This is a genomic window from Cupriavidus phytohabitans (genome assembly GCF_000426345.1).
Lineage (GTDB): Bacteria > Pseudomonadota > Gammaproteobacteria > Burkholderiales > Burkholderiaceae > Cupriavidus.
The window spans coordinates 115,344-172,210 of record NZ_AUFE01000002.1 but is presented as its reverse complement, the minus strand read 5'-3'; the positions used below and the strand labels follow the sequence as shown (position 1 = coordinate 172,210).

The window sequence follows — 56,867 nt, the reverse complement described above, 5'->3', positions numbered from 1 at the left end:
CACCGATCTCACGGTAGTCAGCAATAACGCCGGCAACGGCGACACCGGGCTGGCTGCGCTGCTCAAGGCGCGTCGCGTGCGCAAGCTGGTGTGCTCGTTCCCGCGCCAGCGCGATGCCCATGTCTTTGAAGCCCTGTACCGCGCCGGCCAGATCGAGCTGGAAGTCGTGCCGCAGGGCACGCTGGCGGAGCGCCTGCGCGCCGCCGGCAGCGGCATCGGCGCGTTCTACACGCCGACCGGCTTTGGCACGCTGCTGGCCCAGGGCAAGGAGACGCGCCAGATCGACGGGCGCGGCTACGTGCTTGAGCATCCGATCCATGCGGACGTTGCGTTGATCAATGCGGAGGCGGCCGACCGCTGGGGCAACCTCGTCTACAACAAGACCGCGCGCAATTTCGCTCCCGTCATGGCGATGGCGGCAAGCCAGACGATCGCCGCGGTGGCGCGGGTCTGCGAGCTGGGCGAGCTGGACCCGGAAGCCATCGTGACGCCCGGCATCTTCGTCAGCCGCGTGGTGCTGCGCGACAGCGCGCACGCACAAGCTGCGCCCATGCAAGCGGATTGAGAACCATGGACCAAGTAGCCAAGAACCTTCTGGCCGCGCGCGTGGCGCGCGACATCCCCAACGGATCGTATGTGAACCTGGGCATCGGCCTGCCGACCCTGGTGGCCAACCACCTGCCCCGTCACCGCGAAGTCATCCTGCACAGCGAGAACGGCGTGCTCGGGCAATGGTCGGCTGCGGAGCCCGGGCAGGAAGACTGGGACCTGATCAATGCGGGCAAGGAAGCCATCCGGCTGGAGCGAGGCGCGGCCTTTTTCCATCATGCCGACGCCTTCGGCATGATGCGCGGCGGCCATCTGGATATCTGCGTGCTTGGAGCATTCCAGGTATCGCAACGCGGCGACCTGGCCAACTGGCACACGGGGGCAGCCGACGCCATTCCCGCGGTCGGCGGCGCCATGGACCTGGCCATCGGCGCCAGGCGCGTGTTCGTGATGATGGACCACATGACCAGGGACGGTGCCAGCAAGCTGCGCCGCCAATGCAGCTATCCGCTGACGGGGCTTGCCTGCGTGAGCCGCGTCTACACCGAACTCGGCACCTTCGCCATCGGTGCGCAAGGGGTGTCGGTCATCAAGATCATCGGCGACATGTCACCGCAGGCGCTCCAGTCAGTCACAGACGTGGATCTCGATTTCTCCACGCTGGCCATGGCCGAGCCTGCCTGAATCCCGCCGGGAAGGCCAGCGCCCCCGGGCATCGATGCATGCCGGGGCGCCGGACAAACAAAGAACGAAACGCAATACAGGAGACAACCATGTTGACTTGGTACAAGACCGGGACTGCCCAGCAGAAGAAGACGTTCTGGGCATGCTATTCGGGCTGGGCGCTGGATTCCTTCGACATGCAGATGTTCAGCTTCCTGCTGCCCGCCCTGACGCTTGCATGGGGGCTGACCAAGGCTGAAGTCGGCGTGCTTGGGACGGTGGCGCTGATCGTTACCGCCATCGGCGGCTGGGGTGCCGGCATACTCAGCGACCGCTATGGCCGCGCGTGCATCCTGGTGGTGGCGATCGTCTGGTTCACACTGTTCGGCGTACTCGCCGGCTTCGCCCAGACATACCAGCAACTCGTGGTCGCCCGCATGCTTCAGGGCCTGGGCTTCGGCGGCGAATGGGCGGTCGGCGCGGCGCTGATGGCAGAAGTGATCGACCCCAGGCATCGGGGCAAGGCCATGGGCTATGCGCAATCGGGCTTCGCGCTGGGCTGGGCGTTGGCGGTCGTCGTGGCGACGGTGCTGCTGGCCTGGCTTCCGCAGGAGCTGGCATGGCGCGTGGCGTTCTGGAGCGGCATTATCCCCGCGTCGATCGTGCTGTTCATCCGGCGCCATATCAAGGACGCGCCGATGTTCGAGCGCGCCCGGCAAAGCCGCGCGCCGCGCGCTTCGCTGGCCTCGGTGTTCAGCCGCAAATACGCGCGTTCACTGATCCTGTCGAGCGTGCTGGTGATCGGCCTGCAGGCCGGCTGCTATGCCATCCTGGTCTGGTTGCCGTCCCTGCTCAGCCAGCGGGGCGTCGCACCGACATCGATGATCGTCACGGTCTTCATCATGGCCTTCGGCTCGTTCTGCGGCTTCGCGTTCGCAGCCGACCTGTGCGATCGCATCGGGCGGCGGCCGACGCTGATCCTGCTGTCGGTCTGCGCGTGGATCGTCACCGTCAGCTACATGCTGCTGCCGCTGAACACCACGCTCGCCGCCGTCCTGGGGTTCCTGGTCGGGTTCTCGGCAATCGGCATGTTCGCCGCCCTTGGGCCTTTCCTCAGCGAACTGTTTCCGACCAATGTGCGCACGACCTGCATGGGCTTCGCCTATAACGTGGGCAAGTCGGTGGGCGCGGGTTCCGTCGTCGGCGTCGGCGTACTCTCCACTCACATTGGCCTGGCCAATGCCATGGGGACATTCTGCCTGGTGGCCTATGCCTTCGCGGTATTCGGCATGCTGCTGTTGCCCGAGACCCGCGGCATCGCCATCGAGTCCATCGGCGAAGACGGCGATCGCTTCGCGCCGGAGCCCCTGGCCGAACCCGCGCGGGCGCATCCCTGACAACGCGGCGCGAGCGCCAGCAAGGCGCGCAACGGCCACGCGTGAACCAATACCGAACCAAGAGGAGTCAATATGATTCGACTGCTGTACCTGCTGGTCAAGCCGGAAGGCATGTCCGACGAAACCTTCCGCGCGGAATGCCTGCGCCACGACGAGATGTCGCACGATGTGCCCGGCCTGCACAAGTATGAGGTCCGCCTCGTCGCCGGCCAGCCCACCGATACCCACGTGCCCTACTTCGACATCGGGCACGTCGATGCCATCGGCGAATGCTGGTTCGAGAGCGAAGCCGCCTACGCCACTTACCTGGCGTCTGATGTCCGCAAGGCCTGGTTCGAGCACGGCAAGACCTTTATCGGCCGCCTCAAGCCATTGCGCACGGCGCCCGTCACCGGCGACGCCAGCGCGAGCTGACCGTCCAGGCACACTGCATCCCGACAAGCGAGGAGACCCCCATGCTTTATTGCGTACAGATGGAAGTGAAGATCCCGGATTCGCTTCCGGCAGACCGCGCCGAAGCGATCAGGGCCGCCGAGAAGGCGCGCGCCATCGACATCCAGAAGTCCGGCAAATGGCCCCACCTGTGGCGCGTGGCCGGCCGCTATGCCAACATCAGCATCTTCGACGTGGAAAGCAACGATGCGCTGCACGACTTGCTGTCTTCGCTTCCGTTGTTTCCCTATATGACCATCGCGGTCACGCCGCTGGCGCGCCATCCATCGGCGATCTAGCGACGGCATGGCAGCGGTTTCAACGACGGGCGGCTACCGCCGCCTCGTCGCCACCAACCCCGCCACCTCATCCAGCATCGCCATATCCACCGGCTGCGACAGGTCCAGCGCCAGCGTGTGCCGGTAATACGGGCTGAGGTCCAGCCCGACCCCCAGCCCCAGCACCTCCACGTCACGCAACGTCTCGTGCCGCGCCACGACGGCCTTGAGATGGTTGTCGAGATAGCAGGCATCGTTGGCCAGCCCGGTGGCGGTATCCATCGGGCTGCCATCGGACACCACCACCAGGATGCGGCGAGTCTTGCCGGTGGCGTGCAGCCGCGCGCAGGCCCACTCGACCGCCTCGCCGTCCACGCCTTCGCGGAACAGGTCGGCCTTGAGCAAGGCGGTCATGTCGGTGCGGGCGCGGCGCCAGCTGCGCGCGGCATCCTTGAACACCATGTGACAGGTTTCGTTGAGCCGGCCAGGGTGCGCCGGCCGGCCGCGCGCGAGCCAGTCGGAGCGGGCGCGGCCGCCGTTCCAGGCGTTCGTGGTGAAGCCCAGCACCTCGGTGGCCACGCCGGCCTGGTCGAGGGCGCGCGCGAGCAGGTCGAGCAGCAATGTCAGCGGCTCCGCCCGCGCCTTCATCGATCCCGAGCAGTCCACCAGGAAACCCACCACGCAATCGGCATGCGCCTTGTACGCTTCGCGGCGGAACAGGCGCCGCTCGGCGGGCGAGCTGACCAGTTGCGCCAGCCGGCGGCCGTCGATGCGGCCGCTTTCCTCGCCGAAGGACCAGCCGTCGACACGCGGCTGCGCCAGCGCGGCGCGCAGCTTGCGGGCCAGCCGCGCCACGTTGACGCCGGCGCGGGCAATATGTGCATCGAGGCGCGTGCGGTATTCATCGAGCAAGGCGCGGCGCACCAGCGTGGCCCCGCGCACTTCGCGGTCGTAGCGGGTGGTGAAGATGCGGTAGCCATCGGCGGCGTCGGCCAGCACGCGGCTGTGGCCGCTGTCGGCGAGGGCGAAGGCTTCGGCGGGTGGCTCGTCGAAATCGAGCCATAGCGCAAAGCCGGCGCGTGCGGAGGAAACGGCATTGTCGTCATCCTCGCCGGCACGCGGCGCTTCGCTGCGTACCATGTCCGCGACGGCCCGTGCCAGCGCCAGCGCATGCGCGGCAAACGCGGACTGGTCGTGGCGATGCGCGCGCAGCCCGGCCAGCGCCGTGCCCAGCACGGGGACGATGGCGGCGCGCGTGGCCTCGATCAGGTCTTCGGTGTCTTCGAGCACCGGCTCGCCGCTCAGCCGTGACCACGCCACCTGCGCCACCGTGTAGAGCAGGATGCCGAGATGGCCCTCGGTCAGCCCCGAGCGATGGAACGCGCGCGACCACGCCATGAAGCGATGCCGCAGGTTCGCTGCCACGCCGGCCATGCCGCGCGGCAGGCGGGTTTCGCAGCGCAGTTGCTCGAGCAGCTCGAAGACCAGGCGCTCGACCGGATCGGCGGGACAGAGGCTGCGGTGCAGCGGGGCGTCGGAATGCGCCTGCCGCAGCGCGGCGCCATCGGCGGCGCCGCGCAGGCAGGCCGCCGTGTCGGTATCCGGATCGGTACGCAGGTGCGGCGCGTGCTGCGGCACCGGCCGCATCGCGCGCCAGAGCTGGCCGTCGCGGAAATGCAGTGCCGCGTCGCCGGTCAGCGCGCGCACGGCGGCGCCGGAGAGCTCGTCCTGCCGCTGGCGCCGGCGCAGCTGCTGCGCGGCCGACGCCGTGGCCGACGCCGCGGTCATCGCGCGGACTCCGACGCGGCCGCAACCGCGGCGGCCTCGCCGGGCAGCTGTCCGAAGCAGCGCTGGTAATACTCCGCCACCACCGGCCGCTCGGCCTCGTCGCATTTGTTCAGGAAGGTCAGCCGGAACGCCAGGCCCGGATCGCGGAAGATCTGGCAGTTCTCGGCCCAGCTGATCACGGTGCGCGGCGACATCAGCGCCGATAGGTCGCCCGCCGCAAACCCGCGCCGCGTCAGCCCCGCCATGGCCACCATGGCGTCGACCAGCGCGCGGCCGGCGTCGTTGTCCAGCTCGGGCACGCGCGCCAGCACGATGCCCGCCTCTTCCTCGTGCGGCAGGTAGTCCAGCGTGGCGACCACGTTCCAGCGGTCGATCTGCGCATGATTGAGCAACTGGGTGCCGTGATAGAGCCCGTTGACGTTGCCGAGCCCCACGGTATTCGACGTGGCAAACAGGCGGAACGACGGATGCGGCCGGATCACCCGGTTCTGGTCGAGCAGCGTGAACTTGCCGTCGCGCTCCAGGATGCGCTGGATCACGAACATCACGTCGGGCCGGCCCGCGTCGTATTCATCGAAGATCAGCGCCACCGGCCGCTGCAGCGCCCACGGCACGATGCCTTCCTGGAACTCGGTCACCTGCCGCCCGTCGCGCACGACGATGGCGTCCTTGCCGACCAGGTCGAGCCGGCTGATATGCCCGTCCAGGTTGACGCGCACGCACGGCCAGTTGAGCCGCGCCGCCACCTGCTCGATATGGGTGGACTTGCCGCTGCCATGCAGCCCCTGCACCATCACGCGCCGGTCGCGCATGAAGCCGGACAGGATCGCCAGCGTCACCTCCGGCTGGAAGCGGTAGGCCGGGTCGACCTCCGGTACGTGGTCGTCGCGCTCGCTGAAGGCTGGCACCATCAGTCCGGAATCGATGCCGAACACCTCGCGGACCGGAATCATCCGGTCCGGCTTGCCATACTGCTCTTGCGTCACCTCATGCTCCTCGTTGGTCGCCATGCCTTTTTTCACATTGGCACCGCGACCAGCGGAGCTACCCGCGTGACGCCGTGCGCGCTATTCGTCCTCTTCGGCGCTTTCGGCGCTTTCCGCGCCGCCCTGCCAGCTGCTGGCGCTTTCGGCCTCGATCGCCGCCAGCGCGCTCGCCGCGCGCTGCAGCGCGGGCAGCAGCTGCACCACCTTGTCGCGCGCCACGCGCATGACCGGGGCCTGCAGCGCCAGTCCCAGGTTAGACTTGCCGCCGTCCACGGCAGGCACCAGCACGCCGATGCAGACCAGCCCGGGCAGGAATTCCTCGTCGTCCAGCGCATAGCCGTCGCGCTTCACGCGCTCCAGTTCCGCTTCCAGCTGCGCGTGGTCGGTCAGCGTGTTCTGCGTGTACCGCTCCAGCTCCGCATGCGCCAGCAGCCGCTGCCGCTGCGCCGGCGCCAGCTGCGCCAGGAACAGCTTGCCGGTGGCCGAGCAGTGCGCCGGCACGCGCGAGCCCGGATGCAGGTAGAAGCGCAGCGGCGCCGCGGTTTCCACGCGGTCCAGGTACAGCACCTCGCCGCCCGAGAACGCGGTCAGGTTGCAGCTCTCGCCCACCTCTTCCACCAGCCGCCGCAGCACCATGTGGCGCGCGCCGTGCGAGGTGCTGTTGAGCAACAGGTTCTCCGCCAGCCGGCGCAGCCGCAGGCCGGTGCCGTATTGCCGCCCGTCGCCGTTGCGCTGGATCAGTCCGGCCGCCTCGAGCTGCTGCAGCATGCGGTGCAGCGTGGGCTTGGGCAGGCCGGTTTCTTCCACCAGCGCCTGCAGGTTGAAGGACTGGTCCTTCTCCGCGATGACTTCGAGCAGGCCGAACAAACGCAGTGCCGGCGTGTCTCCGTCGAGCTTGGCGTCACTTTTGGCGAGGCGCATATCGTTCATGCCTGGCTCCATCATAGGTAAGTTTCATTTTCAGAGTCAAATCATATCAATTATCGAAACTTCCGGTTGACCTTCCGCCGAGGAGGGCCTACATTTCGGTGAAACAATAATTTTTCGGAACAACTGGTTCCGGATTTTTAAGCAGACACCGGAGACTAGTCGACATGGACGGATAAGCATCCCGCACCCGGGATTGCACACACTGAACCGACCACGGCCCTGGCTGGCGTTTCCCGCGCCGCCATCTATACAGAAGAGAAGCCGTGGCGCCTGCCAAAAACGCTGGTCTGGCTGCAAGTAGCACCGGCAGCACGCGCAGCACAGGAGACACACCATGATCCAACAACCCCAGTCCGGCAACGGACTATCCCACGGCCTCAAGCAACGCCACATGACCATGATCGCGCTTGGCGGCGTGATCGGCGCCGGCCTGTTCGTCGGCAGCGGCGTCGTCATCAAGTCGGCCGGCCCCGGCGCGGTCCTTTCCTTCCTGATCACCGGCCTGCTGGTCGTGCTGGTCATGCGCATGCTGGGCGAGATGGCGTGCGCCCTGCCCGGCACCGGCGGCTTCTACGAGTATGCGCGCGAAGCCTGGCGCGACCGCCCCGCGGTGGGCAACCTCGCCGGCTTCCTGACCGGCTGGATGTACTGGTACTTCTGGGTCATCGTGGTGGCGCTCGAAGCCGTCGCCGGCGCCGATCTGGTGCGCTACTGGCTGCCGGACGTGCCCAACTGGACCATCAGCCTGGTGCTGCTGGTGATGCTGACGCTGACCAACCTGGTGTCGGTCAAGTCGTTCGGCGAGTTCGAGTTCTGGTTCGCCTCGATCAAGGTCGCGGCAATCATCGTGTTCCTGTTCGTCGCCGGCGTGTATGTGCTGGGCCTGGCTCCCGGCGCCCAGGGCATGCAGGTGGCCAACCTGACCGCCAACGGCGGTTTCCTGCCGAACGGCATCGTGCCGGTGCTGACCGGCGCGGTCGCGGCCACCGGCTTCTACTTCGGCGCCGAGATCGTCACCATCGCCGCGGCCGAGACCGCCGAGCCGCAGAAGGCCGTGGCCAAGGCCACCAGCTCGGTGATCACGCGCGTGCTGGTGTTCTATGTCGGCTCGATCCTGCTGGTGGTATGCCTGGTGCCGTGGAACTCCAACAGCATCGCCACGCCGTACGTCAGCGCGCTGAACGTGATGGGCGTGCCCGCCGCCGCACAGATCATGAACGCGATCGTGCTGACCGCGGTGCTGTCGGCGCTCAACTCCGGCCTGTACGCTTCGTCGCGCATGCTGTTCGCGCTGACCCGCCGCGGCGATGCGCCGCAGTCGCTGGCCCGCGTCAGCCGCAACGGCGTGCCGGTGCGCGCGATCCTGGTGGCCACGCTGTTCGGCTACGGCGCGGTGGTGATGTCCTATGTCTCGCCCGATACGGTGTTCGCTTTCCTGGTCAACTCGTACGGCACCGTCGCCATCTTCGTCTACATCCTGATCGCGATCTCGCAGCTGCGCCTGCGCTCGCGGCTGGAGCGCGAAGCGCCGGGCCTGCTGCGGGTGCGCATGTGGTGCTTCCCGTACCTCACCTATGTCGCGATCCTGGGCATGCTGGGCATCGTGATTGCCATGGCCTTTATCCCCGACCAGCGCACGCCGCTTGCGCTGGGGGTGGTCAGCCTGCTGATCCTGCTGATTGCCTACGGTGCGCGGCAACTGTTTCGCCGAGGCGCTGAGCCGGTAGTACCGCTGGCGGAGATGCCAAGGCCCGACCTCCACAAGTATTGATGTGCCACGCGGCGCGCCAGTGCAGTAAGCTGGCGCGCTGTGTCGTTTAGCTGCCCCCGCACCATGAGCCTCAAGTCCCCCGCCACCATGTGGTTCCAGCTGTTCCAGCAGCACGCCCTGTCCGGCCTGAGCCTGCAGGGCAAGATCCGCCAGATGCTGGTGTCGGCGATCCTCGACCAGCAGCTGCCGCAAGGCGAGCCACTGCCGAGCAGCCGCGAGCTGTCCGCGCAGCTGCGCGTGGCGCGCAACACCGTGGTGCTGGCGTACCAGCAGCTGGTCGATGAAGGCTATCTGGTGGCACGTGAGCGCAGTGGCTATTTCATCAATCCCGAGATCCTCGGCACGCGCGTCAGCGGCGTGGCCTCGCTGCGCGGCGAGCCGGTGCCCGCGCGCGGCGGCGAGCCCGACTGGGAGCGCCGCTTCGTGTTCCGGCCCACGCAGCAGCGCAATATCGTCAAGCGCGCCAACTGGCGCGACTACCCGTACCCCTTCATCTACGGCCAGTACGACCCCACGCTGTTCCCCACCGCCGACTGGCGCGAATGCTGCCTGAAGGCGCTCAGCGTGCTCGACATCCACGACTGGGCCCAGGACATGATCCTGCGCGACGACGAGTCGCTGGTGCAGCAGATCCGCACCCGTGTGCTGCCGCGCCGCGGCGTCTGGGCCGGCGCCGACGAGATCGTGGTCACCGTGGGCGCGCAACAGGCGCTGTACCTGCTGGCCGACCTGCTGGTCAGCCCCGATACGCCGGTCGGCATCGAAGACCCCGGCTACCCGGATGCGCGCAATATCTTCGGCTCGCATACCTCGCATCTCGTGCCGCTGCCGGTCGATGGCGAGGGCCTGGTGCTGTCCGACGCGCAGCGCGCTTGCGACTACGTCTACGTCACGCCCAGCCACCAGTGCCCCACCACGGTCACCATGCCGCTCGCACGCAGGCAGGCGCTGCTGCGCCAGGCCGAAGAAGCGGACTTCGTGCTGATCGAGGACGACTACGAAAGCGAGAGCCGCTTCGAAGGCGACCCCACCCCCACGCTCAAGAGCCTGGACCGCGGCAACCGCGTGATCTACGTCGGCAGCCTGTCCAAGAGCCTGGCGCCGGGGCTGCGCATCGGCTATGTCGTCGGGCCGGCGCCGCTGATCGCCGAGTTGCGCGCGGCGCGGCGGCTGATGCTGCGGCATCCGTCCGCGTATATCCAGCGCGCGTTTTCGCTGTTCCTGTCACTGGGCCACTACGACGCGCACCTGCGGCGCCTGTCAGCCGCGCACCGCGAGCGCGCCGAGGCGGTGCTGACCGCAATGGCCACCCATATGCCCGACTTCCGCCCGGTGCCGATCGCCGGCGGCGCGTCCTGCTGGATCGAAGGGCCGCCCTGGCTCGACGCCAACGCGCTGGCGCGGCTGGCCGAACTGCAGGGCGTGCTGATCGAGCCTGGCAGCGTCTTCTTCATGGCCGAGCCGGCGCCGCGCAACGTGTTCCGGCTGGGCTACTCGTCGATCTCGCTGGACCGCATCGAGCCCGGCATCCGCGTGCTGGCGGCTGTGGCGCGTGAACTGCAGGCCACCGCCGGCGCGGCAGGCGCGGACGCCGCCGTCACTTCCCGCGCCCGTCCGGCGGCCTGAGCCCGCCGGCGGGGCCTGGCCCAAGCGATTGTCCCGAACTGGCGCTACAGCGCCGCGGCCGCCTTCCCTATCCTCGAGTCATGGCCGGTTCCGCAGCGCCTTTTGCGCGGGCCGGTGGACAAACACTCAGGAGATCAAGTCATGTCCGATCGCAACACCGCCGCCGGCATCGAACTGCTGCAAGCCTTCAACGACGCCTGGAACCGTCACGACCTCGAAGCCCTGATGAGCTTCATGGCGGATGACTGCGCCTTCCACGGCGTGGCCGGCAGCGAACTGCTCGGCCGCAGCTTCATCGGCCGCGACGCCGTGCGCGAAGGCTTCCAGCTCGCGTGGCAGACCTTCCCCGACGCGCAATGGGTCGATGGCGACCACTTCGTCGTGGGCGACCGCGGCGTCAGCGAATCCACCTTCCGCGGCACCCGTGCCGACGGTGCCCGAATCGAGGCACGCATGGTCGACGTCTTCACCTTCCGCGACGGCAAGATCGCGGTGAAGAACGCGTACCGCAAGGACCGCCCGCCGGTGGTAGCCCCCCAGGCCGCCCCCGCGGCCTGAGCGAGGAGACGCGCGATGCAAGCCGTAGCCCCCCGCAGCAGCCTACTTGCCGGCGAACAGTCCACCGCGCCGACCCGGCCATACGACCCCGCCTACGACCCGCTGCACACCCCCACCCCCGGCCACGGCCGGGAATACGCGCCCACCTACTGGATCGGCACCGCTGGCGAGCCGCCCGCCGACGACGGCCCGATCACGCACGACATCGACGTCGACGTGGCCATCATCGGCTCGGGTTTCACCGGCCTGACCTGCGCCATCTTCCTGGCGCAGGAATACGGCATCAAGGCCACCGTGCTGGAAGCCAACCGCGTCAGCTGGGGCTGCAGCACGCGCAACGGCGGCCAGGCGCAATGCGCGTCGGGGCGGCTCAAGCGCTCGCAGTGGATCCAGCGCTACGGCCTGGATACCGCGCTGCGCCTGCACGAAGAAGTCTGCGACGGCATGGAGACCTTCAAGGGCCTGATCCGGGATATCGACTGCGATCCGCAGCCCGGCGGCCACCTGTACATCGCGCACCGCGCCAAGGTGATGCCGGCGCTGGAGAAGGAAGCCAAGGTCCTGCGCGAAGTCTTCAAGTACGATGCGCGGGTCATGGACGCGGACACCGTGCGGCGCGACTATGTCGACGACAAGGAAGCCGCGGGCGCCATGCATGAGCCCGAAGGCATCGGCATCCACGCCGGCAAGCTCGCCTTCGGCTACCTGCGCCGCGCGCGCGAACTGGGCGCCAAGGTGCATCCGTCCAGCCCCGTGACCGGGTGGGAAACCCGCAACGGCATGCACTACCTGCGCACCCCCGGCGGCATCGTGCGCGCCCGCGCCGTGGGCGTCGCCACCGGTGGCTATACCTCGCAGTCACTGCACCACGAGCTGAAGAACCGGCTGTTCCCGATCCTGTCGAACTCCATCGTCACACGCCCGCTCACCGCCGGCGAACTGGCCGCGTGCAACTTCCGCACCACGCAGGTCATCACCGACACGCGCATCCTGCGCCACTACTACCGGCTGATGCCGGACGGCCGCCTGCAGATCGGCAGCCGCAGCGCCATCACCGGCAACGACGCGCCGCAGGACCAGTACAAGCAGAAGCTCATCAGCGACATGTACCGCAAGTTCCCCGCGCTGCAGGGCATCCAGGTCGACTATTCCTGGTGGGGCTGGGTCGATGTCAGCCACGACATGATGCCGCGCATCACGCAGCCGGATCCCGCGCAGTCGATCTATTACGCCATGGGCTATGGCGGCAATGGCGTGATGTATTCCGCCCAGGCCGGCAAGCGCCTGGCGGCGCTGATCGCCGGCAAGTCGTCGGTGCTGCCGGAGCTGCCGATCTTCCGCTCGCCACTGCCGTTCCCGAACGTGCGCGAGATGGTGGAATCGCAGATGTTCGCGCCGTTCCGCCGGCTGGGACAGCGGGTGCTGTATCACTGGTATCACATGAAGGACGACGTGCTTTGAGTAGCAACCTCCCCCAAGCTTGGTGGCGCGCCCTCCCGCGCTGCCGGTCCGTTACGGATCCGTGCCGGGGGCAAACCAACCCAATGTAGCGACCCCGGGCCGCTACAGCATGAGCGGTCACAGCTAGCCGGCACCGGGCAGTCGCCTTGCCATAGCGGCCGATCACGCGGTACTCACACAGCCGAGCCTGACGGACGGTATAAGCGCTGTGCCGTCCCGATAAGCGCTGTGCCGTCCCGTCCGGGAGGCACAGCGACTCATATCCGGGCGTACTCCCTTGCGGCCGGCCGCCCTCTCTCAGCATCCCTCGGCTCCCGCGCCATCTCCACGCTTTCAGAATACCGGGTCGAGGTTTCATCCATCGAAGCCAGGCTCCGTTGTGTCTGAAGGCACGTCACCCGGCCCCAGCCTGCATTCCTTTGATCGCGTACTCCTGGGGTGGCGCAATTCGTCGCGCCAAACGGGAAAATTCCCTCCATCCAACCAGAATATTCGCATCGCGACGCAGCCTTCGGTTGCCTACCTTTCAATTACCGCACACTTTCGTGCGGCAATTCAGTGTCAAATCCAGGAGGCATCATGACCAAAATCATTCTCGAATCCGCGAAAATGGCAAACTGGACGCAAATCGGTGCGCCGATCAAGAAGTAATTGACGCAAGATGCCCCAATTCGGGGCATCTTATTGGAGGCGACAACAATGAGTGCGCATATTAATCCGAACGTCTTCCTGATCTTCACTCCGGACGGAATCGTCCTGTGGGACTTTGAGAAGCACAACCAATACTCGCTTGCACCTGAGTACACATTCCGCTTAGTGGACATCGCTTACAAGCGTTACGCTATCGCCCGCGATGACAAAATCGACATCGACTTGCAAGGACAAAACATCATCGCGGAGCATCCGTTTTCTCGTCCCGAATGGGGCTGGGATATTCTCGCCCGTATATTTCACGTTGGCACCAAGGACATTCCTCAGGAAATGATCCCTATAAATGGGCGAGAATGGGCCTCTTGCCACACTGCACTCTGCATTGAAACCGCAAAGAACAGGATCCCGCCATTTAAGCAGCCACGTTCTACAGCAATCCTTTCCCTGCCTAGACCTGACCCCGCAGTCCTGAACAGTAAAACGCTGTGGCAAAGCCTGCTTGAACGACGCACATGCCGAAAATTTCGGCAAGAAAAAATCAGTCTGCAAACGCTCAGCACCATACTTTACGCATCATTCGGATTCTTGGACGAGCGTGAGCCTGGAATTAACGAATTCGTCCCCAAATATCTGCGACAAAGAAGAAGCAGTCCGTCCGGGGGAGGCCTGAATTCCACGGAGGTTTACCTCTTCTGCAATCGTGTTAGTGATCTCGGCCCAGGCACATACCACTACGATCCCGTAACACATGGCCTGACATCAATTCGCGAAACTGCACGCGAGAATGTCCTGCCTTCATTGCTAATGGGCCAGTATTTTTCCGCCGAACTGGCATTCGGTGTTTTCATCGCAGGCAGGTTCGACCGAATGTGGTGGAAATACGGCCACTCCAGAGCCTATCGCGTTTCGCTACTGGACGTCGGCCATCTATCGCAGACGTTTCAACTTGTCAGCACCGCCTGCGGGCTAAAGACGTGGCTATCCGCGGCGTTCAGGGACAGCGAGGTTGAAGAGTTGCTCGAGATCAAGTCGCCCGCGGAACAAGTCCTTCTCTTTGTGGGGGCCGGCTATAGCGACGGCGAGGACATCGACACCGCGAGCCGCGAGATCCTTACCGAATACTCGATGACAAACGCTCATGAAACCTGAAATCGTCTCAGCGACCATCGACGGCTTCGTTACAACCGATATCCAGGAGAGGGGATATTTCTCCAATTGGAATGACGATTCGGTGGTGCGCACAAGACCCTATCGATACACCTGCAAATCAACCGACAAGGACGACCCCGCATCCGGCGACTGGTTCTTTCCTTCCGCCTTGACTTTCCTGTCGCACCCGCTATTAGCAGGGCTTCCGCAAGGACAAGTACAGGAAATTCTGGCCAGAAATCTGATCACATTTCTTGAATACACCACCCTGCTTGAGCATAGGATAGTCAATAAATCGGTCCAGTTTATTGCTCAGAACTGCCTGCCGGTCTCTATCCCGCACGGCATGCGCATGGATGCCTTACGGGTTTATACCGATGAAGGATATCATGCGATCATGTCAGCCGATGTGGCGAATCAGGTTTCCAGGATTTACGGAATAGCCCAAGAGAACCGGCAATTCAGCCGCATCGCGCGTCTTGAAGCCATGGCTGAGACCTTCCAGCTTCCAACACTTGGATGGTTCCTTATCGGCTTCGTTTCGGAGACTGCGATCACAACGGAGTTTACGAAGATGGGGCGCACGTCGCTCGTGCCAGGTGTCCACAACATGCTGATGGATCATCTGTCCGACGAGTGGAAACATAGCCGATATTTCACTGGCATGTTTTCGTATTTGTGGCCTCGTCTAACTGAATCAGAGCGGGACTTTTGCGCCACGCAACTGCCAAGCATTATTCATGAATGTTTTCGCCTGGACGGAAGTTTGCTTGAACGCGATTTTTGCGAGATGGGGATCGACAGCAACATAGCGCGAATAATCTCTGAAGAGCGAGGTAAGGAATCAGAACATCGGCTAAGAGCCCGAACTGGTGCCGTTGCGACTTTGCATGCATTGAAAAGTTGCTCGTTCTTCAACGATCCTCGCTATGTCGCAACTTTCACCAGATACGGCCTTATCGATTGAGATGGATAACAGGAGTCAGCGATGTCCGGTACAGCCAAACCAAAAATGCATCTGCTCTTGCTACTCGGCATGCTCATCCTTCTTAGCGCGATACCACTGGATGTCATGCTACCGTCGTTCCCAGCTTTGGCGGATCATTTCGACACTGAAACAAGCGATATAGCATTGTCCATCAGCATTTTCGCGATAGGCTTTTCGGTTTTTCAACTTTTTGTCGGCCCACTATCCGACCGATTCGGCCGAAAAAGATTGCTTCTGACTGGCATATTCTTCGCCCTGCTGGGTGCAATCGGCTGCATTTTCGCCCCCAGCTACAGCGCCTTCCTCGCCTGTCGGATCATTCAATCACTCGGCTGCGCCTCCTTCGTCCTCGCCCAAGCCATCGTTCAAGACGCGTTCAAAGGAACCGACGGCGTGAGAGCCAGGATCCTCACAACGACATTGTCCGGATTGTTCATCGCCTGCTCCCCTCTACTAGGATCTGTATTGCAGTCTGCCTTCGGCTGGCAGGGGAGCTTTATCTTGTTCGCCGCCATCTCTCTGATCATACTTTTTCAGACCCATTTCAAGTTCGACGAAAGCTCCACAAGCACGCCAGGCGGCGTGGGGTTCTACGCCGGCGCCTACCTGAGAATTTTTCGAAACCGCGACTTTATTGGCCACTCTGCAATTGGCGCATTAGCATTTTCATGCCACCTCGCATTTATTATAATTTCGCCGGCAGTATTCCTGGTAGAGCTAAAAATGGACCACTATCGTTATTCGATGATATTGCTCCTTTACGGACTGGCCTATCTTCTTGGTGGATCACTAGCATCATACGCCGCGAAGAAAATCGGCACCCACCAACAGATCAGACTCGGACTGCTGCTGATGACAACGGCGGGACTCCTCATGATGGCGATGTTCCACTATCAATGCAGAACCTCAATGACGGTGCTGCTGCCAATGCTCGTCTGTACGGCAGGAACCGTGCTTATCCGTCCGGCCGCCGCCACGGAAGCCATGAATCTGTTCGACGAAATCGCGGGTACCGCCGCAGCCGCAGGCAGCACTATCAGGTTCGCGGCGGCGGGTGTCATCAGCGCCGCGATCAATGCGATCGGCAAGAATACAACGCTTAATCTGTGCTGGGCACTGATTTTTTGCAGCTTCGCCAGCATCCTTCTTTTTTCTTTTCTCCGCGCGCCTGGCCCAAGCAGAAGCTTCGATGCGAAACCATCTTGACGAGATGATCACACTTCGCGCACTTACCGAAGCGGAATTTGATAATTTCTCCAGACGCTCAATTTCCGAGTATGCCGAGAACATGATAGAAAGCCATGAGTGGGACCGCAGCACCGCACTGGCCAATGCCACCATGATGTTTAATAAAACATTGCCACAAGGGTTGCGCACACCAACCCATCAGTTCTTTTCAATCCGTCCGGTGGACATGGAGTATGCCGTCGGCAATATATGGATCCGCATCGACATTCACGATAGATCGGCGTTCATCCTTGACATATTTGTTGAACCTGAATATCGGGGGCGAGGCTACGCAAGCCGTGCAATCCCAAAAATCGAGCACTATGCCAGGAAGCTTGGGGCGGCGACAATTCGACTCCACGTATTTGGGCCTAACCATGCAGCTCAAAGGCTTTATAACAAGCTTGGATTTACAGTCAGCCACGCAACCATGGTAAAAGGGCTCTAGTTCTGCTCCTTGCTTCCCTTACCTGTAAGACCGCCACCGACACCCATACCAGCCCCCACCTTCTCCACCCCGCCCCGCCTCCGCAGTATGATGCCCACGTCTCCCTCTGCGGGAGCATCGCGGCCACGCCCCGGCCGCAGTGCATCAGGAGGCACGCTTGGACCCGATCCGGCAGCTACCATCCGAGTCCGCCCGCCCTGGCGACCTGGTCGTCGCCCGGCCTGAAGGCTTGTATTGCCCGCCCGGCGACTTCTACATCGATCCGTGGCGCCCGGTCGACCGCGCCGTCATCACCCACGCCCATTCCGATCACGCTCGCTTCGGGCACGCGCACTACCTGTGCGCGGCACCGGGATGCGGCGTGCTGCTGGCGCGGCTGCCCGGGATCCACCTGAACACGCTGCGCTACGGCGAACGCATCACGCACCACGGCGTCACGCTGAGCCTGCATCCGGCCGGACACGTGCTCGGTTCCGCGCAGGTGCGGCTGGAGCACAGCGGGCAGGTCTGGGTGGCCTCGGGCGACTACAAGCTGGAGGCCGATGGCACCTGCGACCCGTTCGAGCCGGTGCGCTGCGACACCTTTATCACCGAAAGCACGTTCGGGCTGCCGATCTACCGGTGGCCGCCGCAGGCCACGCTGATGGCCGAGATCTTCGACTGGTGGCAGGCCAATGCCCGTGCCGGGCGCGCCAGCGTCGTCTACGCCTATACCTTCGGCAAGGCCCAGCGCATCCTGCACGGGGTGCTGCGGCATGCCGGCGCCGATAGCATGCCGGGGCCGGTGATCGTGCACGGCGCGCTGACGCAGCTCAACGCCGCCTATGCCGAGGCCGGCGTGGCCCTGCCGCCGATGGCGCTGGTCTCCGAGCTGCCCGCGCGCAGCCCGCTGCTGCGCCAGGCGCTGGTGGTGGCGCCACCGTCGGCGCAGCGTTCGCCGTGGCTGCGGCGTTTCGGCGATGCCTCGGACGCCTTCGCCAGCGGCTGGATGCAGCTGCGCGGCACGCGCCGCCGGCGCGGCGTCGACCGTGGCTTTGCGTTGTCCGACCATGCCGACTGGCCGGGGCTGCTGCAGGCCATCGGCGCCACCGGCGCGGGCCGCATTATCGTGACCCATGGCAACGTGCCGGTGATGGTGCGATATCTGAGCGAACGCGGCTGGCAGGCACAGGCCTTCGACACCGAGTATGGCGACGACGATGAAGCCGCGCGCCCGGACCCCGCAGCATCCGCCGAAGCGGGCCGGGAAGAGGCCGCGCCATGAAGGCCTTTGCCGACCTCTATGCCGCGCTGGACGGCACCACGTCGACCAAGGCCCGGCTGGCCGCGCTGGTCGATTACCTGCGCACCGCGCCGCCTGAGGACGCCGCCTGGGCCGTCTATTTCCTGGCGGGCGGCAAGCCGCGCCAGATCGTGCCGGTGTCGCTGCTGCGCGGCCTGGCGCGGCAGGCCGCCGACCTGCCCGACTGGCTCTTCGAGGAGAGCTACCAGGCCGTCGGCGATCTCGCCGAAACCATCGCGCTGCTGCTGCCAGACCCGCAGGACGCCGACCACGCCGGCCTGGCCGAATGGGTCGAGCAGCGCCTGCTGCCGCTGCGCGGGCTGGCGCCGGAAGCGCTGATGCCGCGCCTCGACGCGCTGTGGCGCCCGCTCGACGCGCACGGCCGGCTGGTGCTGTTCAAGCTGATCACCGGCGCCTTCCGCGTGGGCGTGTCGCGCCTGCTGGTAACGCGCGCGCTGGGCGAGGTGGCCGGTATCGACCCCAAGCGCTTGGCCGAGCGCATGGTTGGCTACACCGATCTGTCGGCGCGGCCCGACGCGGCCCGCTTCCTGGCCCTGCTGGCGCCCGAGGACGAAGATGACCGTGCCCTGCGCGCCGGCGGCCAGCCGTATCCGTTCTTCCTGGCCCACCCGTTGCAGGCCCCGCTGGAACAGTTCGACACCGTGCTGGGCGCGCCCGGCGCGTGGCTGGTCGAGTGGAAGTGGGACGGCATCCGCGCGCAGCTGGTGCGGCGCGGCGGCCAGACCTGGCTGTGGTCGCGCGGCGAGGAACTGATCACCGAGCGCTTCCCGGAACTGCAGCAGGCCGCCGCGCCGCTGCCGGACGGCACCGTGCTCGACGGCGAGATCGTGATCTGGCAGGACAGCCGCGTGCAGCCGTTCGCACTGCTGCAGCAGCGCATCGGCCGCAAGACACTGAGCGCGAAGCTGCTGCGCGACGCGCCGGCGATCCTGATGGCGTACGACCTGCTCGAATGGCAGGGCGAGGACTGGCGCACCCGGCCGCAGGCGGAGCGCCGTGCGCGGCTGGAGCAGGTGGTCGCCAGCTATATCCATCCCGCGCTGGAGCTGAGCCCGCTGGTCGACGGCGACAGCTGGGAGCACTACGCGCGCCTGCGCGACGCCTCGCGCGACCTTGGCGTGGAAGGCTTCATGCTCAAGGCCGCGGATGCGGCCTATGGCGCCGGCCGCACCAAGGACGTGGGCGTCTGGTGGAAATGGAAGATCGACCCCTATTCAGTCGATGCGGTGCTGATCTACGCGCAGCGCGGACATGGCCGCCGCGCCAGCCTCTATACCGACTTCACCTTCGCGGTATGGAACGCGCCGCAGGGTACGCCGGGGCGGACGCTCGTGCCGTTCGCCAAGGCCTATTCCGGGCTGACCGACCAGGAGATGCGCGCGGTCGATGCCATCATCCGCCGCACCACCGTCGAGAAATTCGGCCCGGTGCGCAGCGTCGAGCCCACGCAGGTGTTCGAACTCGGCTTCGAGGGCATTGCCCGCAGCGGCCGCCACAAGAGCGGCATCGCGGTGCGCTTCCCGCGCATGCTGCGCTGGCGCACTGACAAGCCCATCGAGGAAGCCGATACCCTGGCCACGCTGGAAGCCATGCTGCCTGGCGCTCAGGGAGCGACGCCGGCACAGGAGGATGCGGCATGACCCCGCCGCGTGCAGCGCGCAAGCCGGCGGAGGACACCGCCGCCGAGCCGCTCACCGTCGCACAGGGCCTGCAGGCGCTGTTCGATGCGCGCGGCTGGCAACCGTTCGCGTTCCAGCGCGAAGTCTGGACCGCCATCGCGCGCGGCCAGAGCGGCCTGCTGCATGCCACCACCGGCACCGGCAAGACCTATGCGGCATGGCTGGGCGCGCTGATGGCATTCGGCACGCCGCGCGCCGCGCCGTCGCACGACAAGCCCGCGCCGCCGCTGACGGTGCTGTGGCTGACGCCGATGCGCGCGCTTGCCGCCGACACCACGCGCGCGCTGCAGGCGCCGCTGGCGGAACTCGATCTCGACTGGACCGTGGCGCTGCGCACCGGCGACACCGGCAGCGCCGAGCGCGCCGCGCAACAGCGCCGCCTGCCGACCGCGCTGGTGACCACGCCGGAAAGCCTGACACTGATGCTGACCCGCGCCGACGCGCAGGAAACCCTGCGGCGCGTGCGCATGGCGGTGGTCGACGAATGGCACGAGCTGATCGGCAACAAGCGCGGCGTGCAGGCGCAGCTGGCGCTGGCGCGGCTGCGGCAATGGCAGCCGGCGCTGATGGTGTGGGGCCTGTCGGCCACGCTCGGCAACCTGCCGCATGCCGCCGACGTGCTGCTGTCCGGCGTGCCGCAAGACCAGCGCGTGCTGGTGCACGGCCACACGCCCAAGACGCTCATCATCGACACGCTGCTGCCGGGCGCTGCCAGCCGCTTTCCGTTCGCCGGCCACCTGGGCCTGTCGATGCTGCCGCACGTGGTCGAGGAACTCGAGCACAGCGGCACCACGCTGGTCTTTCTCAATACCCGCTCGCAGGCCGAGCTGTGGTACCAGGCGCTGCTCGATGCGCGCCCCGACTGGGCCGGCCAGATCGCGCTGCACCACGGCTCGCTCGACCGCGCGGTGCGCGAGTGGGTGGAACTGAGCCTGAAGAACGGCGAGCTGCGCGCGGTGGTCTGCACTTCCAGCCTCGATCTCGGCGTCGACTTCCTGCCGGTCGAGCGCGTGCTGCAGGTCGGCTCGCCCAAGGGCGTGGCGCGTCTGCTGCAGCGTGCCGGGCGCTCCGGCCACGCGCCGGGCCGTGCGTCGCGCGTGACGGTGGTGCCCACGCACAGCCTGGAGCTGGTGGAAGCGGTGGCCGCGCGGCACGCGGTGCAGGCGGGCCGGATCGAAGCGCGCGAGTCGCCCGACAAGCCGCTCGACGTGCTGGTGCAGCACCTGGTGACGGTGGCGCTGGGCGGCGGCTTCCGGCCCGAGGCGCTGCTGGCCGAGGTGCGCGGCGCCTGGGCCTACCGTGAGCTGACTGACGCCGAATGGCAATGGTGCCTGGACTTCGTGCGCCAGGGCGGCGCCACGCTGTCGGCCTATCCCGACTTCCGTCGCGCCATACCCGACGAGGAAGGCGTCTGGCGCGTGCCCGACGTGGGGCTGGCGCGGCGCCACCGCATGAGCGTGGGCACCATCGTCAGCGACGCCACCATGCAGGTGCGCTACTGGAGCCGCGCCGGCAGCGGCGGCGCCTCGCTGGGATCGGTCGAGGAAGGCTTTATCGCGCGGCTGGCGCCGGGCGACTGCTTCCTGTTCGGCGGCCGCCTGCTGGAACTGGTGCGCGTGCAGGAGATGACCGCCTACGTGCGCCGCGCCACCGGCAGGCGCCCGGTGGTGCCGCGCTGGAACGGCGGCAAGATGCCGATGTCGACCGAGCTGGCCGAAGCGGTGATCGACACGCTCGAAGCCGCTGCCGCGGGCCGGCTCGATGCGCGCACCACGCCCGAACTGCCGCTGATCCAGCCGCTGGTGGACCTGCAGGCGCAGTGGTCGGCACTGCCCACGCGCCAGACCCTGCTGGCCGAGTCGCTGCACTCGCGCGAGGGCTGGCACCTGTTCCTCTACCCCTTCGCGGGCCGCTCGGTCCACCTTGGCCTGGGCAGCCTGCTGGCGTGGCGGCTGGGGCAGAAGGTGCCGGCGACGTTCTCCGTCGCCGTCAACGACTACGGGCTGGAACTGCTGGCCTCGGCGCCGCTGGACTGGGGCCACTGGCTGCCGCAGGTGCTGGCCGAGGAGCGCCGGCGCGACCTGGCCGCCGACGTGCTCGGCAGCCTCAACGCGGGCGAGCTGTCGCTGCGGCGCTTCCGCGAGATCGCGCGCGTGGCGGGCCTGATTTTCCAGGGCTATCCGGGCGCGCCCAAGAGCGCGCGGCAGCTGCAGGCGTCGTCGAGCCTGTTCTACGAGGTGTTCCGCAAGCATGATCCCGGCAACCTGCTGCTCGGCCAGGCGGAGCGCGAAGTGCTGATGCAGGAGCTGGACGCGCACCGGCTGGCCGCAACCCTCGAGCGGCTGGCCGCGCTCAGGCTCGACCTGCACGAACTGAAGCGGCCCACGCCGCTGTCGTTCCCGCTGGTGGTGGAATTCCTGCGCGAGAAGCTCAGCACCGAGAAGCTGGCCGACCGCATCGCGCGCATGCTGGCCGAGCTGGAACTGGCGGCGGGTCCCGAGCCCGGTGCAGCCGCCGGCATGCAGGCCGAAGCAGTGGCCGAGGCAGCGCGCTTCGGCATGGCCGACCATGCCGGCCCGTCCGCCCGCACGCCGCGCAAGCCCCGCCGCGCGCGCAAGCCCTCCAGACCCCTGCCGCTGCTATGACACCGGAAGCCGGCACCCTGCAGGCCAATGGCGCCTGCGCCATTCAGGTGGCGGGAGAAACGCTGTGGCTCCTGCCTGAGCAGGCGGCCTGGTGGCCCGCTGCCGGCATGCTGATGGTGGCAGACGTGCATTTCGGCAAGGCCGCTGCATTCCGCGCGCTCGGGCAGCCGGTGCCGCACGGCACCACCGGCGACAACCTCGGCCTGCTGACGCAGCTGACGCGGCAGTTGCCGGTCGCGGAACTGGTCTTCCTGGGCGACTTCCTGCACGCGCGCGCGGCGCGCACGCCGGCGGTGCTGGCGGCGCTGGACGGCTGGCGCCGCAGCCTGCCGCCGCAGGTGCGCTGCACGCTGGTGCGCGGCAACCACGATGCGCGCGCCGGCGACCCGCCCGATTCGCTGCAAATACGTGTGGTGACTGAGCCCGCCGTGGCGAGCCCGTTCGCGCTATGCCATTTGCCCGGCGCGTCCCCACTGGGCTACGTGATCGCGGGCCACCTGCATCCGGCCTGCCGCTTGCGCGGCGCCGGCGCCGACAGCCTGCGCCTGCCCTGCTTCCTGTTCGGCCCGCGCGGCGCCATCCTGCCCGCCTTCGGCGCCTTCACCGGCCACGCCACGGTGCGGCCGCAGCCGGATGAACGCGTCTACGTGGTCGGCGGCGGCCGCGTCTGGCCGGTTGGCCGAGCGCCTCGGAACAGCGCTCAGAACAAGGTATAGCCGCCGTCGATGACGAAGGTGTCGCCGGTGTGGTAGGCCGACGCCGGGCTCATCAGGTAGACCGCAATACCCGCGAAATCGCTGCCCTCGCCCCAGCGGCGCATCGGCACGCGCTTGTGCACCATCTCCTGGAAGGCATCGTTGGCCTGCGCCGCGCCGGTCATCTCGGTCTTGATCCAGCCCGGCAGGATCGAATGCGCGCGGATGCCCTTGCGCGCATATTCGACGGCCAGGCCGCGCATCATCGAGATCACGCCGCCCTTGGTGGCGGCATAGTGCTCGGTGCGCGGCGCGCCTTCGATGGCCGCGACCGACGCGGTGCTGCACAGCACGCCGCCCTCGCCCTGCACCAGCATCTGCCGCACCGCGGCGCGCAGCGTGAAAAAGGCGCCATCCAGGTTGACGCGCATCGTCTTGCGCCAGACCTCCGCCGTCATCGCATCGAACGGCCCCTTGTTGCCACCAATGCCGGCGTTGGCGAAGCAGCCGTCGATCCGGCCCAGCGCCGCCACCGTGCGTTGCATCGCGGCATCGACCGCCTGCTCGTCGCCCACGTCGCACACCTCGGTGTGCACCCGGCGGCCATGCTGCGCCAGCCGGTCGGCGGCGGCAGCGTTCTTGTCCGCATTGGTGCCCCAGATGGCGATATCCGCGCCGGCCGCGGCCAGGCCCTCGGCAATGCCCAGCCCGATGCCGCCGTTGCCGCCGGTCACCAGGGCCACTTTTCCTGCCAGGTCGAAGGGGTGCTTGCTCATGTCTGTCTCCTCGGATGGGTGGGTCGCTGCCTCGACCGGACATTGTTGACCCGTCACGGCGCAAAGCTCGTCGTCGGATCCGATGAGTTTGGATGCGTGCGGGCGCACTTTCAGCCCGCTAAGGATTTCCATGATTGACGCTTGCCCTTGACACCGCTCCGCCCGGCCTGTCGCCATTTCCAGCCCCGCGACGGGGCTGGTCCCAGCGAATCCGGCCAACTGGTCCTATAGCGCCGGATCGGCGCTCACCTATAAAGCCGAGACCTTCAACCCCTTCCTTTCGAGGAGCAGAACCATGCGGTGGATCAAGCGACTTGCGACGTATTTCGCCCTGGCAGCAGCACTGGTGCCAGCCGCCCACGCGCAGAGCAAGGATGTAGTGATTGCTTACCAGGACATGGTGGTGCCCTGGCGTTATGCGCAAGACATGAAGGAGCTGGAGAAGCAGACCGGCTACAAGGTCTCGTTCCGCCAGTTCGGCGGCGGCGGCGACGTGATCCGCGCGATGGCGTCGGGCCAGATCGCCATCGGCGAGGCGGGCACATCGCCGATCGCCTCGGCGCTGTCGCAAGGGCTCGACGTGGAGCTGTTCTGGATCCTGGACGACATCAACGCGGCCGAGGCCATGGTCGCGCGCAACGGCAGCAAGATCGCCAGCATCGCCGACCTGAAAGGCAAGCGCGTGGGCGTGCCGTTCGTGTCGACCACGCACTACCACACGCTGGTCGCGCTGGAGCGCGCCAAGGTCAACCCCAAGGACGTGCGCATCGTCAACATGCGCCCGCCCGAGGTCGCGGCCGCGTGGGAGCGCGGCGACATCGACGCAACCTTAATCTGGGACCCGGTGCTGGCCAAGCTCAAGCAGTCGGGCACGGTACTGACGACCTCCGGCCAGATCGCCGCCGATACCGGCAAGGCGACCTTCGACGGGATGATCGCCAACAAGAAATTCGCGCGGGAAAACCCGGAGTTCATGGTCAAGCTGGTGCGCGTGCTGGCCGCCGCGGACGAGAACTACCGCAAGAACAAGGGGTCATGGACCGCCGATTCGCCGATGGTCAAGGCGGTGGCCAAGGTCTCCGGCGCCAAGGCCGAGACGGTGCCGGCGAGCATGGCACTGTATGCCTTCCCGACGCTGGAGGAGCAGCTCTCGGAGCGCTGGCTCGGTGGCGGCGCGGCGCGCGCGCTGCAATCGGCGGCGCAATTCCTGAAGGAGCAAGGGACCATCCAGACGGTGCTGCCGGACTACGGCAAGGGCGTCAATGCGGAATGGGCCAGGCGTGCGCTGCGGTAACGCGCGCTGTGTATGGAACGGCAAGAGCAGCGGAAATCGTCATGAACAAACTTGAAATCGATAACCTCAGCGTGAACTACGGCGCCGCCGGCGGCGCCCGCACGCTGGCCCTGTCGCAGGTCAACCTCACCATGGAGCGCGGCGATTTCGTCGTCGCGCTGGGCGCGTCGGGCTGCGGCAAGACTACGCTGCTGTCATGCATCGCCGGCTTCATGGAGCCCTCGGAAGGCGAAATCCGGCTGAACGGCAAGGCCGTGCGCGGGCCCGGTGCCGAGCGCGGCGTGGTGTTCCAGAAGCATGCGCTGATGCCGTGGCTGAGCGTGGCCGACAACGTGGCGCTGGGCCTGCGCCTGCGCGGCGTGCCGCGTGCCGAACGCCTGCGCATCGCGCGCGAAAAGCTGGCCGCGGTGGGGCTGGAGGCGGCGGCCGCCAAGCCCGTCTACCAGCTCTCCGGCGGCATGCAGCAGCGCGTGGGGATCGCGCGCGCGCTGGCCTGCGATCCGGCGGTGATGCTGATGGACGAGCCGCTGGGCGCGCTCGACGCACTGACGCGCGAGTCGATCCAGGCGCTGATCCTCAGGCTGTGGGCGAAGGAGCAGAAGATCGTCTTCTTCATCACCCACAGCGTGGAAGAGGCGCTGTTCCTGGCGACGCGGCTGATCGTGATGACACCGTCGCCGGGCCGCATCGCGCATACCTATGAACTGCCCTTCGCGCGCCGCTTCATCGAGTGCGGCGATGCCCGCCAGGTCAAGTCCGACCCGGAGTTCATCCGCTACCGCGAAGAGATCGTCGACCTGATCCATGCCACCGCCTGAGGAATTCAAGATGCCCGCTTCCGTTCAACGCATCGAACCCGCGCCGCGCGCAGCGCCTGCCGCCGCGCCGGGGCCAAGCAAGCCGATGAAAGCCGTCTCGGGCTACCGCCTGCCCGGCGAGGGCTCGAGCTCGCGCATCTCCACCGTGACCGTGGTGGGCCTGCTCGTGCTGTGGTGGGTTGCCAGCCACCTGCGCTGGCTGCCGCCGCTGTTCCTGCCCACGCCGGAGTCGATCGTCACCGCCTTCATCGATGCCTGGCAGGGCAACCTGCAAGGCGGCCAGCCGCTGACCGAGCATTTCACCGCGAGCATGGTGCGCGTGTTCGGCGCGTTCGGGCTGGCGGTGGTCACGGCGGTGCCGATCGGCGTGCTGATGGGCGTGTCGCGCATCGCGCGTGGCATCTTCGATCCGCCCATCGAGTTCTACCGTCCGCTGCCGCCGCTGGCCTACCTGCCGCTGATCGTGATCTGGTTCGGCATCGACGAGACCTCGAAGGTGCTGCTGATCTTCCTGGCGTGCTTCGCGCCGCTGGCGATGTCGGCGCAGGCCGGCGTGCGCTCGGTGACCATCGAGCAGATCAACGCGGCCTATTCGATGGGCGCCACCCCGTGGCAGGTGGTGCGGCACGTGGTACTGCCCGCGGCGCTGCCCGACATCCTGACCGGGATGCGCATCGCGATCGGCTTCGGCTGGACCACGCTGGTTGCCGCGGAGATGGTGGCCGCGACCGCCGGGCTGGGGCAGATGGTGCTGAATGCTTCCAACTTCCTGCGGACCGACGTGGTGATCATGGGGATCGTGCTGATCGGGCTGATTGCCTACGTGTTTGATTTGCTGATGCGGAAGATGGCGAAGTGGATGGTGCCTTGGAAGGGGAGGATGTAAGGTGTTTTTGGCGGGCTACCATTTCGGTGCCCGCGGGTTCTTAGCCTGCGGCTGGCATCTGGTGGTTGTTTGATCTGCCCTGGTTTCGCCCCTAAAGGGGCGAGTCACTTTTGCCCGAGATCCACCTCAAGGGTTTTGCCATGGTCTCCTCGCCTGTCGCAGTTGGTCCCTGGTAAACCTCCAATGCTACGCAACGCAGCCCGGTCCCGTCACTTGTACGAAATCCCGCCTTTTCGAACCAGCGAGGCCGGTTCCGCACTATCATCGGCACATTCCCAACCGCCAGTTGCCAGTCATGGACAAGGCCCGTGTGCTGACCCTCTTCATTGGCGTGGTGCGCGCCGGCAGTTTCCAGCGCGCCGCGGTGGAAGCCGGCGTGACGCCGCAAGCCGTCAGCAAGGCGGTGCGCACGCTGGAAGACGACCTCGGCGTGCGCCTGCTGCACCGGACCACGCGCAAGCTCAGCCTCACCACTGAAGGCGCGCGCCTGTTCGAACTGGCCGCGCCGGGCATGCGCCAGCTCGATGAAGCGCTGGACCAGGTGCGCAGCAGCAAGAGCGACGACGACGGCCTGATCCGCCTGACCGCGCCGCCGTCGGTCGGCAGCCGCGTGCTGGTGCCGCTGGTGCGCGCATTCCGCGAGTTGCATCCGGGCATCACCTTCGACGTGGTGCTGAGCGACCTCTTCACCGACCTGGTCGAGTCCCGCATCGATATCGGCTTCCGCGCCGGCACCAGCCCCGGCCAGAACCTGGTGGCGCGCCGGCTGTGCGACCTGCCGCTGGTCATCTGCGCCGCGCCCGATTACCTCGCGCGGCACGGTGAGCCGGCCACGCTGGACGAGCTGCTGCGGCACCAGTGCACTGGCTTCCGCCGCCCCGCGACCGGGCGCATGGTGCCGTGGGAGCTGCAGGTCGACGGCGCGCTGGTCTACCAGGAGGTGCCCGCCGTTGCCAGCTTCAACGACGTGGAGACCGAGGTCGAGGCCGTGCGCGCCGGCATGGGCATCGGCCAGCTGTCCGCCTACATGATCCACGCCGACCTCGTCAGCGGCCGGCTCAAGGCAATCCTGACGGAATTCAGCAGCAGCAATGTCGGCCTGTACATGTACTACCCGCATCGCAGCCAGATGCCGGTGCGGGTCCGCCGCTTCATCGACTTCGTGGTGGAAGCGGGCCGCGGCGCGGAGCAATCGCTGTCGCGGCTGGTCGGCCTGGTGGCCTGACCCTTCAGCACGCGCCGGCCACCCCGAGCCCCACGCCGGCTTCCCGCCAACACGCTTCTCCTGACGCCCCGCTCCGGCCATTCGTTTGATTTTTTCTCAATCGATGGCGCCGGAAATGTCGTTTGTCGCGCGCGCCGCCAGCGACAACCATTACGCCAAGGCCCACCAACACAGGAGACTGCCGTGTCAGACCAAGCCTATCCGCTCTGGAGTGCGGACCCCCTCCCCCACCTGATCGCCTCGCGCCACCGCGCCACCGGCGAATGGATCTTCCCGGCCGTGCCGGACGATTCGCCGCTCGCCGCCGAGCATGACCCCGTCGCCATCCGCGGCGCCGGCGTGGTCTACAGCTTCACCGTGATCCATCCCGCGCCCAAGACCGGGCAGCCACCGTACGCGCTCGGCTATGTCGACTTCGTCGGCCCCGTGCGCATCTTCGGGCGCCTGCTGGGCAAGGCGCGCCCGGTGATCGGCGACCGCTATGAAGCGCGTCCGGATGCCGAGTTCGGCTATGTCTTCGAGGCCGTCACGGCCTGACCGATCGATAGAACGCAGAAGGAAAGGGAAAGCAACATGCAGGACATCTACATCCATGGCGGCGCGATGACGCCGTTCGGCCGCCACCCCGGCGTGCTGGCGCCGGAACTGGCGCAACAGGCCATCCTCAAGGCGCTGGCCGACGCCGACGTGCCGGCCAGCCGCATCCAGGCGGTGTATTGCGCCAATGTGCTGGGCGGCATGATCCTGGGCCAGCTGATCGTGCGCGACCTGGGGCTGAAGGGCATCCCGGTCTACAACATCGAGAACGCCTGCGCCAGCGGCGCCACCGGCGTGCACCTGGCGCGGCACGCGCTGCTCGCCGGGCAATATGACACCGTGCTGGTGTTCGGCATCGAGCAGCTCACCGCGCTCGGTGGCGGCACCATCCCGCTGCAGCGCAACGACCACAAGACGGAGCTCTACGCCAAGGCCGGCATGGTGCTGCCCGCGGTGTATGCGATGCGCGGCACGCGCTTCCTGCACGAGCGCGACGCGTCGCCCGCCGACCTGGCGGAAGTGGCGGTCAAGAACCGCTACAACGGCTCGCTCAACCCGTATGCGCAGCAGCGCAAGGCCACCACCGTGGAAGAAGTGCTCGGCTCGCGCATGATCGCCGACCCGCTGACGCTGCTGCAGTGCTGCCCGTCGCAGGTCGATGGCGCCGCCGCGGTGGTGCTGAGCACGCGCCGTCCGGCGCAGGCGCGTCCGGTCAGGGTGCTGTCGTCGGTGGTGGTGTCCGGCCTGCGCGAAGAGGCCGACGACGACATCCTCGACGCCGAGATCACCGCGCGTGCCGCGCGCCAGGCCTATGAACAGGCCGGACTGGGGCCGCAGGACGTCGACGTGGTCGAGCTGCACGACGCCTTCACCATCGCCGAACTGCTTTACTACGAAGCGCTGGGCCTGGCCGAACCGGGCGAAGCGGTGTCGCTGCTGAAGTCCGGCGCGACCCGGCTGGGCGGCCGCGTGCCGGTCAATCCCAGCGGCGGCCTGCTGGCAAAAGGCCACCCGCTCGGCGCCACCGGCGTGGCGCAGATGGTGGAGATCCTGTGGCACCTGCAAGGGCGCGGCGGCGAGCGCCAGGTCGACAACGCCCGCGTCGGCCTGACGCAATGCACCGGCGGCGGCATCGCGGGCGTGGACCACGCCGCGTCTTCCGTCCACCTGCTGGGAGTCTGAGATGAGTACGCAACGATTCGATCCCACGCATGTGGCCGTGGTCACGGGCGCCGCGCGCGGCATCGGCCTGGGTATCGCCACGCAACTGGCGCGGCAAGGACTGACCGTGGCACTGCTGGACCGCGATGGCGGTGCGCTGGACGAGGCCGTCGGCACGCTCGCCGCCGCGGGGCTGAATGCCTTCGGCGCCACCGCCGACCTGACCGATTCCGCCGCCGTCAACGACGCCTTTGCGCAAGTCGCGGCACGCGCCGGCCGCGTCGACTACCTGGTCAACAACGCGGGAGCCGTGCGCGACATGCGCTTCCTGAAGATGACCGACGACGACTGGGACCTGGTCATCGATACCAACCTGCGCTCGCAGTTCCTGTGCTGCCGCGCGGCGCTGCCCGGCATGGTCGAGCGCGGCTACGGGCGCGTGGTCAATATCTCGTCGCGGGCCTGGCTGGGTGGCTTCGGACAGGCCAACTACTCGGCGGCCAAGGGCGGCGTGGTCAGCCTGACGCGCTCGCTGGCGATCGAGTTCGCCGGCAAGGGCATCACCGTCAACGCGGTCGCGCCCGGCATCGTCGATACGCCGCTGTTCCGCGGCTTTGCGCCGGAGGTGCAGGCGCGGCTGCAGAAGTCGGTGCCGGTGCAGCGCATCGGCACCGCCGACGATATCGCCAATGCGGTCAGCTTCTTCCTCGACCCGCAGTCGTCGTACGTGACCGGCCAGACGCTCTACGTCTGCGGCGGGCGCAGCCTGTCGTCGCCCAGCGTGTAAGGAGGCGCCATGACCATCCAACGCCACATCGAAGGCGCGGTCGCGGTGCTGACCATCGACCGGCCTGACGCGCTCAATGCGCTCGACGTGACCACGCTGCGCGAACTGCGCGCGCACCTGGCCGAGGTGCGCGACCGCGACGACCTGCGCGTCGCGGTGCTGACCGGCGCCGGCACGCGCGCCTTCTGCGCCGGGGCGGACCTGAAGGGCACGCGCACCTCCGCCGCCACCTACCCCGAGGCGCTGTTCCGCGCGCCGGAGCAGGCCGCGGACCTGGGGCTCTATATCCGGCTGATGGACCTGAGCGATCTCGGCCTCGGCAAGCCGCTGGTCGCGGCGGTCAACGGACACTGCCTCGGCGCGGGGCTGGAGATCGCGCTGCAGTGCGACTTGCGGATTGCGTCGACGCAGGCGACATTCGGCCTGCCCGAAGTCGCGGTCGGCTCGATCCCGGCGGTGTCCGGCCTGCACCGGCTGCTCAAGGCCGTGCCCGCGGCGCATGCGATGCAGATGGTGCTGACCGGCGAACGGATCGATGCCGCGCACGCCGCGCGCATCGGCCTGGTCACCGAAACGATGGCGCCCGATGCCTTGCTCGACCGCGCGCTGGCGCTGGCCGCGCGCATCGCCGCCAACGCGCCGCTGGCGGTACAGGCGGTCAAGAAGCTGTCGCGGCAGACCAGCCACCTCAGCGAAGCCGACGCGCAGCAGCTCACCGAACTCTACTGGGGCGTGCTGCGCGACACCGCCGACCGCGTTGAAGGCCGCCAAGCCTTCGCCGAAAAGCGGCAACCCCACTACACGGGCCGCTGACCGGCCCGACAAGAACCACACAGGAGACAACCATGGCAGGAATCCTCCGAATCATGCGCGCGGCAATGGCCGGCGTGCTGTCGGTCACGGCGCTGAGTGCGGCGGCACAGGCGCCCTACCCCACGCAGAAGCCGATCACGCTGGTCGTGCCGTTCGCCCCGGGCGGCGGCAACGACATCCTGGCACGCGCCATCGCTCCCAAGATGGGCCAGTTGCTGGGCCAGACCATCGTGATCGAGAACAAGCCCGGCGCCGGCGGCAACCTGGGCGCCGACTACGTCGCGCATGCCGCGCCGGACGGCTACACGCTGGTGATCGCGTCGAGCCAGATCACGATGAACCCGTTCCTCGGCATGAAGATCCCGTTCCAGGTCGAGCGCGACTTCGAGCCGGTCGGGCGCATCGCGTCGGTGCCGATCATGCTGGTTGCCAATCCCGACCAGCCTTTCCGCACGCTGCAGGAGTTCATCCAGTACACCCGCGCCAACCCGGGCAAGCTCAGCTACAGCAGCCCGGGGCCCGGCACGCCGCAGCACCTGGCGGGCGAGGTCTTCGCCAAGCTGAACAAGACCGAGCTGCTGCACGTGCCTTACCGCGGCACCGGCCCGTCGATCACCGACCTGATGGGCGGCCAGGTGCAGATCTCGTTCGCCACCTTTGCTTCGTCGATCCAGTTCGTGCGCGCCGGCAAGCTGCGCGCGCTCGGCATCGCCGGCAAGAAGCGCAGCGCGCTGATGCCCGACCTGCCCACCTTTGCCGAAGCCGGCATCGTCGGCTACGACGCGGAACTCTGGTACAGCCTGCTGGCGCCGGCACGCACGCCCAAGGCCGTGGTCGACAAGGTCAACGCCGCGCTGGTGGCTGCACTGAAGTCGCCCGACGTTGCCGGGCAACTGGCAAAGCAGGGCTTCGAGCCGCAGGCCTCCACGCCGGACGAACTGAAGGCGTATATCGGCAAGGAAATGTCGCGCTGGCAGCGCGTGATCCAGGACAACAACATCAAGGTGGCGCTGTGAACGCGCCCGCTGCTCCCGTCGATCCCGTCGATCCCGTCGATCCCGTCGATCTCGTCGATCCCGTCGATCTCGTCGATCTCGTCGATCTCGTCGATCTCGTCGATCGCGCCATGCCGCCGCCCGCCGACAACCCGCTGCTGGACTACCTTGGCATCCGCCTGGCCAGCGTCGGCGACGGCCGCTGCGCCTTCGAGCTCGACATCGAGCCGCGCCACCTGAACCGGCAGGGCAGCGTGCAGGGCGGCGTGATCGCCACGCTGCTCGACGCCGCGTGCGGCTACGCCGGCCTGCCGACCGGCCCCGACGGCGCCCTCGGCCACGCCGTGACGGTGATGCTGGCCATCAGCTACCTCAGCAAGGCCAACGCGGGCCGGCTGCGCGCCACCGCCACGGTGAGCCGCGCCGGCAAGAGCCTGTACTTTGCCTCGGCCGAACTGGCCACCGATGCCGGCGTGCTGGTCGCCACCGCGCAGGGCACGTTCAAACGATCCCGCATCCTTCCGGAGAGCTGACATGCTGCGCGACGCACTGGACGGCCTGACCGTCATCGACTTCACCCAGATCGGGGCCGGGCCTACCTGCACCATGCTGCTGGCCGACATGGGCGCCAGGGTCATCAAGGTAGAGCCGCCTGGCGGCGAACTGGGCCGCGGGCTCGGCCCCGGCTGGCTGGGCGACGACAGCGCGCTGTTCCACGGCTTCAACCGCAACAAGCTGGGCGTGGCACTGGACCTGAAATCCCCCGAGGGACTCGCGGTGGCGCGCCGGCTGGTCTCGGAAGCCGACATCGTGGTGGAAAGCATGCGCCCCGGCGTGATGGAGCGCCTCGGGCTGGGCCATGCCGAGCTGTCGGCGCTGAACCCATCGCTGGTCTACTGCTCGATCTCCGCCTATGGCCAGGACGGCCCGTATGCCGGCCGTGCCGGCGTCGACGGCATTATCCAGGCCGATTCGGGGCTGATGAGCCTGATCGGCCTGCCCGACGGCGAGCCGTGCAAGGTGCAGGCGCCAGTGGTCGACGTGATGACCGGCTATGTCGCCTGTGTCGGCATCCTCGGCAAGCTGGCGCAACGGGCGCGCGACGGCCAGGGCGGGCATCTCGACGTCAGCCTGCTCAACGCCGCGCTGGCACTGCAGCAATCGTCGCTCACCAGCTATTGCGCCGACGGGCAGCTGCCGGAACGTGCGGGCAGCGCGGCGCCCTACTCGGCGCCCAACCAGGCCTTCCGCACGGCGGACGGATGGATCATGGTCGCCGCCTACATGCCCGAGCGCTGGCGCCGGCTGTGCGACGTGCTGGGCCTGCCGGCGCTCGCCGACGATCCGCGCTTCGCCACTTCGCCGCTGCGCGTGGCCAACCGTGGGGCAATGGTCGAGGCACTGACCAGCGTGTTCGTGACCCGCTCCACCGATGTATGGCTGGCGCTGCTGCAGGACGCCGACATCCTGTGCGCACGCGTCGCCACCTATGAAGACCTGATGGCGCACCCGCAGGTGGCGGCCAACCGCATGGTGCAGCGCATCCCGCACGAAACGCTGGGGGAGGTCCGCATGCCCGGCTTCCCGATCAACAGCGCGCAGGAAAACGCGCTGCCGGCGCGGCCGGCGCCGGCGTGCGGGCAGCACACGCAAGCGGTGCTCGCGGAACTTGGCTTCAGCGCGGCACAGATCGCCGCCTTGCAGGCGCGCGGCGCGGTCCATTGTGCCAATGCCATCGATGCACCGCTTGCGGCAACGGCATCATGAACCGCGCCGACATCATCGCCGCGCTCCACGCCCGCCGCAGCGTGCGCGGCTTTCTCGATACGCCGGTGCCGCGCGAGACGGTGGCGGCAATCCTGGCCGACGCGGCGCGCAGCCCGAGCGCGTCGAACACGCAGCCATGGCGTGTCCATGCCTGCGCCGGCGCCGTGCGCGACCGGCTCAGCGATGCCCTGCTGGCGCTGCACGACAGCGGCGGCGACGGCCATTGCGAGGAATACGTCTACTACCCGCCCGCGTGGCGCGAGCCCTACCTTGCACGCCGCCGCACGCTGGGCAAGGCGCTGTATGGCCTGCTCGGCATCCCGCGCGGCGACGCCGCCGGCATGGCGCGGCAGTACGCGCGCAACTACGCGTTCTTCGGCGCGCCGGTGGGGCTGTTCTTCACCATCGAACGCGGGCAGGGACAGGCGGCGTGGCTGGATCTCGGCATGTTCCTGCATGCGGTGATGATGGCGGCGCTGGGGCACGGCGTGGAGACCTGCGCGCAGCAGGCGTTCGCGCGCTACCACCGGGTCATCCGCGCGCAGCTTGCCATTCCCGACAGCGAAATCGTGGTGTGCGGCATGTCGCTCGGCTATGCCGATCCCGCCGAGCCGGCCAACCGGCTGCGCTCCACGCGCGAGCCGGTGGAGGCATTTGCCCGCTTCGCCGGATGGTGAGCGGCGCTATCCCTGCGTCTCGCACTGCGCAAGCAGCCACTCGCGGAACACCGCCATGCTGGCGCTTTCCTTGCGGTCGGCGGGTGTCAGCAGGTAGTAGGTGAAATCACCCATGTCGACCGCCTGGCGGAATGGCGCGACCAGTCGCCCTGCCTCCAGGTCGGCCGCGACCAGGAAGCGCTGGGCGATGGCAAAGCCCTGCCCTTCCACCGCCGCCGCGTACGCCATGGCGGAACTCTGGAAGGTCATGCCGCTGCGCGCATCGACCTGCGTGTCGGCGCGCGCAGCTTTCAGCCAGTGCGCCCAGTCGTCCGGACGCGCAATCGAATGCAGCAGCGTCTGGTGCTGCAGGTCGGCAGGCTTCTTCACCTTCGGGCTGCCGGCCGCAACGCCGGGGCTGCAGACCGGCACCAGGATGTTGGACACCAGCCGGTAGGTATTCACGCCGCTCCACTTGCCGTCGCCAAGGCGGATCGCGCCGTCGATGTCTTCCTTGCGGAAATCGACGGGGTCCAGCGACGCGGTCAGCAGCACCTCGATGCCGGGATTGGCCGCATGAAAGCTCGACAGCCTCGGGATCAGCCAGCGCATGGCGAAGGTGGTGTAGGCGCGCACCTTGAGCTGCTTGCGCTTCGCGCGCTTGCTGAGCCGCCGCGTGGCCTCGCGCAGGTCGTCCATGGCCCGGGTCACCGCGCGGTAGTAATCCTCGCCGGTACGGGTCAGGGAGATCTGCCGGTGGCCGCGATGCAGCAGCTGCACGCCCAGCCCTTCTTCCAGCGCGCGGATCTGGCGGCTGACGGCGCCCGGCGTCACGTGCAGCTCTTCCGCGGCGGTGGTGATGCTCAGGTGCCGGGCCGCCGCTTCAAAGGCGCGCAGGGCGTTCAGGGGAGGCAGTTTGTCCATGCCGGCGAGTCTGCCACACGCTTGAGAAATGCTCAATCGAGGTCACGCGCGTTTATTGACAACTTTTGGTTGTCTTTGAATCTAGATTGCACCGCCTAGTGTTGCGGACCGTGCGCGCCTAAATTTGTCTCCGTGGCCCCCGCCATCAGACATCGCAGTCAAACCGAGCACCACGCCAAAGGAGATTCACCATGTCCGCCAACACCACCATCGCTGCCAACACCGCTACCAATGCCACCAACGCCGGCAAGGTCTGGTTCATCACCGGCGCCTCGCGCGGCTTCGGTATGGAACTGACCCGTGCCGCGCTGGCCCGCGGCGACCGTGTCGTCGCCACCGCGCGCCGCCCCGAAACGATCACCGATGCCGTGGGCGCGCACGACAACCTGCTCGCCGTAGCGCTCGACGTCACCAGCGAGGCGCAGGCGATCGCCGCCGCGGAGGCCGCCGTGGCCCGCTTCGGCCGCATCGACGTGCTGGTCAACAACGCCGGCTACGGCCTGCTGGGCGCGGTGGAGGAAGCGTCGGCGCGCGAAGTCGAGCAGCAGTTCGCCACCAACGTCTTCGGCGTGCTGAACGTGACGCGCGCGGTGCTGCCGCAGATGCGCCGCCAGCGCAGCGGCCATGTCGTCAATATCTCTTCGATCGGGGGCTATGCGGCCTATCCGGGCTGGGGCGTCTACGGCGCCACCAAGTTCGCGGTGGAAGGACTGACCGAAGCGCTCGACGCCGAGCTGGCGCCGCTGGGCGTGCGCGCCACCGTGGTCGAGCCCGGCTTCTTCCGCACCGACTTCCTCGATGCCAGCTCACTGGTCCGCGTCGGCACCGAAATCGCCGAATACGCCGAAACCGTCGGCGCGATGCGCGGCCACATGGCATCGGCCAACCACCAGCAGCCCGGCGATCCCGCCAGGCTCGCCGTGGCGCTGCTCGCCCTTGCCGACAGCGGCAACCCGCCGGTGCGCCTGCCGCTGGGCTCGGATACGGTGGCCCGCATCGCCGAGAAGAACCGCAAGGTGGAAAGCGAGCTGGCCGCATGGCATGCGTTGGCGGTCTCGACCGATCACGCCGACGGGCGCGCGTGATCCTGCTGCAGCGCAGCAGTCCGCGAATTGCTGCGCTGCAGCCAGGCGGTTAAGCGAGTGCGGTCGGCCGGCCAAGCGCCGCCCGCACCACTTCACGCCCTTGCCCATATCAGGCTTTGTCACGATGCCGACACTGGCATATGTCGTTTCCGGCAAATTTAGCCAATAATGCCCTGACAGCCATTGCCGGACGAGAGAGCCACCATGCACGACAGTCCCGATGCCATCCGCACCGTTGCCCTGCTCGGGCATGCGGGATGCGGCAAGACCTCGCTGGTCGAAGCGCTGCTGCACAAGGGGGGTGCGCTGCATACCCCGGGCAGCGTGGAGCGCGGCAACACGGTCAGCGACAATGATCCTCTTGAGCGCAAGTACAAGCGCTCACTCAGTTCCGCCATCACCCACGTCGACTTCCGCGACACCCGCATCTACCTGCTCGATACACCGGGGTACCCCGATTTCTCCGGCCTTGCGATCAGTGCGCTGGCGGCGGTCGAGACCGCGGCCATCGTCATCAACGCGCAGACCGGGATCGAGATGACCACGCGCCGCGCCATGGCCTGGGCGCAGGCGCGGCAACTGTGCCGGATGATCGTCATCAACGGCATCGACGGCGAGAAGGTCGACCTGCCGGGGCTGCTCACCGAGATCCAGGAGGCGTTCGGCAAGGAGTGCCTGCCCATCAACTTGCCGGCGGGCAACGGCGGCAAGGTGGTGGACTGCTTCTTCAATCCGGCCGGCGAGTCGGATTTTTTATCGGTGGCGTCGGCGCATGAAGCGCTGATCGACCAGGTGATCGAGATCGATCCCGAGCTGATGGAGCTGTACCTGGAGCAAGGCGAGGCCATCACGCCCGAGCAACTGCACGCCCCGTTCGAGCGCGCGCTGCGCGAGGGACACCTGGTGCCGATCTGCTTTACCTCTGCCGCCACCGGGGCGGGCATCGAGGAACTGCTCGATGTCTTCGTGCGGCTGCTGCCCAATCCCACCGAAGGCAACCCGCCGCTGTTCTACCGCGTCACCGGCCAGGACACCGAAGGCACTGAAAAGCGCAAGGCGGTGCGTGCCGAGCCGGTACCGGACAAGCACGTGCTGGCGCATGTGTTCAAGGTGGTGGTCGATCCCTATGTCGGCAAGCTGGCGGTGTTCCGCATCCACCAGGGCACGGTCACGCGCGACAGCCAGCTCTATATCGGCGAGGGCCGCCAGCCGTTCAAGGTGGCGCACCTGCTGTTGCTGCAGGGCAAGGAGACGCAGGAAGTGCCGCGCGCCGGCCCGGGCAATATCTGCGCGGTGGCCAAGGTCGATGAACTGGGTTTCGACGCGGTGCTGCATGACGCCACCGAGGATGGCGACATCCACCTGACGCCGCTGGAGTTTCCCACGCCGATCTACGGCCTGGCGATCGAGCCGGCGCGGCGCGGCAACGAGCAGCGGCTGGCCGAGGTGCTGCACAAGCTCAGCGCCGAAGACCCGTGCCTGCGCGTCGAGCATCCTGCCGGCACCAACGAGACCGTGGTGTTCGGGCTGGGCGAGTTCCACCTGCGCTGCGCGCTGGAGCGCCTGACCGAGCAGTACAAGCTGGAAGTCGCCACGCGGCCGCCGAAGATCGCGTATCGCGAGACCATTGCCGGCAAGGCCGAGGGCCACCATCGCCACAAGAAGCAGACCGGCGGCGCCGGCCAGTTCGGCGAAGTGATGCTGCGCGTGGAGCCGCTGCCGCGCGGCGAGGGCTTCGAGTTCGTCGATGCGGTCAAGGGCGGCGCGATTCCCGGCCAGTTCATTCCGGCGGTGGAGAAAGGCATCCGCCAGGTGCTGGAATGCGGGCCGCTGGCCGGCTTCGCGATGCAGGACGTACGCGTGACCGTGTACGACGGCAAGAGCCATCCCGTCGATTCCAAGGAAGTGGCATTCGCCACTGCGGGGCGCAAGGCGTTTATCGATGCGGTGATGAAGGCGCGCCCCAGCGTGCTGGAGCCGATCGTCGAGATCGAGGTCACGGTGCCGGGCACGGAGATGGGCGACGTCATCGGCGACCTGTCCGCCAAGCGCGGCCAGGTGCATGGCACCCGCGCCGGCGCCGGCAACAGCGTGATCGTTGCCGGGCAGGTGCCGCTGTCGGAGCTGAACGACTACCAGTCACGGCTGAACAGCATGACCGGCGGCCACGGCAGCTACACCATCCAGTTCAGCCATTACGACAACGTGCCGCCGGGGCAGCAGGAGAAGATGGCGTCCCGCCACAAGGCGCAGCAGGACACCGACTGAGCGCGCGGCTGGCGCAGTGCTGGCTCAGTGCTGGCTGGCACCGGCCGCGCCGATGCCGGTCATGGCGCGCACGAACTGCGCGCCGTAGCGCTGGCGTTCGGCGCTCGCCTGCGCCGAGCGGTCCAGCACCGACACCAGCCAGGCGGCGGCAAACGCCAGCGTCATCGAGAACAGCGCCGGGTTGGCATACGGGAAGATCGCCTGCTGGTGCTTGAGGATACCGACCCACACGGTCGGGCCCAGCACCAGCAGCACCACCGCCGACACCAGCCCCGCCAGGCTGCCCGCCACCGCGCCGCGCGTGGTCAGCCCCTTCCAGAACATCGACAGGAACAGCACCGGGAAGTTGACCGACGCGGCGATCGCCAGCACCAGCCCGGACAGGAAGGCGATGTTCTGCTTCTCGAACATCACGCCCAGCACCATTGCCAGCACGCCGATCACCAGCGTGGCGATCTTCGACACGCGGATCTCGTCCTTCTCATTGGCCTGCCCGCGGCGGAACACGTTGGCGTACAGGTCATGCGACACCGCCGACGCGCCCGACAGCGCCAGCCCCGCCACCACCGCCAGGATGGTCGCGAATGCCACCGCCGAGATAAAGCCGAGGAACAGGTCGCCGCCGATCACGTGGGACAGGTGCACAGCCACCATATTGCTACCGCCGATCAGCTTGCCCGCCGCGTCGCGATAGGCCGGATCCGCCCCCACCATCACGATCGCGCCGAAGCCCACCACCAGGATCAGCACGTAGAAATAGCCGATGAAGCCGGTGGCGTAGAGCACGGATTTGCGCGCCTCTTTGGCATCCGCCACGGTGAAGAAGCGCATCAGGATGTGCGGCAGGCCGGCGGTGCCGAACATCATGCCGACACCCAGCGAAATCGCATCGATCGGGTTCGACACCAGCCCGCCCGGCGAAAGGATCGCGGTGCCCTTGTCATGCACCTTGGCCGCGCTGGCGAACATCGCTTCCGGGCTGAAGCCGAAATAGGCCAGCACCATCACCGCCATGAAGGTCACGCCGCCGAGCAGCAGCAGCGCCTTGATGATCTGCACCCAGGTGGTGGCGAGCATGCCGCCGAACATCACGTACAGCACCATCAGCGCGCCGACGATGACCACCGCCGATTCATAGCTGGTGCCGAACAGCAGCTCGATCAGCTTGCCGGCGCCGACCATCTGCGCGACCAGGTACATGATGACCACGGTCAGCGTGCCGCACGCGGCGGTGATGCGCACCGGCTTCTGCGCGAGCCGGTACGAGACCACGTCGGCAAAGGTGTAGCGGCCGAGGTTGCGCAGGCGTTCGGCGACGATGAACAGGATGATCGGCCATCCGGCCACCACGCCGAGCGCGTAGATCAGCCCGTCGTAGCCCTTGTCGAACATCATGGCCGAGATGCCGAGGAACGACGCGGCCGACACCATGTCGCCGGCAATCGCCAGGCCGTTCTGGAAGCCGGTGAGACCGCCGCCGGCCGCATAGAAGTCCGACGCCGAACGGGTGCGCCGCGCGGCCCAGCGGGTGATGCCGAGCGTGAACAGGACGAACAGCAGGAACATCACGATGGCGCTCCAGTTCAGCGGCCGCTGCGCGGCTTCGCCCTGGATCGCGGGGGCCGCCGTGGCGGCGGTGGCTGCCAGCCAGCACAGGGCGGCGCCGAGGAAACGGTGTACCGGCTTCATGCTTGGCACTCCTTGCGCACGCGTTCGTTGAGCGGGTCCAGGTCGCGGTTGGCGCGGTGGACGTAGATCGCGGTCAGCAGCACGGCGGCGACGATCACCGCCACGCCGACGGGGATGCCAACCGTCATGACGCCTCCGGCAACCGGCGTGCCGAGCGTGGCGGGCGAGAAAGCCAGCAGCAGGATGAAGCCGAAGTAGACCGCCAGCATGATCAGCGTCAGCGACCAGCCCAGGCGCGTGCGTCCGTGGATCAGGCGGATAAAGTCGGGGTGGTTCTGGATGGATTCGAGTTGTCGCGCGTCCATGGTTGTCTCCTTTGGCGCAGGGGTGGCGTGGCGGCTCTGGGTGGCTGCCATCAGTTGGATTTCGTTCGTTATGTCTTGAATGTCGCCGGTTTGCTCCCCTCTCCCGCGCGCGGGAGAGGGGCCGGGGGTGAGGGCAGGCGTGTGGCAAGTGCGATGCGGCTGCACTTCGTGGAAATTCCCACCCTCACCCCCACCCCTCTCCCGCTTGCGGGAGAGGGGAGCCTGTGCTGGCGATGGTAGTGAAGCGTAGCGCTGTCAGATCGCACCCACCGGCTGTTCGTGCGTGACCTTCGGCCGCATGTCCAGCACGCGCCGTGCCTTGCCAACCGTGGTGCGCTCGATCCCCTCGGCCGCCACCACCTGCACCCGCGTGGTCACGCCGACATAGGTCTTGATCTGGTCCTTCAGATCCCGCTCCAGCGCCGCCCGGTCATCCGCCGACAGCGACGAAGACCGCTCCGGCCGGGCCTCGACCCGCACCTCCAGCTTGTCGAGATGCCCGTCGCGCGTCACCACCAGCTGGTACTGCGGCGCCAGCGCCGGCGCCTTCAGGATCAGTTCCTCGATCTGCGACGGGAACACGTTGACGCCACGGATGATCAGCATGTCGTCCGACCGTCCGGTGATCTTGCCGATGCGGCGCATCGAACGCGAAGTCGGCGGCAGCAGCCGCGTCAGGTCACGCGTGCGATAGCGGATCACCGGCAGCGCCTCCTTGGTCAGCGAGGTGAACACCAGCTCGCCCTCCGCGCCATCGGGCAACACCTCGCCGGTCACCGGGTCGATGATCTCGGCATAGAAATGGTCTTCCCAGATCACCGGGCCATCCTTGCTCTCGATGCATTCGCAAGCCACGCCCGGCCCCATCACTTCGGACAGGCCATAGATGTCCACCGCGTCGATGCCCGCGCGCGCCTCGATCTCCGCGCGCATCGCGTCGGTCCAGGGCTCGGCGCCGAAGATGCCGACCTTCAGCGAGCTTTCCGACGGGTCCATGCCCTGCCGCTCCATCTCTTCGATCAGGTTCAGCATGTACGACGGCGTCACCATGATGATGTTGGGCTGGAACTCGCGGATCAGCTGTACCTGTTTCTCGGTCTGTCCGCCCGACATCGGGATCACCGTGCAGCCCGCCTTCTCGGCGCCGTAGTGCGCGCCCAGCCCGCCGGTGAACAGCCCGTAGCCATAGCTGACATGGACCAGGTCGCCGGCGCGCCCGCCCGCGGCGCGGATCGAGCGCGCCACCACGCTTGCCCAGGTATCGATATCCTTCGCGGTATAGCCGACCACGGTCGGCTTGCCCGTGGTGCCGCTCGACGCATGCACGCGCGCCACCTGCTCGCGCGGCACCGCGAACATGCCGAACGGATAGTTGTCGCGCAGGTCCTGCTTGGTCAGGAACGGGAACTTCGACAGGTCCGACAGCGACTTCAGGTCGTCCGGATGCACCCCAGCCGCCTGGAACGCCTTGCGGTAATGCGGCACGTTGTCGTAGGCATGGCGCACGCTCCATTTGAGCCGTTGCAGCTGCAGCGCCTGCAGTTCGTCGCGGCTGGCGCGCTCGATCGGCTCCAGCTCGTTAGGGTTGGGGTTGCGTTGCACCATTGTCTACTCCATCTCGTTATGATGGCGCCGCGTGCGAGGGGGGGCCGGCGCCGGGGTACTGCAGGCCTTGCGATCAGATCAGATATGCGAGCGGCTCTGGATCACGCGGAAGCGGTTGGCGACGAAGGCCGCATCGGACAGCGATGCATTGGCCGCGGGGTTGGCACCCGTGGCGTGGAAATCGCTGAACGCGGCGGACTGGTTGACGAACACGCCGCCGGTCAGGTTGAGCGACAGCGCCACGCCCGCGTCTTCCGCGGCGTCGCGGATGCCTTCGGTCACGCCGGCATCGGTGGTGTAGGCCGACAGCGTCAGCGCGCCGTGCGTCTTCGCGCCGCGGTGCGCCAGTTCGATGCTGTGCGCGGTGCTGTCGGTCGCCACGATGAAGGAGATCGGGCCAAACAGTTCCTGCATGATCTTCGCTTCGTCCGTGGCATCGACCTTCAGCACCAGCGGCGTGCGGATGCGCGCGTCCGGGAATTCGGGATGCGCCAGCACGCGGCTGTCGGCAACGATCTCGCCCAGCGCACGCGACGATTCGATCCGTTCCACGACGCCGTCGTTCTGGATCGCACCGATCAGTTCCACCGCCTTGGCCGGATCAGCCGTCAGCTTGTTGACGGCTTCGCCGATCGCCGCGGCAACCTGGTCGAAGCTGACGCGCCCTTCCGGCGTATCGATGCCGTCCTTCGGCACGTAGATGTTCTGCGGCGCCGTGCACATCTGGCCCGAGTACAGCGACAGCGAGAAGGCGATATTGCGCACCATGCCCTTGAAGTCGCTGGTGGAGTCAATGACGATCTGGTTGACGCCGGCCTTCTCGGTGTACACCTGCGCCTGGTGCGCGTTGCGCTCCAGCCAGTCGCCGTTGGCGGTGCTGCCGGTAAAGTCGATCAGGCGCACTTCGGGGAGCAGCGCCAGCTTCGATGCCATGCGCTCGCTCGGGTCGTTGGCCACCAGCGTGACGATATTCGGGTCGAAGCCGGCTTCTTCCAGCACTTCACGCGCCACCTCGACGGTGATCGCCAGCGGCAGGATCGCGCCCGGATGCGGCTTGACCACCACCGCATTGCCGGTCGCCAGGCTGGCGAACAGGCCCGGATAGCCGTTCCACGTCGGGAAGGTGCAGCAGCCAATCACCAGGCCCACGCCGCGCGGCACCACGGTGTAGCGCTTTTCCATGCGCAGCGGTTCGTTCTTGCCTTGCGGCTTTTCCCACGTGGCCTGCTTCGGGATGCGGCGCAGTTCGTCCCAGGCGTAGGCCACGGCTTCCAGGCCGCGGTCCTGCGCGTGGGGGCCGCCGGCCTGGAAGGCCATCATGAAGGCCTGGCCGGTGGTGTGCATGACCGCGTAGGCGATCTCGAAGCTGCGGCGGTTCAGGCGCTGCAGGATTTCCAGCGACACGCCGACCCATGCTTCCGGGCCGGCCTTGCGCCAGGCGGGCATGCCCCTGGCAACGCCGGCAAAGAGCTGGTCGAGGTCAGGCCTGGGATAGGTGACGCCCAGTTCCGGGCCGTATGGCGAGACTTCCTTGCCGGCCTGGCCGATGGTGCCCGGCTGCGACAGCGCGAACGGCTGGTTCAGGCGCGCCTCGAAGGCGGCCTTGCCGTCGGCGTTGGCGGTTTCGCCATAGGCCTTGGGGCTCGGCATTTCGGCGAACGGGCTCCAGTAGCCGCGCGCGGCGATGGCTTGGGTGGCTTGTTCCAGCAGCGCCTGGTGGCGTTCGAAAAACGGATGGGACACGGCTTGCTCCGGGGGCGAAATTGAATCTGGGTATTTGGGATGGCAGGAGAACGCCTCAGGTTTCCTGGTCGAAATCGATCACCAGCTTGTTGCTGACGGCGTAGCTCTGGCAGCTCAGGATGAAGCCGCGCGCGACCTCGTAGTCTTCCAGCGCGAAGTTGACGTCCATGTCGACCTCGCCTTCGATGCGCTTGCAGCGGCAGGTCGAGCAGACCCCGCCCTTGCATGAGTACGGCAGCTCGATGCCCTGCGCCAGCGCGGCGTCGAGCACCGTTTCCTTGTTCTTCTCCAGCGTGAAGGAACGGGTGCGGCCGTCCTGGATCACGGTCACTTCGCACTGCTGCTGGCCGACCTGCTTGTGCGCATGCGCGGCGGGCCGCGCCGACGGAATGCTGGTGGCAAACAGCTCGCGTTTGATGCGGGTCTTGTCGACGCCATTGTCAAGCAGCGCCTGCGAGACCTCCTCCATCATCGAGTGCGGGCCGCAGATAAAGGCGACGTCGATGTCCTGCGGACTGACCCAGTGCTCCAGCAGCGCGTTGACCTTGTCGCCGTCGATGCGGCCGTTGAACAGGTCGATGTCGAGCTGCTCGCGGCTGAGCACGAACACCAGGTTGAAGCGCTGCAGGTAGGTATCCTTCAGGTCTTCCAGCTCTTCCTTGAACAGCACCGACGACGAGGCGCGGTTGCCGTAGAACAGCGTGAAGCGGCTCTCCGGCTCCGCGTGCAAGGTGGTCTTGATGATCGACAGCATCGGCGTGATGCCGCTGCCGGCGGCGAAGGCAACGTAGTGCTTCGCGTGCGTGGCGGACAGCGGCACGTGGAAATGGCCGGATGGCGGCATCACTTCCAGCTTCATGCCCGGCTGCAACTGCTCGTTGGCCCAGTTGGAAAACAACCCGCCGTCGACGCGCTTGATCGCCACGCGCAGCTGCGCGTCCTGCACCGCCGAGCAGATCGAGTACGAGCGGCGCACATCCTCGCCATCGATGCCGGTGCGCAGCGTCAGGTGCTGGCCCTGCACGTAGCGGTAGGCATCGGCCAGCTCGTCCGGCACGGCGAAGGTCACGGCCACCGCGTCGCGGGTCTCGCGCGTGACCGAGGCCACCGTCAGTTCATGGAATTTGCTCATCTCCCCACCTTTCCTTCTCAGTGAGCCTTGAAGTAGTCGAACGGCTCTTTGCAGTCGCCGCAGCGGTACAGCGCCTTGCACGCGGTCGAGCCGAACTGGCTGACCAGCCGCGTATGGCGCGAGCCGCAGTGCGGGCAGGCCACCACCAGCGCCGCCGGTCCCCTGCCTGCCTTGCGGCTGATGCCGCTGATATCGATCACCTGCTGCGCCGGCGGCGCGATGCCGTAGCCGGCGAGGCTGGCTTTGCCGCGCGGGGTCATCCAGTCGGTGGTCCAGGCCGGCGCCAGCCGGGTCTGCACGCGGACCTTGTCCACGCCCTGCGCGGCGAGCGCGCTTTCAATACCCTCGCGGATCACGGTCATGGCCGGGCAGCCGGAATAGGTCGGCGTGATGGTGACGACGCAGGCGTCGCCTTCCCACGCCACGTCGCGCACGATGCCGAGGTCCACCACGGAAATCACGGGGATTTCGGGGTCGGGCACCGTGTCGAGCCAGGTCCAGACCTGTTCCACGGCGGCACGGTCCAGCGCTTGCACGGTCATGATGCTCACCACTGCGCGCCGGGATAGGCGCGCTGCAGGAACTGCATCTCGGCCAGCAGGTAGCCAAGGTGTTCGGTATGACGGCCGTGGCGGCCGCCGCTCTGCGCCCACTGGCCGGCGGGCATGCGCAGCGTGGCTTCTTCCAGCACTTCGCCGACATGGCGCTGCCAGGGTTCGGCCAGCGTGGCGGGATCGGGAACCACGCCGTCGCGCGCCAGCTCGGCTTCGGCCGCATCGGCTTCAAACAGTTCGCCGGTGAACATCCACAGGTCGTCGAACGCATCCTGCATGCGGCGGTGGCTTTCCTCGGTGCCATCGCCCAGCCGCACCACGAGGTCGGCGCTGCGGCGCACGTGGTAGGTCACTTCCTTGAGCGACTTGGCGGCGATTTCAGCAATGCGCGCATCGGTGGAGCGCTGCAGCGCTTCGAGCTGGAAGTAGTGCCACGTATCGAACAGGAACTGGCGCGCCAGCGTATCGGCATAGCTGCCGTTGGGCTGTTCCGCCAGCAGCAGGTTGCGGAACTGGTGCGCATCGCGCAGGAATGCCAGCTGGTCGGCGGTGCGCCCGGCGCCTTCCACTTCGGCGGCATAGCCGAGCCACAGGCGGGTCTGGCCGATCAGGTCGAGCGCGACGTTGGTGAGCGCGATGTCCTCTTCCAGCGCCGGGCCGCGGCCGCACCATTCCGACAGGCGCTGGCCGAGCACCAGCGTGGAATCGCCCAGGCGCAGCAGATACTCGTGAAGATGAGCGAGCTTGTGGTTGTCCATGGTCCTGGCCGTCTCAGATGTGCTTGACCGCTTCCGGCATCGGGAAGAACGTCGGGTGGCGGTAGACCTTGCTGTTGGCGGGCTCGAACAGCGGGCCCTTGTCGCCGGGGCTGCTGGCCATCACGTCGCTGGCCTTCACCACCCAGACGCTGACACCTTCATTGCGGCGCGTGTAGACGTCGCGGGCGTTGTTGATCGCCATTTCGCCGTCCGGCGCGTGCAGGCTGCCCACGTGCTTGTGGGCCAGGCCGTGCTGGCTGCGGATAAAGATCTCCCAAAGCGGCCACTCTTTCATGGCAACCTCCTGTGTAAAACGATTCGATGTGGGGAGCGGCGCGCTGCGCCGCATGGGTCAGGCGGCGGCTTGCCGAGCCTGCCGGTCTTGCTTATCGGCGTGCGCCACCAGCGCGTCGCGGAACCATGCGCCGTCGTCCCAGGCCTTCACGCGGGTGCGCAGCCGGTCGCGGTTGCACGGGCCGTTGCCCTGGATCACGTTGTAGAACTCGGCCCAGTCGATCTCGCCGAAGTCATAGTGGCCGCGTTCCTCGTTCCACTTGAGTTCGGGATCGGGAATGGTCAGGCCCAGGTACTCGGCCTGCGGCACGGTCTGGTCGACCATCTTCTGGCGCAGCTCGTCGTTGGAGAACAGCTTGATGCGCCACTGCATCGACTGCGCGCTGTTCGGCGAATCGCCGTCGGACGGGCCGAACATCATCAGCGCGGGCCACCACCAGCGGTTGAGCGCGTCCTGCGCCATCTGCTTCTGCTCGGGCGTGCCGTTGCACAGCTTCAGCAGGATGTCGTAGCCCTGGCGCTGGTGGAACGACTCTTCCTTGCACACGCGCACCATGGCGCGCGCATACGGGCCGTACGAGCAGCGGCACAGCGGCACCTGGTTGATGATGGCCGAGCCATCGACCAGCCAGCCGATCATGCCGATGTCAGCCCAGGACAGCGTGGGGTAGTTGAAGATGCTGGAATACTTGGCCTTGCCCGAATGCAGGTCGCCCAGCATCTGGTCGCGCGACACGCCCAGCGTTTCCGCCGCGCTGTACAGGTACAGGCCGTGGCCGGCTTCGTCCTGGATCTTGGCCAGCAGCACGGCCTTGCGCTCCAGCGTGGGCGCGCGGGTCACCCAGTTGCCTTCCGGCAGCTGGCCAACGATTTCCGAATGCGCATGCTGCGAGATCTGGCGGACCAGGGTCTTGCGGTAAGCCTCCGGCATCCAGTCCTTGGCCTCGATCTTGATGCCGTCATCCACACGGGACTGGAACGCGCGCTCCTGCGGGTCCATCTCTTCCATCGCGCGGAGCCTTGTTGCTCCTGTCTCCACCAGCTGTGCGTACATGCATGCTCCGCTTCTTTGAGGTCTTGATTTGCGCTTGATCTGGGTCAATCGCGTCAGTTGCAATGCATGGTAGTGATACAATTTGATTCAAGCAACGGACAAATATGTATCACTTTCAGGCCCGCAAATGGCGACTTCTGCTGACTCGGAACAACCCTCTCCGCGCATTGCCCGGCTGGCGCGCGGCCTGAAGCTGGGCGCCAATGCCATGCTGTCGACATTGTTCGGCGACGTGGTGGCGCCGCGCCCGCAGTCGATCTGGCTGGGGAGCCTGATCCACCTCGCGGCACCGTTCGGCATCAACGACCGGCTGGTGCGCACGGCCACGTTCCGGCTGACCGCGGACGACTGGCTGAGCGCCACCAGGATCGGACGGCGCAGCTACTACGGACTGTCGGAAGCCGGACTGCAACGCGTGCTGCACGCCGGCAAGCGCATTTACGCGGGCGAGGCGCCCGACTGGGACGGCCGCTGGACCCTGGTGATGGTGCGCGGTGACGTACGCGCCACGGTCCGGCAGAAGCTGAAGCGGGAACTGCAGTGGGAAGGGTTCGGCGCGATCGCGCCCGGCGTGATGGCGCACCCGAATGCCGACCTGGCCTCGCTGCGCGAGATCCTCCACGCGGCGCATGCGCAGGAATATGTGGCGGTGATGGAAGCACGCAGCCTGGAGGCGTTCTCGATCCGGCCGCTACAGGCGCTGATGCACCAGACGTTCAAGCTGGGCGATGTGGCGCAGGCGTGGCAGGCGCTGCTGCGGCGCTTTTCACCGCTGGCGGACGAAGCGGCGCATCTGCCGCCGGTCGATGCCTATTTTGTGCGGACGCTGCTGGTGCATGAATACCGGCGCGTGCTGCTGCGCGATCCCAACCTGCCGGAGGCGCTGCTGCCGCAGGACTGGCCCGGGCGCACGGCGCGGGAGATGTGCAGTGGGATGTATGGTCCGCTGCTGGCGGCGAGCGAGGATTACCTGCAGCGCACGGTGGAGGTGGCGGAGGGGAAATTGATGGATGCGGGGAAGGTGTTGCGCAGGCGGTTTGCGCATGGCTGAGCCGTTTCGACTCGCGCCTGTTTGCACCTCTCCCGCGGGCGGGAGAGGGGCGCCTTCGGGAGAGGCGGTGGTACCAGCTGCGCCCATCACCCCTCAATACGTCTCCAGATGCAGCCGCCCGTTTCGCTTCAACCCTTCTGCCAGCGTCTCCCAATGCAGCCCAGCCTGCTGTGCCACCTCGCGCAGCGCCAGCACCACGCCCTCTTCCATGCTCTTGAGCCCGCAGACATAGAAGTACGTATCCGGTGAAGCCAGCAGCGCCGCCAGGTCCGCTGCGCGTTCGCGCATCAGGTCCTGCACATAGCGCTTGGGCTGGCCGGGCGTGCGCGAGAACGCCAGGTTGATGTCGATGAAGTCCTTGGGCAGCTTTTGCAGCGGGCCGAAGTACGGCAGTTCCTCCTGCGTGCGCGCGCCGAAGAACAGCATCAGCTTGCCGCCATCGAACTTGCCGGCCTTGCGCAGGCGGCGGCGCCATTCCGTCATCGCCCGCATCGGCGCGCTGCCGGTGCCCGTGCAGATCATCACGATGTTCGAGCGCGGATGGTTGGGCATCAGGAAGCTGGCGCCGAACGGGCCGATCACCTCCACCTTGTCGCCCACCTTCAGGTCGCACATGTAGTTCGAGCCAACGCCGCGCACGGGGTTGCCGTCGTGGTCCTGCAGCACGCGCTTGATCGTCAGCGACAGGTTGTTGTAGCCCGGCCGCTCGCCGTTGCGTGCGCTGGCGATGGAGTACTGGCGCGCGTGGTGCGGGCGGCCACTGGCGTCGGTGCCCGGCGGCACGATGCCGATGGACTGGCCTTCGAGCACCGGGAAGGGCGTCGTGCCGAAATCCAGCACGATGTGGTGCGTGTCGTATTCGCGGCCGACCTCAGTCACGCGCACGTTGCCGGTCACCGTGGCGGTGATGGTCTTCTGCGCGGACTTGGCGCCATAGAGGTTCGTGTAGGCATGCGCGGCGGACCACGGCGGCACGGTGGCGCCATAGCGGGCGCTGCTGAATGCTTCCTCGACGGTACCGGACAGCAGCGACGCGGCTGGAGGTTCCGGCGCGGCGGTCTGCAGGTCGGCGCCTGGCGCCAGGTCGGCCAGTTGCTCGGGCGACAGCTCTTCCGGCAGCGCGTCCCAGGTGAGCTGTTCTTCGATGCTGTAGGCGCGCAGTTTCGGCATGGCGCGCCAGTTGTCGATCGATCCCGTCGGACACGGGGAAATGCAGGCCATGCACAGGTTGCACTTGTCGGCATCGACCACGTAGTTGCGCGAGTCATGCGTGATCGCGCCCACCGGGCAGGTGGCTTCGCAGGTGTTGCAGCGGATGCAGATCTCGGGATCGATCAGGTGCTGCTTGATGACTTGAATTTCGGCCATGTCCATGGCGGTCTCCACAGGATGAGGGGCGTCCGGGCTGAGGGTCGTTGATGCCATGGCGCTTCGTGGATGCGCCGGCCCTCTCCCCCGGCCCCTCTCCCGCATGCGGGAGAGGGGAGCAAACAGGGAGGGATGGTTAAGACCTTGGCTCAGTTGAAGCGCACGTACTCGAAATCCACCGGCTGGCGGTTGATGCCCATGACCGGCGGCGCGATCCAGTTGGCGAACTTGCCCGGCTCGACCACGCGGCCCATCAGGCTGGCGACAAAGGCGCGGTCGCCTTCGGTGGGCAGCCACTGGTCGCGGAAATCGCGCCATTCGGCGTCGGAAACCACGCGGCCGTCGGGCGATACCTTCACGCCGGCGAGCGCGCCGATATTGCGGTGGAAGGCCTTGTGCGGCACCTTCAGGCGGAACGGGATCCCGGCCTTCTCGATCACCTTGTTCCAGCGCTCGACGCCGGCCATGCTGTCCTTGATGTAGTCATCGCGCAGCACTTCGTTGAGCGCGTTGAGCATCGGCACTTCCTTCTCGGTCAGTTGGCCGTTCTGCGCCTGCAGGATGCGGTAGGTCTGGCCCTTGAGCACGTGGTCGTCCATGCGCTTGCCTTCTTCGTAGCGCCCCTTCAGGCCGGTGCTGTAGAAGGTGGCGGCGTTGCTCGACTCATCCGCGCCGAACAGGTCGATGGTGACGCTGTAGTGGAAGTTCAGGTAGCGCTGGATGGTCGGCAGGTCGATCACGCCGGCGGCACGCAGCTTCGCCGGGTCGTCTGTCTTCAGTTCGTTCATCACCTGGCAGGTGCGCTGGATCACACGCGACACGCCGCTCTCGCCGACGAACATGTGGTGCGCTTCCTCGGTCAGCATGAATTTGGTGGTCCGTGCCAGCGGGTCGAAGGCGCTCTCGGCCAGCGCGCACAGCTGGAACTTGCCGTCGCGATCGGTGAAGTAGGTGAACATGAAGAACGACAGCCAGTCGGGGGTCTGCTCGTTGAACGCCTGCAGGATGCGCGGGTTGTCCTGCTGCCCGCTGCGGCGCTCCAGCAGCGCTTTGCCTTCTTCGCGGCCGTCGCGGCCGAAGTACTTGTGCAGCAGGTACACCATGGCCCACAGGTGGCGGCCCTCTTCCACGTTCACCTGGAACAGGTTGCGCAGGTCGTACATGCTGGGCGCGGTCAGGCCCAGGTGGCGCTGCTGCTCCACCGATGCCGGCTCGGTATCGCCCTGCGTCACGATGATGCGACGCAGGTTGGCGCGATATTCCCCGGGAATGTCCTGCCACGCGTCCTCGCCCTTGTGGTCGCCGAAGTGGATCTTGCGGTTGGCCTCGGCGGGGTTCAGGAAGATGCCCCAGCGGTAGTCCGGCATCTTGACGTGGCCGAAGTGGGCCCAGCCCTGCGGGTCGACGCTGATCGCGGTGCGCAGGTAGATGTCATGGGTATGCGAGCCTTCCGGGCCCATGTCGTTCCACCAGCTCAGGTAGTTGGGCTGCCATTGCTCGAGCGCGCGCTGCAGGGTGCGGTCTTCGCTCAGGTTGACGTTGTTGGGGATCTTGTCGCTGTAGTTGATGCCGGACATGGTGTCTCCTTCGGGACGATTCGGTTGTCGTTCGTTGCGTTGCGGTGCGGATCAGACGCGGTTCCAGTCGAAGGCGGCCTTGTCGCCCTTGCCGTAGACCTTGAGCGCACCCTTGTCGCCGACCGCGTTGGGACGCTGGAAGATCCAGTTCTGCCACGCGGTCAGGCGGCCGAAGATGCGGGTGAACATGTTTTCCTGGCCGTTGAAGCGCAGGTTGGCTTCCATGCCGGTGAGCGCATCGGGCGACATCGCCACGCGCTCTTCCAGCGCGATGCGGATTTCGTCGGTCCAGTCGATATCGTCGGGATTGGCGGTGACCAGGCCCAGCGCGTAGGCGGCATCCGCGTCGAGCGGCTGGCCGGCCCTGGCGCGCACGGCATCGAGCGCGGGCTGTTCGTCGTAGAAGCGGCGGCCGAGGCGGCTCTGGCCGGTCGCCATCGGGTACAGGCCGAAGTTGACTTCCGCCACGGTGATCCTTGGCGCGCGCGCCTCGTCGTCGGGCAGCGCCAGGTGGTAGCTGCGGTCGCAGGCCAGCGCCAGTTCCAGGAAGGTGCCGGCAAAGCAGGAGTCCGGCTCGATCAGCGCGAACAGGCTGCGCGACGACACGTCCAGGCGGCTCAGCGTGCGGCGCAGCAGGCCGATGGTTTCGCGCACGAACCAGTGGTCCTTGTGCGCGAGCAGCGTGGCGTCGGTGGCCAGCACCGCGGCGGCGTCGCCGCTGGTCTTGATCAGCCAGGTGCCGATATCCAGCTCATTGGTGCGCATCGACAGGATCGCGTCTTCCAGTTCGCGCGCCAGTTGCAGCGGGTACCAGTTGGCGCCGGCCTGCACGATTTCATCAAGATTCTGCGGCTGCGTGCCCGTCGGCGCCTTCACCGTGAAGGTAGCGGTGCGGCCGGCACGGTCGATTTCCACGGTCACGTGCGTATAGCGCAGCGCATCGGCTTCGATGGTGCGCTCGATCGGCGCGAGCGCGACGCCCTGCGCATCGGCCGGGCGGTCGCTCTGCGCGGCCAGCGCCAGCGCGCGCTCCTGCACCTTCTGCGCGAACACCGCCGGCTTGGCGATATCGTCGACCAGCCGCCAGTCCTTGGCACGCTGGCCGCGCACGCCTTCAGTGGTGGTGCAGAAGATATCGGCAAGGTCATGGCGCACATGGCGCTTGTCGGTCACGCGGGTCAGGCCGCCGGTGCCCGGCAGCACGCCCAGCAGCGGCACTTCCGGCAGGCTCACCGCCGACGAGCGGTCGTCCACCAGCAGGATTTCGTCGCAGGCCAGCGCCAGTTCATAGCCGCCGCCGGCGCAGGCGCCGTTGACCGCGGCCAGGAACTTCAGGCCGCTGTGCTGCGAGGAATCCTCGATGCCGTTGCGGGTCTCGTTGGTGAACTTGCAGAAGTTGACCTTCCAGGCGTGGCTGCTGACGCCCAGCATGAAGATGTTGGCGCCCGAGCAGAACACCTTGTCCTTGCCGCTGGTAACCACCACGGTGCGCACTTCGGGGTGTTCGAAGCGGATGCGGCTGAGCGCATCGTTCAGCTCGATATCGACGCCAAGGTCGTAGCTGTTCAGCTTGAGCTTGTAGCCGGGACGCAGGCCGGCGTTCTCGTCGATATCCACCGCCAGCGTGGCGACAGGGCCTTCGAACTTCAGCTTCAGGTGCTTGTACTGCGCGGGGGTGGTCTGGTATTCGACGCGGGGGGCGGTGGTCACGGCGGTCTCTCCTCGATTGAACTGCACCATAGTGCATGAGCGGGAATCTGTTGAAACGAACTATAGTTCATCAACAGAAATTCTTGCAAGCACTATTGTGCAGATTTTTGAGGGTATGGCGAACGCGCCACCTTTTCAGTTCATATAGCGGCTTTCGCGCCGCCCGGCCAACAAAAACGGCGGCACCGAAGTGCCGCCGCTGACAGGAGACCCGGACCAGCCCGGCTCAGCCTGGCATCTGCAACGCCGTGCGCACCAGCTCGCGCAGCGCCGCGAAGGTTGGCTCCAGCGGCTGCGCACTGGTATTCAGCGAGAACTCCGCCTTGGAATAGAACGCGGCGCGGCCGGCCAGGATATGGCGCAGGTCTTCCATCGCCTCCTTGCTGGCCGCCATCGGACGGAAGTCGCCCTGTGCCCGCACCCGCTCCATATGGTCTTCGGCATCGGCCTGCAGCCAGACCGTGGTGCAGTGGGCCAGCAGCAGGTTGAAGGTGGCCGGGTCGGAAACCAGGCCGCCAGGCGTGGCGATGACGGCTTCCGGATAGATCTGGATGGCCTCTTCCACCGCCCGGCGTTCGTAGCGGCGGTAGGCGTTCATGCCGTACAGCCCCTGGATCTCGGCAATGCTGCAGCCGGCGAACTTCTCGATTTCGCGGCTCAGCTCGACGAACGGGAAATCCAGGTCCTCGGCCAGCATGCCGCCGAGCGTGGTCTTGCCGGCGCCGCGCAGGCCGATCAGCGCCACGCGCGGGCTGCGCGCCGCCTGCACGGCATTCTCGCCGCCGGTGCCGAGCATCTCGCCCACGGCGATGCGCACGCGCCGCAACGTGGCTTCGTCGCGGTGCTCCAGCAGTTCGCGCAGCAGGATCCATTCCGGCGAAGACGTGGTCACGTCGCCCAGCAGCCCGGCCAGCGAACACTGCAGCGCGTCGGCAATGTGCTGCAGCACCAGGATCGACGCGTTGCCGCTGCCATATTCCAGGTTGGCCAGGTGCCGCTCCGACACCCCGGCGGCCTGCGCCGCGGCCTTGCGCGTCAGGCCGCGGCGCGCGCGCAGGTCGCGCACGCGCTCGCCCAACGCGACCAGGAAGGGGTTCTTCTCCGCGCCGTTGGCAACGGCCACGCCTGAATCATCTTGCAGGCGCGCATCCCGGGCTAACCCAGATTCATGCAATATAGTGCTTGACATGATTTCTCGGAGGTTCTACTTTTCATACATGCACAATAATGCATGAAGCCTTCGATAGCAATGGCTGAATCAGACGGAGCCTCCTGGATGTCTTCCCCCCTGTCCCCCAACCAGTTCCGCGAGCAGATTGCGCAACTTACTGCGCAGCTTGCCGGCCGGCCGCTCGATGCGGCACTGGACGCCTGGCTCAATGCCGAGCACGGCACCGGCAGCGCCACCTACCAACAACTGAAGGCGAGCTGCGAGGCCGGCGTGGCCGAAGGATGGCTGTGCGACCGTGAAGGCGGCGGCATCCGCTATGGCCGCATCTTCAAGCCCGCCGACGACCTGCACGGCTTCTCCGTCGACGTGGTCGACATGCAGGACATTGCCGGTCCACACCATACGCATCCCAACGGCGAGATCGACCTGATCATGCCGCTGGATGGCGACGCGCAATTCGACGGCCGCCCGGCAGGCTGGCTGGTATGCCCGGCGGGCAGCGCGCACCGCCCCACCGTCAGCAACGGCCGTGCGCTGGTGCTCTACCTGCTGCCGGAAGGCCGCATCGACTTCACGCGCTGAGAGATCTCCAATGACTGAATTGCTTTCCGACTATCTCGGCAGCAAGTGGCAGGCCGGCAGCGGTGCCGGCACGGCGCTGTTCGATCCGGTGCTCGGCGATGAACTGGTGCGTGTGGACGCCACCGGGCTGGACTTGCCGGCCGGTTTTGCCTTTGCCCGCGAACAGGGCGGTGCCGCGTTGCGCGCACTGACCTACCGCCAGCGTGCCGCGCTGCTGGCCGATGTCGTCAAGGTGTTGCAGGCCAACCGCGACGCCTATTACGAGATCGCGACCGCCAACAGCGGCACGGTGAAGAATGATTCCGCAGTCGATATCGATGGCGGAATCTTCACGTTGGGCACGTATGCAAAGCTGGGCGACACGCTCGGCGACCGGCATTACCTGCCCGATGGCGAGGCCGCGCGCCTTGGCAAAGATCCGCTGTTCCAGTCGCAGCACGTGCTGGTGCCCACGCGCGGCGTAGCGCTGTTTATCAATGCCTTCAACTTTCCAGGCTGGGGCCTGTGGGAGAAGGCTGCCCCCGCGCTGCTGGCGGGCGTGCCGGTGATCGTCAAACCCGCCACCGCCACGGCGTGGCTGACCCAGCGCATGGTGCGCGACGTGGTCGAGGCCGGCGTGCTGCCGACGGGCGCGCTGTCGGTCATCTGCGGCAGCTCGGCAGGATTGCTCGACCAGTTGCAGCCGTTCGACGTGGTGTCGTTCACCGGCTCGGCCGATACCGCGGCGGTGATCCGCTCGCATCCGGCCATCGCGGAGCGTTCGGTGCGCGTGAATATCGAGGCGGACAGCATCAACAGCGCGGTGCTGCTGTCGCAGGCGGGGCCGGACACCGCCGCGTTCGACCTGCTGGTGAAGGAGGTGGTGCGCGAGATGACAGTCAAGTCCGGGCAGAAATGCACGGCGATCCGCCGCGTGTTCGTGCCCGATGCGCTCTACGGGCAGGCCGCCGAAGCGATCGGCGCGCGGCTGTCGAAAGTCACCGTCGGCAATCCGCGCAACGACGCGGTGCGCATGGGCGCGCTGGTCAGCCGCGCACAGTTCGATGCGGTCACCGAAG

General features: G+C 66.9%; 52 protein-coding genes (2 of these 52 cut by a window edge). 34 read left to right on the top strand and 18 right to left on the bottom strand.

The genetic code is table 11. The features are described 5' to 3' along the window. From K309_RS0102460 to catC, 5 genes are all read left to right on the top strand, one after another. Nucleotides 1-565: the 3' portion of a 3-oxoacid CoA-transferase subunit A gene (locus K309_RS0102460; protein ID WP_029044938.1), read on the top strand. Its footprint begins 134 nt before the window's first position; only the last 565 of its 699 coding nucleotides appear in the window; the start codon falls outside the window, past its left edge; it ends in the stop codon at nt 563-565. 5 nt (nt 566-570) lie between these two features. Then, the gene (locus K309_RS0102455) at nt 571-1,233 is read left to right on the top strand and encodes a 3-oxoacid CoA-transferase subunit B (RefSeq protein ID WP_029044937.1); all 663 of its coding nucleotides are present in this window, start codon (nt 571-573) and stop codon (nt 1,231-1,233) included. Between the two features lie 89 nt (nt 1,234-1,322). Next, entirely contained in the window at nt 1,323-2,609 is a 1,287-nt protein-coding gene (locus K309_RS0102450) for an MFS transporter (protein WP_029044936.1), read from the top strand. Between the two features lie 72 nt (nt 2,610-2,681). Then, nucleotides 2,682-3,023, top strand: a complete 342-nt coding sequence (gene mmlI, locus K309_RS0102445) for a 4-carboxymethyl-4-methylbutenolide mutase MmlI (RefSeq protein WP_029044935.1) — start codon at nt 2,682-2,684, stop codon at nt 3,021-3,023. 41 nt (nt 3,024-3,064) lie between these two features. Beyond that, a complete protein-coding gene (gene catC / locus K309_RS0102440; protein WP_029044934.1) occupies nt 3,065-3,340 on the top strand; it encodes a muconolactone Delta-isomerase in 276 nt (91 codons plus the stop codon). A gap of 33 nt (nt 3,341-3,373) precedes the next feature. Here the strand turns inward: catC and K309_RS0102435 are convergent, their stop codons facing one another. Genes K309_RS0102435 through K309_RS0102425 form a run of 3 tightly spaced genes read right to left on the bottom strand, consistent with a single transcriptional unit; the run spans nt 3,374 to nt 7,023 of the window. Further along, a complete protein-coding gene (locus tag K309_RS0102435; RefSeq protein WP_035876591.1) occupies nt 3,374-5,107 on the bottom strand; it encodes a cobaltochelatase CobT-related protein in 1,734 nt (577 codons plus the stop codon). After that, a complete protein-coding gene (locus K309_RS0102430) occupies nt 5,104-6,117 on the bottom strand; it encodes an AAA family ATPase (RefSeq protein WP_051320300.1) in 1,014 nt (337 codons plus the stop codon). The genes K309_RS0102435 and K309_RS0102430 overlap by 4 nt, the downstream gene beginning before the upstream one ends. A gap of 57 nt (nt 6,118-6,174) precedes the next feature. Next, a complete protein-coding gene (locus K309_RS0102425; RefSeq protein ID WP_029044931.1) occupies nt 6,175-7,023 on the bottom strand; it encodes an IclR family transcriptional regulator in 849 nt (282 codons plus the stop codon). Nucleotides 7,024-7,357: 334 nt separating this feature from the next. On the opposite strand from K309_RS0102425, the gene K309_RS0102420 reads away from it, so the two are divergent. From K309_RS0102420 to pdeM, 12 genes are all read left to right on the top strand, one after another. Beyond that, nucleotides 7,358-8,794 (top strand): amino acid permease, encoded by a 1,437-nt coding sequence (locus K309_RS0102420; RefSeq protein WP_029044930.1) that lies wholly within the window; start codon nt 7,358-7,360, stop codon nt 8,792-8,794. Between the two features lie 63 nt (nt 8,795-8,857). Next, nucleotides 8,858-10,420 carry a MocR-like pyridoxine biosynthesis transcription factor PdxR gene (gene pdxR / locus K309_RS0102415; RefSeq protein WP_029044929.1) on the top strand — a complete coding sequence of 521 codons (1,563 nt, stop codon included), beginning with the start codon at nt 8,858-8,860 and terminating at the stop codon, nt 10,418-10,420. Nucleotides 10,421-10,561: 141 nt separating this feature from the next. Then, on the top strand, nt 10,562-10,978 hold the full coding sequence (locus tag K309_RS0102410) for a nuclear transport factor 2 family protein (protein ID WP_029044928.1): 417 nt from the start codon (nt 10,562-10,564) through the stop codon (nt 10,976-10,978). A 15-nt stretch (nt 10,979-10,993) separates the two neighbouring features. Then, nucleotides 10,994-12,439 carry an NAD(P)/FAD-dependent oxidoreductase gene (locus K309_RS0102405; protein ID WP_029044927.1) on the top strand — a complete coding sequence of 482 codons (1,446 nt, stop codon included), beginning with the start codon at nt 10,994-10,996 and terminating at the stop codon, nt 12,437-12,439. 699 nt (nt 12,440-13,138) lie between these two features. Then, on the top strand, nt 13,139-14,239 hold the full coding sequence (locus K309_RS0102400) for a SagB/ThcOx family dehydrogenase (RefSeq protein WP_035876588.1): 1,101 nt from the start codon (nt 13,139-13,141) through the stop codon (nt 14,237-14,239). Further along, on the top strand, nt 14,229-15,206 hold the full coding sequence (locus K309_RS0102395) for a diiron oxygenase (RefSeq protein WP_051320299.1): 978 nt from the start codon (nt 14,229-14,231) through the stop codon (nt 15,204-15,206). Before K309_RS0102400 ends, K309_RS0102395 begins: the two co-directional genes overlap by 11 nt. 21 nt (nt 15,207-15,227) lie before the next feature. Continuing rightward, nucleotides 15,228-16,433, top strand: a complete 1,206-nt coding sequence (locus tag K309_RS0102390) for an MFS transporter (protein ID WP_029044924.1) — start codon at nt 15,228-15,230, stop codon at nt 16,431-16,433. After that, on the top strand, nt 16,417-16,902 hold the full coding sequence (locus tag K309_RS0102385; protein WP_029044923.1) for a GNAT family N-acetyltransferase: 486 nt from the start codon (nt 16,417-16,419) through the stop codon (nt 16,900-16,902). Before K309_RS0102390 ends, K309_RS0102385 begins: the two co-directional genes overlap by 17 nt. A 157-nt stretch (nt 16,903-17,059) precedes the next feature. After that, nucleotides 17,060-18,166: a ligase-associated DNA damage response exonuclease gene (locus tag K309_RS0102380; protein ID WP_051320298.1), complete on the top strand. Its 1,107-nt coding sequence runs from the start codon at nt 17,060-17,062 to the stop codon at nt 18,164-18,166. Continuing rightward, a complete protein-coding gene (locus tag K309_RS0102375; protein ID WP_029044921.1) occupies nt 18,163-19,845 on the top strand; it encodes an ATP-dependent DNA ligase in 1,683 nt (560 codons plus the stop codon). Before K309_RS0102380 ends, K309_RS0102375 begins: the two co-directional genes overlap by 4 nt. Then, nucleotides 19,842-22,529: a ligase-associated DNA damage response DEXH box helicase gene (locus K309_RS0102370; protein ID WP_029044920.1), complete on the top strand. Its 2,688-nt coding sequence runs from the start codon at nt 19,842-19,844 to the stop codon at nt 22,527-22,529. The genes K309_RS0102375 and K309_RS0102370 overlap by 4 nt, the downstream gene beginning before the upstream one ends. Next, complete coding sequence (gene pdeM, locus K309_RS0102365; protein WP_029044919.1) at nt 22,526-23,245, top strand: ligase-associated DNA damage response endonuclease PdeM; 720 nt, start codon at nt 22,526-22,528, stop codon at nt 23,243-23,245. The genes K309_RS0102370 and pdeM overlap by 4 nt, the downstream gene beginning before the upstream one ends. Here the strand turns inward: pdeM and K309_RS0102360 are convergent. Then, on the bottom strand, nt 23,230-24,000 hold the full coding sequence (locus tag K309_RS0102360; protein ID WP_029044918.1) for an SDR family NAD(P)-dependent oxidoreductase: 771 nt from the start codon (nt 23,998-24,000) through the stop codon (nt 23,230-23,232). The two genes, pdeM and K309_RS0102360, sit on opposite strands and share 16 nt — an antisense overlap. Nucleotides 24,001-24,295: 295 nt before the next feature. Between K309_RS0102360 and tauA the strand changes: the two genes are divergently transcribed. The 12 genes from tauA to K309_RS0102300 all read left to right on the top strand — a co-directional run bounded on the left by tauA (nt 24,296) and on the right by K309_RS0102300 (nt 34,960). Then, nucleotides 24,296-25,294, top strand: a complete 999-nt coding sequence (tauA, locus tag K309_RS0102355) for a taurine ABC transporter substrate-binding protein (protein ID WP_051320297.1) — start codon at nt 24,296-24,298, stop codon at nt 25,292-25,294. A gap of 41 nt (nt 25,295-25,335) precedes the next feature. After that, nucleotides 25,336-26,112: a taurine ABC transporter ATP-binding protein gene (locus K309_RS0102350; RefSeq protein WP_029044916.1), complete on the top strand. Its 777-nt coding sequence runs from the start codon at nt 25,336-25,338 to the stop codon at nt 26,110-26,112. A 10-nt stretch (nt 26,113-26,122) separates the two neighbouring features. After that, nucleotides 26,123-26,998 carry an ABC transporter permease subunit gene (locus tag K309_RS0102345; RefSeq protein WP_029044915.1) on the top strand — a complete coding sequence of 292 codons (876 nt, stop codon included), beginning with the start codon at nt 26,123-26,125 and terminating at the stop codon, nt 26,996-26,998. A gap of 295 nt (nt 26,999-27,293) precedes the next feature. Then, nucleotides 27,294-28,223, top strand: a complete 930-nt coding sequence (locus K309_RS0102340) for a LysR family transcriptional regulator (protein WP_029044914.1) — start codon at nt 27,294-27,296, stop codon at nt 28,221-28,223. Nucleotides 28,224-28,406: 183 nt separating this feature from the next. Continuing rightward, nucleotides 28,407-28,760 carry a Zn-ribbon domain-containing OB-fold protein gene (locus K309_RS0102335; protein WP_029044913.1) on the top strand — a complete coding sequence of 118 codons (354 nt, stop codon included), beginning with the start codon at nt 28,407-28,409 and terminating at the stop codon, nt 28,758-28,760. A gap of 36 nt (nt 28,761-28,796) precedes the next feature. Beyond that, complete coding sequence (locus K309_RS0102330) at nt 28,797-29,942, top strand: thiolase family protein (protein WP_029044912.1); 1,146 nt, start codon at nt 28,797-28,799, stop codon at nt 29,940-29,942. Between the two features lies 1 nt (nt 29,943). Then, on the top strand, nt 29,944-30,708 hold the full coding sequence (locus tag K309_RS0102325) for an SDR family oxidoreductase (protein WP_029044911.1): 765 nt from the start codon (nt 29,944-29,946) through the stop codon (nt 30,706-30,708). A 9-nt stretch (nt 30,709-30,717) separates the two neighbouring features. Beyond that, nucleotides 30,718-31,521 carry an enoyl-CoA hydratase/isomerase family protein gene (locus tag K309_RS0102320; RefSeq protein ID WP_029044910.1) on the top strand — a complete coding sequence of 268 codons (804 nt, stop codon included), beginning with the start codon at nt 30,718-30,720 and terminating at the stop codon, nt 31,519-31,521. A 32-nt stretch (nt 31,522-31,553) separates the two neighbouring features. Next, a complete protein-coding gene (locus K309_RS0102315; protein WP_029044909.1) occupies nt 31,554-32,537 on the top strand; it encodes a tripartite tricarboxylate transporter substrate binding protein in 984 nt (327 codons plus the stop codon). Further along, nucleotides 32,534-33,049 carry a PaaI family thioesterase gene (locus K309_RS0102310; protein ID WP_232232300.1) on the top strand — a complete coding sequence of 172 codons (516 nt, stop codon included), beginning with the start codon at nt 32,534-32,536 and terminating at the stop codon, nt 33,047-33,049. The genes K309_RS0102315 and K309_RS0102310 overlap by 4 nt, the downstream gene beginning before the upstream one ends. A 1-nt stretch (nt 33,050) precedes the next feature. Then, on the top strand, nt 33,051-34,283 hold the full coding sequence (locus K309_RS0102305) for a CaiB/BaiF CoA transferase family protein (protein WP_029044907.1): 1,233 nt from the start codon (nt 33,051-33,053) through the stop codon (nt 34,281-34,283). Next, on the top strand, nt 34,280-34,960 hold the full coding sequence (locus K309_RS0102300) for a nitroreductase (protein ID WP_029044906.1): 681 nt from the start codon (nt 34,280-34,282) through the stop codon (nt 34,958-34,960). The genes K309_RS0102305 and K309_RS0102300 overlap by 4 nt, the downstream gene beginning before the upstream one ends. A gap of 6 nt (nt 34,961-34,966) precedes the next feature. On the opposite strand, the gene gcvA is transcribed toward K309_RS0102300, so the two are convergent. After that, entirely contained in the window at nt 34,967-35,863 is an 897-nt protein-coding gene (gcvA, locus tag K309_RS0102295) for a transcriptional regulator GcvA (RefSeq protein WP_029044905.1), read from the bottom strand. Nucleotides 35,864-36,054: 191 nt separating this feature from the next. Between gcvA and K309_RS0102290 the strand changes: the two genes are divergently transcribed. Continuing rightward, nucleotides 36,055-36,948 carry an oxidoreductase gene (locus tag K309_RS0102290; protein ID WP_029044904.1) on the top strand — a complete coding sequence of 298 codons (894 nt, stop codon included), beginning with the start codon at nt 36,055-36,057 and terminating at the stop codon, nt 36,946-36,948. A gap of 204 nt (nt 36,949-37,152) precedes the next feature. Next, nucleotides 37,153-39,216 carry an elongation factor G gene (gene fusA, locus K309_RS0102285; RefSeq protein ID WP_029044903.1) on the top strand — a complete coding sequence of 688 codons (2,064 nt, stop codon included), beginning with the start codon at nt 37,153-37,155 and terminating at the stop codon, nt 39,214-39,216. A gap of 24 nt (nt 39,217-39,240) precedes the next feature. Here the strand turns inward: fusA and K309_RS0102280 are convergent, their stop codons facing one another. The 9 genes from K309_RS0102280 to paaA all read right to left on the bottom strand — a co-directional run bounded on the left by K309_RS0102280 (nt 39,241) and on the right by paaA (nt 48,350). After that, nucleotides 39,241-40,905 carry a cation acetate symporter gene (locus tag K309_RS0102280; RefSeq protein ID WP_029044902.1) on the bottom strand — a complete coding sequence of 555 codons (1,665 nt, stop codon included), beginning with the start codon at nt 40,903-40,905 and terminating at the stop codon, nt 39,241-39,243. Next, nucleotides 40,902-41,210 carry a DUF485 domain-containing protein gene (locus tag K309_RS0102275; protein ID WP_029044901.1) on the bottom strand — a complete coding sequence of 103 codons (309 nt, stop codon included), beginning with the start codon at nt 41,208-41,210 and terminating at the stop codon, nt 40,902-40,904. Before K309_RS0102275 ends, K309_RS0102280 begins: the two co-directional genes overlap by 4 nt. 255 nt (nt 41,211-41,465) lie before the next feature. Beyond that, nucleotides 41,466-42,815, bottom strand: coding sequence for a phenylacetate--CoA ligase PaaK (gene paaK / locus K309_RS0102270; protein WP_029044900.1), 1,350 nt, complete (start codon nt 42,813-42,815; stop codon nt 41,466-41,468). Between the two features lie 78 nt (nt 42,816-42,893). Further along, nucleotides 42,894-44,558, bottom strand: a complete 1,665-nt coding sequence (paaN, locus tag K309_RS0102265) for a phenylacetic acid degradation protein PaaN (protein WP_029044899.1) — start codon at nt 44,556-44,558, stop codon at nt 42,894-42,896. 55 nt (nt 44,559-44,613) lie between these two features. Further along, on the bottom strand, nt 44,614-45,690 hold the full coding sequence (gene paaE, locus K309_RS0102260; protein WP_029044898.1) for a 1,2-phenylacetyl-CoA epoxidase subunit PaaE: 1,077 nt from the start codon (nt 45,688-45,690) through the stop codon (nt 44,614-44,616). 17 nt (nt 45,691-45,707) lie between these two features. Then, nucleotides 45,708-46,232, bottom strand: coding sequence for a 1,2-phenylacetyl-CoA epoxidase subunit PaaD (gene paaD / locus K309_RS0102255; protein WP_029044897.1), 525 nt, complete (start codon nt 46,230-46,232; stop codon nt 45,708-45,710). Between the two features lie 5 nt (nt 46,233-46,237). After that, nucleotides 46,238-47,002 (bottom strand): 1,2-phenylacetyl-CoA epoxidase subunit PaaC, encoded by a 765-nt coding sequence (gene paaC, locus K309_RS0102250; RefSeq protein ID WP_029044896.1) that lies wholly within the window; start codon nt 47,000-47,002, stop codon nt 46,238-46,240. 13 nt (nt 47,003-47,015) lie between these two features. After that, a complete protein-coding gene (paaB, locus tag K309_RS0102245) occupies nt 47,016-47,297 on the bottom strand; it encodes a 1,2-phenylacetyl-CoA epoxidase subunit PaaB (protein ID WP_029044895.1) in 282 nt (93 codons plus the stop codon). 57 nt (nt 47,298-47,354) lie between these two features. Further along, nucleotides 47,355-48,350 carry a 1,2-phenylacetyl-CoA epoxidase subunit PaaA gene (gene paaA / locus K309_RS0102240; RefSeq protein WP_029044894.1) on the bottom strand — a complete coding sequence of 332 codons (996 nt, stop codon included), beginning with the start codon at nt 48,348-48,350 and terminating at the stop codon, nt 47,355-47,357. 127 nt (nt 48,351-48,477) lie between these two features. Here paaA and paaX point away from each other — a divergent pair, with 127 nt between their 5' ends. After that, entirely contained in the window at nt 48,478-49,401 is a 924-nt protein-coding gene (gene paaX / locus K309_RS0102235) for a phenylacetic acid degradation operon negative regulatory protein PaaX (protein WP_029044893.1), read from the top strand. Between the two features lie 93 nt (nt 49,402-49,494). On the opposite strand, the gene boxA is transcribed toward paaX, so the two are convergent. The 4 genes from boxA to K309_RS0102215 form a co-directional block, all read right to left on the bottom strand. Then, the gene (boxA, locus tag K309_RS0102230) at nt 49,495-50,775 is read right to left on the bottom strand and encodes a benzoyl-CoA 2,3-epoxidase subunit BoxA (protein ID WP_029044892.1); all 1,281 of its coding nucleotides are present in this window, start codon (nt 50,773-50,775) and stop codon (nt 49,495-49,497) included. 143 nt (nt 50,776-50,918) lie between these two features. After that, the gene (gene boxB, locus K309_RS0102225) at nt 50,919-52,346 is read right to left on the bottom strand and encodes a benzoyl-CoA 2,3-epoxidase subunit BoxB (RefSeq protein ID WP_029044891.1); all 1,428 of its coding nucleotides are present in this window, start codon (nt 52,344-52,346) and stop codon (nt 50,919-50,921) included. Between the two features lie 51 nt (nt 52,347-52,397). Continuing rightward, nucleotides 52,398-54,056 (bottom strand): 2,3-epoxybenzoyl-CoA dihydrolase, encoded by a 1,659-nt coding sequence (gene boxC / locus K309_RS0102220; RefSeq protein WP_029044890.1) that lies wholly within the window; start codon nt 54,054-54,056, stop codon nt 52,398-52,400. A 226-nt stretch (nt 54,057-54,282) separates the two neighbouring features. Further along, complete coding sequence (locus K309_RS0102215) at nt 54,283-55,245, bottom strand: helix-turn-helix transcriptional regulator (protein ID WP_029044889.1); 963 nt, start codon at nt 55,243-55,245, stop codon at nt 54,283-54,285. Between the two features lie 99 nt (nt 55,246-55,344). On the opposite strand from K309_RS0102215, the gene K309_RS0102210 reads away from it, so the two are divergent. Both K309_RS0102210 and K309_RS0102205 read left to right on the top strand, forming a co-directional pair. After that, nucleotides 55,345-55,809: a DUF4863 family protein gene (locus tag K309_RS0102210; protein ID WP_029044888.1), complete on the top strand. Its 465-nt coding sequence runs from the start codon at nt 55,345-55,347 to the stop codon at nt 55,807-55,809. A gap of 10 nt (nt 55,810-55,819) precedes the next feature. Next, nucleotides 55,820-56,867 carry the 5' portion of a 3,4-dehydroadipyl-CoA semialdehyde dehydrogenase gene (locus K309_RS0102205; protein ID WP_029044887.1) on the top strand. It continues 500 nt past the right edge of the window, so only the first 1,048 of its 1,548 coding nucleotides appear in the window; it begins with the start codon at nt 55,820-55,822; its stop codon lies off the right edge, out of view.

What these genes read in the sequence shown, in the direction of transcription:
- K309_RS0102455 (WP_029044937.1), top strand. Translation starts at nt 571, where the DNA reads ATGGACCAAGTAGCCAAGAACCTTCTGGCCGCGCGCGTGGCGCGCGAC.
- K309_RS0102450 (WP_029044936.1), top strand. Translation starts at nt 1,323, where the DNA reads ATGTTGACTTGGTACAAGACCGGGACTGCCCAGCAGAAGAAGACGTTC.
- mmlI (WP_029044935.1), top strand. Translation starts at nt 2,682, where the DNA reads ATGATTCGACTGCTGTACCTGCTGGTCAAGCCGGAAGGCATGTCCGAC.
- catC (WP_029044934.1), top strand. Translation starts at nt 3,065, where the DNA reads ATGCTTTATTGCGTACAGATGGAAGTGAAGATCCCGGATTCGCTTCCG.
- K309_RS0102435 (WP_035876591.1), bottom strand. Translation starts at nt 5,107, where the DNA reads ATGACCGCGGCGTCGGCCACGGCGTCGGCCGCGCAGCAGCTGCGCCGG.
- K309_RS0102430 (WP_051320300.1), bottom strand. Translation starts at nt 6,117, where the DNA reads ATGGCGACCAACGAGGAGCATGAGGTGACGCAAGAGCAGTATGGCAAG.
- K309_RS0102425 (WP_029044931.1), bottom strand. Translation starts at nt 7,023, where the DNA reads ATGAACGATATGCGCCTCGCCAAAAGTGACGCCAAGCTCGACGGAGAC.
- K309_RS0102420 (WP_029044930.1), top strand. Translation starts at nt 7,358, where the DNA reads ATGATCCAACAACCCCAGTCCGGCAACGGACTATCCCACGGCCTCAAG.
- pdxR (WP_029044929.1), top strand. Translation starts at nt 8,858, where the DNA reads ATGAGCCTCAAGTCCCCCGCCACCATGTGGTTCCAGCTGTTCCAGCAG.
- K309_RS0102410 (WP_029044928.1), top strand. Translation starts at nt 10,562, where the DNA reads ATGTCCGATCGCAACACCGCCGCCGGCATCGAACTGCTGCAAGCCTTC.
- K309_RS0102405 (WP_029044927.1), top strand. Translation starts at nt 10,994, where the DNA reads ATGCAAGCCGTAGCCCCCCGCAGCAGCCTACTTGCCGGCGAACAGTCC.
- K309_RS0102400 (WP_035876588.1), top strand. Translation starts at nt 13,139, where the DNA reads ATGAGTGCGCATATTAATCCGAACGTCTTCCTGATCTTCACTCCGGAC.
- K309_RS0102395 (WP_051320299.1), top strand. Translation starts at nt 14,229, where the DNA reads ATGAAACCTGAAATCGTCTCAGCGACCATCGACGGCTTCGTTACAACC.
- K309_RS0102390 (WP_029044924.1), top strand. Translation starts at nt 15,228, where the DNA reads ATGTCCGGTACAGCCAAACCAAAAATGCATCTGCTCTTGCTACTCGGC.
- K309_RS0102385 (WP_029044923.1), top strand. Translation starts at nt 16,417, where the DNA reads ATGCGAAACCATCTTGACGAGATGATCACACTTCGCGCACTTACCGAA.
- K309_RS0102375 (WP_029044921.1), top strand. Translation starts at nt 18,163, where the DNA reads ATGAAGGCCTTTGCCGACCTCTATGCCGCGCTGGACGGCACCACGTCG.
- K309_RS0102370 (WP_029044920.1), top strand. Translation starts at nt 19,842, where the DNA reads ATGACCCCGCCGCGTGCAGCGCGCAAGCCGGCGGAGGACACCGCCGCC.
- pdeM (WP_029044919.1), top strand. Translation starts at nt 22,526, where the DNA reads ATGACACCGGAAGCCGGCACCCTGCAGGCCAATGGCGCCTGCGCCATT.
- K309_RS0102360 (WP_029044918.1), bottom strand. Translation starts at nt 24,000, where the DNA reads ATGAGCAAGCACCCCTTCGACCTGGCAGGAAAAGTGGCCCTGGTGACC.
- tauA (WP_051320297.1), top strand. Translation starts at nt 24,296, where the DNA reads ATGCGGTGGATCAAGCGACTTGCGACGTATTTCGCCCTGGCAGCAGCA.
- K309_RS0102350 (WP_029044916.1), top strand. Translation starts at nt 25,336, where the DNA reads ATGAACAAACTTGAAATCGATAACCTCAGCGTGAACTACGGCGCCGCC.
- K309_RS0102345 (WP_029044915.1), top strand. Translation starts at nt 26,123, where the DNA reads ATGCCCGCTTCCGTTCAACGCATCGAACCCGCGCCGCGCGCAGCGCCT.
- K309_RS0102340 (WP_029044914.1), top strand. Translation starts at nt 27,294, where the DNA reads ATGGACAAGGCCCGTGTGCTGACCCTCTTCATTGGCGTGGTGCGCGCC.
- K309_RS0102330 (WP_029044912.1), top strand. Translation starts at nt 28,797, where the DNA reads ATGCAGGACATCTACATCCATGGCGGCGCGATGACGCCGTTCGGCCGC.
- K309_RS0102325 (WP_029044911.1), top strand. Translation starts at nt 29,944, where the DNA reads ATGAGTACGCAACGATTCGATCCCACGCATGTGGCCGTGGTCACGGGC.
- K309_RS0102320 (WP_029044910.1), top strand. Translation starts at nt 30,718, where the DNA reads ATGACCATCCAACGCCACATCGAAGGCGCGGTCGCGGTGCTGACCATC.
- K309_RS0102315 (WP_029044909.1), top strand. Translation starts at nt 31,554, where the DNA reads ATGGCAGGAATCCTCCGAATCATGCGCGCGGCAATGGCCGGCGTGCTG.
- K309_RS0102305 (WP_029044907.1), top strand. Translation starts at nt 33,051, where the DNA reads ATGCTGCGCGACGCACTGGACGGCCTGACCGTCATCGACTTCACCCAG.
- K309_RS0102300 (WP_029044906.1), top strand. Translation starts at nt 34,280, where the DNA reads ATGAACCGCGCCGACATCATCGCCGCGCTCCACGCCCGCCGCAGCGTG.
- gcvA (WP_029044905.1), bottom strand. Translation starts at nt 35,863, where the DNA reads ATGGACAAACTGCCTCCCCTGAACGCCCTGCGCGCCTTTGAAGCGGCG.
- K309_RS0102290 (WP_029044904.1), top strand. Translation starts at nt 36,055, where the DNA reads ATGTCCGCCAACACCACCATCGCTGCCAACACCGCTACCAATGCCACC.
- fusA (WP_029044903.1), top strand. Translation starts at nt 37,153, where the DNA reads ATGCACGACAGTCCCGATGCCATCCGCACCGTTGCCCTGCTCGGGCAT.
- K309_RS0102280 (WP_029044902.1), bottom strand. Translation starts at nt 40,905, where the DNA reads ATGAAGCCGGTACACCGTTTCCTCGGCGCCGCCCTGTGCTGGCTGGCA.
- K309_RS0102275 (WP_029044901.1), bottom strand. Translation starts at nt 41,210, where the DNA reads ATGGACGCGCGACAACTCGAATCCATCCAGAACCACCCCGACTTTATC.
- paaK (WP_029044900.1), bottom strand. Translation starts at nt 42,815, where the DNA reads ATGGTGCAACGCAACCCCAACCCTAACGAGCTGGAGCCGATCGAGCGC.
- paaE (WP_029044898.1), bottom strand. Translation starts at nt 45,690, where the DNA reads ATGAGCAAATTCCATGAACTGACGGTGGCCTCGGTCACGCGCGAGACC.
- paaD (WP_029044897.1), bottom strand. Translation starts at nt 46,232, where the DNA reads ATGACCGTGCAAGCGCTGGACCGTGCCGCCGTGGAACAGGTCTGGACC.
- paaC (WP_029044896.1), bottom strand. Translation starts at nt 47,002, where the DNA reads ATGGACAACCACAAGCTCGCTCATCTTCACGAGTATCTGCTGCGCCTG.
- paaB (WP_029044895.1), bottom strand. Translation starts at nt 47,297, where the DNA reads ATGAAAGAGTGGCCGCTTTGGGAGATCTTTATCCGCAGCCAGCACGGC.
- paaA (WP_029044894.1), bottom strand. Translation starts at nt 48,350, where the DNA reads ATGTACGCACAGCTGGTGGAGACAGGAGCAACAAGGCTCCGCGCGATG.
- paaX (WP_029044893.1), top strand. Translation starts at nt 48,478, where the DNA reads ATGGCGACTTCTGCTGACTCGGAACAACCCTCTCCGCGCATTGCCCGG.
- boxA (WP_029044892.1), bottom strand. Translation starts at nt 50,775, where the DNA reads ATGGACATGGCCGAAATTCAAGTCATCAAGCAGCACCTGATCGATCCC.
- boxB (WP_029044891.1), bottom strand. Translation starts at nt 52,346, where the DNA reads ATGTCCGGCATCAACTACAGCGACAAGATCCCCAACAACGTCAACCTG.
- K309_RS0102215 (WP_029044889.1), bottom strand. Translation starts at nt 55,245, where the DNA reads ATGTCAAGCACTATATTGCATGAATCTGGGTTAGCCCGGGATGCGCGC.